Genomic DNA, 57,671 nt, shown 5'->3' with positions numbered 1-57,671 from the left:
CGATTGATTTATGTGAAACCGTAGCCTCCAAAATCAGGAAGCATTGTCAGTTAATTTTCGATTAACTCTTTCCATCCGAAGACAGAGAACTAATTGTATTAACCGCGAACATAAGCTGAGTCTACATTACTAAGCACTTACCGTAATAAGTAAAGCTTACTCCTCAATGCTCATTGGTTCACAACTGGCTTAACCAGTGCGGGGCATTATACAGATCACAGAATCCCATGCAAGGGGTGGGTGAAAATTAATCGGAAAAAATTTGGAGTGTGGAAAAACAGGGATATAACAGAGGGAAAAGTCTCCCCCTCATCTCTAAGGGGGAGACAAATGGCCGCTTAAGCTAGGCGCTGGCGCACCGCTTCAAACAGGCACACGCCAGAGGCAACTGAGACATTCAGGCTCGACACGCTGCCCGCCATCGGGATCTTGATCAGGTCATCACAGGTCTCACGCGTCAGGCGACGCATACCATCGCCCTCTGCACCCATCACAATCGCTAGCGGGCCTGTCAGCTTGGCTTGGTAGATATCATGCGTTGCCTCACCAGCCGTACCCACAATCCACACGCCCTGCTCTTGCATCGCACGCATGGTGCGCGCCAGGTTGGTCACGCGCACCAAAGGCACTGCCTCAGCGGCGCCACACGCCACTTTGCTCACGGTCGCGGTCAGCGGCGCTGACTTGTCTTTTGGCACAATCACAGCTGCTACGCCCGCGGCGTCGGCATTACGCAGACACGCACCTAGGTTGTGTGGGTCAGTCACGCCATCGAGGATCAGTAACAGTGGCTGATCGTGCTTGGCCAGAATCGCATCTAGGTCGTTCTCATTGAGCTGTTTGGCCGGCTTCACGCGCGCCATGATCCCTTGGTGGTTGGCACCACGAGCTTTATCGTCAAGCGTCTTACGCGTCATCTGCTGCAGTGACACGCCGCAGTTTTGTAGCTCGGTTAGGATCGGCATCAGGCGATCATCTTGACGACCTTTAAGGACAAATGCCTCAATAAAGCGCTCTGGCTCACGCTCAAGCACAGCCTTGACTGCGTGGATACCATAAATAAATTCGTTACTCATATTCTGCTCTCTAACTAATTCTTACCGCGGACTGGTCGCGCGTTCTTCTTGCGACGCACTTTCTTGCCCTTGCTGGTTTTCTTGCCCTTGGCCGGTTTTGCGCTGGCATCTTCTTTGCCATCAGGACGCACCGTTGGCTCAATCAGCGGCACCGCTTTTTGTCTCGAACCTGGCTTGGTCGCGGCGCGCTTTTTCGCTTTGGCTTTCTTCTGTGCCTCAGCGGCACGTTTCTTGGCGGTCTTGCCTTTGCCGCGTAGCTTACGACTTGTCTCGACCATTTCAAAGTCAATTTGCTTATCATTCAGATTAACCGATAGCACCTTAACCTTAACGGCATCACCAAGTCGGTAGATATTACCAAAGCTCTCACCAATCAAACGCTGGCCAATCGGGTCATATTGATAGTAGTCGTTAGCCAACGATGAGATATGCACTAGGCCATCGATATGCAGCTCAGTCAGACGGACAAAGAAGCCGAAACTGGTGACATTAGCAATCACCCCTTCCAGCTCTTCACCCACGTGGTCTTGCATATATTCACACTTGAGCCAGTCAGCGACATCACGCGTCGCATCATCGGCGCGGCGCTCGGTCATTGAGCACTGCTCACCAAATACATCCATATCGTCAAACGAATAGTGGAAGCCGCCGGTCGGTGTCCAGCGATCTTTATTCGTACCCGCCTCTTTGGCAATCAGGTACTTAATCGCGCGGTGCAAGAGCAAGTCCGGGTAGCGGCGAATTGGCGAGGTAAAGTGCGCGTAGCGCTTGAGTGCCAAACCAAAGTGTCCAGCATTGTCCGCGTTGTACACTGCTTGTTTAAGCGAGCGCAGCAGCATGGTCTGGATCAGCTCTTTGTCTTGACGCTCGCTTATTTTGTGTACAAGCTCGGCATAATCGGTCGGCGAAGGCTCTAGTCCCCCTTTGAGCTCAAGACCAAGTTCGCTTAGAAAATCACGGAAACCCTGCAACTTAAGCTCACCCGGTGATTCATGGATACGATACAGTGCCGGCTCCTTGGCCTTCTCTACCAGAGAGGCTGAGGCGATATTGGCCAAGATCATACACTCTTCGATGATCTTGTGCGCGTCGTTACGTACTACAGGCTCAATGCGGTCAATCTTACGCTCAGCGTTAAAGATAAACTTGGTCTCAGTGGTCTCAAACTCAATCGCACCACGTTGGTCACGGGCTTGCTTGAGCACCTTATACATCTTGTGCAGCTCTTCAAGGTGGCCAATCAACGGCTCATAGCGCGTGCGTAGCTCCTCATCACCGTCTAGGATGGCACCAACCTTATTGTAGGTTAGGCGCGCATGCGAGTTCATCACCGCCTCATAGTGCTTATAACCCGACAGCTTACCCGCGGCAGAGATAGTCATCTCACACACCATACACAAGCGATCCACCTGTGGGTTCAGTGAACACAAACCATTCGACAACACCTCTGGAAGCATCGGCACTACCTGGGATGGGAAGTAGACCGAGTTACCACGCTCGATAGCTTCTTTATCCAGAGCGGTATCTGGGCGCACATAATAACTGACATCGGCAATCGCTACCCATAGGCGCCAACCACCACTTTTCTTCGCCTCACAAAAGACTGCATCATCGAAATCACGCGCATCTTCACCATCAATGGTCACCAAAGGCAACTTACGTAGGTCAACGCGGCCAACTTTGGCTTCTTCTGGCACTTCCTCGCCTAAGTTGGCGATCTGCTTATCCACCTCTTGTGGCCACTCGTGTGGGATCTGATGGGTGCGGATGGCAATTTGGGTCTCCATGCCCGGCGCCATGTTCTCACCAAGTACCTCAATTACTTTGCCCATCATGCCACGGGTACGCGAGCCACGGTCGGTGATCTCAATCACCACCACATTACCCATCCGAGCGCCTGCCTTGTGCTCATTCGGGATCAGGATATCTTGGCTGATACGTGAGTCATCCGGAACCACGTAAGAGTAGCCATACTCGAGGAAGAAGCGGCCAACAATTTGGGTGTTACGCTCTTCAAGCACGCGCACCAGACGACCCTCTCGGCGACCACGCTTACTGTTGTCGGTCGGTTGCACCAACACAAAATCGCCATGGATCAGGCTCTTCATCTGATGATGAGGCAATAAAATATCGTCCTCTTTCTTTACGCTACCTTCAGGACGTACCCAGCCATGGCCATCTTTATGACCGATCACGTAGCCTTTGATCATCTCCAGTTTCTCTGGCAACGCGTAGCATTGGCGACGGGTAAACACCAACTGACCATCACGCTCCATAGCACGTAGGCGGCGACGCAGGCCCTCATATTGATCTTCACCGTTGAGCTCCAAAGCATCAAACAGGTCATTTCGGTTCATTGGTACACCCGCACGCTCGAGATAATCAAGGATGAATTCTCGGCTCGGGATAGGGTTTTCATAGTTCTGTGATTCGCGATCAGCAAAAGGGTCTTGATGACTCTTATCAGACATAGGCAGGCCTAAATTAGTTCGGAGATATGGAGCTAGTATAACATAGCTAACTCCACGAAATGGTTTGGAAAACTGGTGATGCTAGAGTTTCTATAGCTCGAGAAGGGTCACAAGTGGCTGGTTATCATCAATCAGAGACTGAATTGAGCAATCATCCAGCTCGGCAAGAAATGCAAGCTTGGCAGTGGCTAGAGCCTCTTTGAGACGACAGGCCGGCGTGATATGACAAAACTCACCCGAGCAATTGACCAGCGTCATCGGCTCGATATCTCGAACCACCTGACCCACCGTGATAGTTTGGGCCGGTAGCAGTAAGCGTATCCCGCCGTTTTTACCACGCACTGTCTCAATATAACCAAGCTGCCCGAGGCGATTGATCACCTTGACCATATGATTACGCGACACACCAAACAACTCAGTCACACGAGTAATGTTGGTCAACTCACCCTGAGGCAATGATGCCAAGTAAATCAGGGTGCGAAGCGCGTAGTCGGTAAAGCTGGTTAAGTGCATGCTGCTATCCTCATTAATGGCAAAAAGTGTAAAGCTTTTCTTGATCAAAAGATACATTTCGGATACAACTTTAAACATACATAATAAATACACGTTTAAAGTTAAGTCATATCAGAGTTTTAAAGGAAGCCACTATGCTCAGCAATCAAACCATTGAGATCGTCAAATCCACTGCCCCGTTACTGGCGCAAACAGGACCCAAACTGACCGCCCACTTTTACACCCGTCTCTTTAGCCACCACCCTGAGCTCAAAGACATTTTTAACATGAGCCACCAAAAAGAAGACCAAGACAGTAATGGCGCACAGCGCGAGGCATTGTTTAATGCCGTGTGTGCTTATGCCAACAATATCGACAACCTTGAGGCACTATTGCCAGCCGTTGAGAAGATTGCCCACAAGCACACCAGTTTTTTGATCACCGCTGAGCAATACGCCATCGTGGGTGAGCACCTGTTGGCAACGATTGATGAGTTGTTTGCACCAGGCCAAGAGGTGCTTGATGCTTGGGGAGAGGCTTACGCTTTACTGGCGGACATTTTTATCCAGCGTGAAGAGCAAATCTATCAACAGATGGATACTATCGAAGGCGGGTGGCGTGGGTTAAGAGAGTTCGAGTTGGTCGAGAAGACCAAAGAGAGTGAGCTTATCACCAGCTTTGTCTTTAAGCCGGTTGATGGTCAGCCTGTAGCAAGTTATAAGCCCGGTCAATATATTGGTATCTACATCCAATCTAGTCTGCTTGAGAATCAGGAAATCCGCCAATACAGCCTATCGAGTGCACCGCGTAGCGATCGATATCGCATCAGTGTCAAAAGAGAGGGAGATGGCCAGGTTTCAAACTTCCTCCATGAACAGCTCAATCTTGGCGACATCGTCAAGCTTGCCCCGCCAGCAGGGGATTTTTTCCTTAATGCACGGCCAGATAATCCGGTGGTATTAATCTCTGGTGGCGTAGGGCTGACTCCGACGCTTGCGATGTTAGAGAGCCTAACTGACCATGCCGCACCGGTCACTTGGCTGCATGCTACCAGCAATGGAGACCAACACGCCTTTCGCCAGCATGTAAACGCTCTGGCACAGCAATATGCGCACATCAACGCCTACACTTGGTACAACCAACCACTGACCACAAACAGTCAGGCACACGATTACCAGTTTGAGGGGATGATCGACCTTAGCCGCGTACAAAATGCGCTGACCAATCCCGATACCCAAGTTTATTTCTGTGGCCCAGTTGGCTTTATGCAAAGCGTCGCTAAACAGCTACTCGACCTTGGCTTGCGATCAGATCAGATCCACTATGAATGCTTCGGCCCACACAAGATCATCGACTAGAGGGCAAAAAGCCGACGTTCTCGTCGGCTTTTCTTCATTCTATAACTTCTAATGCGCTTGGGTTGTGGTGCGCTTGGCTACCAGCGCGTCTCACGCAGCTTGGCTCGGGCAATAATGTTGTCCGGCATGCGTTGCTCTAGGCCCTGGCGTAACAGCGAGATCCGTCGGTGGGTGCGTTGATCCGCGGTGACCGAATTGTACAGCCAGCGATAGGCATCCTCATAATCCAATGGACTTCCGTAGTTACCCAGCAGCAACTCAGCCAACTGGATACGGGCATTGAGGTTACCCATTGAGGCCGCCTCTCGAAGATACGGGATCGCCCGCTCCTGATCTTGCTGAACCAGCGTACCGCGAGAATAGTAACGACCTAATTGCTCAAGCGCGGTAGGCAAACCTTGGTGGGCAGCGTTTTCCATGTAATAAAGACCAAGCTCGACATCTTGCTCGACACACACGCCCCAGGCGAGCATATCGCCGTAAAGAAATTCATAGGTCGGCAAGTTAATCCGCGTCGCGCGCGCAACAATGTCCTCTACCAGCTGACAATTATCCGCCCTCACCCGCTCAAGGTGCTTGTTTTGTTCAATCAGCGAGATCAGCTCAGTTTCAGAGTAGATAGGCACAGGCTCGCCCACCTGATCGAGACCGGCCACCGCCCACTGGCTACTGACCAGCAGCAAAGCCGTTGTCGCAAATTTTGCTAGCCTCATAACATCACTCTTTCCCAGATCTATACACTCAAACACTCCCGACGAAGAAATACCATCGGACTTGATAGAGTTATCGGCACTCGGCAGCGCAACTTTAGCTCAAAGTGGCAATAAATTGCCGTAGCGAGAGGCGAGAGGCGAGAGGCGAGAGGCGAGAGGCGAGAGGCGAGAGGCGAGAGGCGAGAGGCGAGAGGCGAGAGGCGAGAGGCGAGAGGCGAGAGGCGAGAGGCGAGAGGCGAGAGGCGAGAAAAATTTTCCAACCCTTGTCACTGCTGTCAAGTCTTGCACCACCTCGAGCGCAGCGTACTCGCAGGGCAAAGCCCGATTTCGACTCTCGCTTCTGATCTTAGGGTACAAAAAAGCCAGCGATAACACGCTGGCTTTCAGATACCTACTTGACGACAAATTAGTCGTTAAGCGGATGTACTTTCACGATTGTCTCGTTACGGTCAGGACCGGTAGAGATGATATCAACAGGCACGCCTGTTAGGTCTTCGATACGCTTGATGTAGTCAAGAGCCGCTTGTGGAAGCTGGTCGATTGACGTCGCGCCGAAGGTCGTCTCAGACCAACCTGGCATGGTTTCGTAGATTGGAGTCGCTTGCTCGAATGACTCAGCAGCCATTGGCGAAACTTCTAGGATAGAGCCGTCTGCCATCTTGTAACCAGTACAGATTTTTAGCTCTTCCAGACCATCTAGAACGTCAAGCTTAGTTAGACAGAAACCAGTGATAGAGTTGATCTGGATTGCGCGGCGCATCGCCACAGCGTCAAACCAACCTGTACGACGTAGACGACCTGTTGTTGCGCCAAACTCGTGGCCAACATCACCCAGGTGCTTACCGATTGGGTCTTGCTTGTCTAGACCATCGTAAAGCTCAGTCGGGAATGGACCTGAACCCACGCGAGTACAGTACGCCTTAGTGATACCAAGGATGTAACCGATATGACGAGGACCAAAACCAGAGCCTGCAGCAACACCACCAGCTGTCGTGTTAGAAGAGGTTACGAATGGGTAAGTACCGTGGTCGATGTCCAATAGTGTACCTTGCGCACCTTCGAACATGATCTTGTCGCCACGCTTGCGCGCTGCATCAAGCTCGTCAGTTACGTCAATAACCATAGAAGTCAGTAGCTCAGCGAAGCCTTTAGCTTGCTCAAGTACGTCTTCATAGCTTACTGGTTCTGCTTTGTAGAAGTTGACTAGTTGGAAGTTATGATACTCCATCACTACTTTCAGCTTCTCAGCGAATGCTTCCATATCGAATAGGTCGCCAACGCGCAAACCGCGACGAGCAACTTTGTCTTCGTATGAAGGACCGATACCACGACCTGTTGTACCAATCGCTTTTTTACCAAGTGCTGCTTCGCGCGCTTGATCCAAAGCTACGTGGTAAGGAAGAATTAGTGGACATGCTTCAGAAATGAAAAGGCGCTCGCGCACTGGGATGCCACGCTCTTCAAGAGGCTTCATTTCTTTTAGTAGCGCTTCTGGAGAAAGAACTACACCGTTGCCGATAACGCATTTTACGTTATCACGCAGAATACCTGATGGAATCAAGTGAAGAACGGTTTTTTCACCGTCAATAACAAGAGTGTGACCTGCGTTGTGACCGCCTTGGTAGCGAACCACGTACTTTGCATCTTCAGTTAAAAGGTCAACAATTTTACCTTTACCTTCGTCACCCCATTGGGTGCCTAGAACGACTACGTTATTTCCCATCTTTCCAAGTCTGATTGCTAGTTAAAAATGGATTCTAGCACCGAATCGATCACTATGCAGTCATTTTTTAATCATATAAATGTAATCACCATTTAAGTCGCTGAATTTGTATGATGATTAATCTTGATCTGCGTAGATCTTAATCTCGCGCTCGCCGTCGGACGTGATCGCCCCGCGATACATACCTAAACTGTTCATCACAAAGTAGGGATTTCCCTCTGGATCCATCGCGATCAAACCGCCTTCTCCGCCGCGATGTTTAAGTGGCCCATGAATGATCTGCTCTGCCGCCTGCCCCGCATTTTCACCAAGATAGCGAATTCGAGCGGCGACGTCGCTGGCAACACTCTCTTGCAGAAAGTGCTCCCCCATCCCAGTTGTCGACACAGCGACCACCCCATTCTCTGCCCAAGTACCAGCACCTATCACTGCCGAGTCACCGACTCGACCATACTGCTTATTGGTGATCCCGCCGGTACTGGTGGCCGCGGCAAGGTTGCCCTCTTCATCCAATGCCACCGCCCCAACCGTGCCGTACTTGTTATCGTCGGGGTAACTCGACTCAGAGAGCGCAAACAGACCTTTTTGTTTCATGCTTTGCAGCTGGTCATAGCGGCGGTCGGTGTAAAAATAGTCCTGCTCGGTATAGGTAAAACCGCGCTCAAAGGCGAATGCCTCCGCGCCCTCGCCAACCAAAAACACATGTTGGCTGTCTTGCATAACGCTTTTGGCAAGCTCGATTGGGTTACGAATATGGCGCACACCGGCAATCGCTCCAGCCAACTTCCCCCGACCACTCATGATAGAGGCATCCATCTCAACCATCTCACGATGCGTCAAGACTGAACCATGTCCAGCATTAAAGTGTGGGCAGTCCTCAAGCACCTTGACCGCACAGGCCACCGCATCAATCGCACAGCCCCCATCAAGCAGGATTTGATAGCCCGCGAGCAGGGCTTTATCTAGGGCGGCCTCTATCTCTGTCTGCAGTGCACGACTCATTTGATGACGTAAGATGGTTCCTGCTCCGCCATGGATGGCTATTGAGATCGGCATAATCACTCCAGATAGATAACGGGTGGTCAAACAGCATAGCGAGTTCGCCACATAGAGGCAAACTCGCTCGGAACAGATAAAAAAACGCAAGCCATTTGGCTTGCGTTGTTCATCAGTCTAGTCGGTGATACCTAGCGATATTAGTGCGCGCTGCAGCACTCTTCACCATTACCGCACTCACCCTTGCCACCGCAGCACTCGTGATCCTCTGCATCACCGTTTCCGCCACAGCAGCCTGTTTTTCTCTCAATATGACCGTGTTCGATCTCATCTTCTGTTGCAGCACGCGCTGCAACAACTTCAACTTCAAACGTCAGCGTTTGACCTGCTAGCATGTGGTTACCGTCAACCACCACTTCGTCACCGTCAACCTCAGTCACTTCTACTGGGATTGGGCCTTGGTCAGTATCCGCTAGGAAGCGCATGCCTACCTCAATTTGATCCACACCTTGGAACACATTTGCAGGAACACGCTGCACTAGGTCATCATTGTGCTCACCGTAAGCTTCTTCAGGCGCTACCGTCGCAGAGAACTTCTCACCCACCGCTTTGCCTTCAAGCTGCTTCTCAAGACCTACGATTAGGTTGTTGTGACCGTGTAGGTAATCAAGTGGTGCATCAACTGTAGATTGATCGACAACAACACCATCTTCAGTAATTACTTGATAAGCTAGGCTTACTACTACGTTCTTTTCAATATTCATAACGGCTCCAGGGCGGTTAGGCTGAGCAAGACGCTCAGACATAAAAAATTGGATTCCCCGCTATTATGGGGATCAAATTAGGAAACTCAATCAATCTGGTTTAAAAATCGCGATCATTTGTTGCTCAGATTGGGGACTTTGCTCTAGTGATTTCGGGCTTCTCTGCGCCTTGTGCTGACACTCAACACACTCTACCCACTCAATATTATTCTCAATCCACCAGCGCAGGCTGTCTACGTTTTGACACTCAGGACAACTTGCTCCGGCAATAAATCTTTTTTTCATACCTTTACTCACTCTTCCAATAGTGTCGCGAGTGCTTGTCATCATCCATCTCACGACCGAAGATCTCCTCCAGCTCCTTACGCGCCTCTTTCGCCCTCTGTGCCAGTTGCTGTTCATCACTGTGCCCCGGCAAAAGCTCTTTAAGCATCGCGTGATCGAGCTTGCGAAAGTGCGCCTCAGCACGCTTGGCCTGATAAGGGTGCATACCCAGCTCCACCAGCGTCTGGCGGCCAAGATCCAACGCGCTGTGGAAGGTCTCTCGCGAGTATGCGGTTACCCCGGCATTGAGCAACTGATAGGCTTCTACACGGCTGCGCGCCCGGGCCAGCACCTTGAGGTTAGGAAACTGCTGCTTACACAGCTCCACTACCGCCAAGATCTCATCCGGCGAGTCGGTACAGACAATGATCGCCTCTGCCGTTTCTGCGCCCGCTGCGCGTAGCAGATCAAGCTGGGTGGCATCACCATAAAACACCTTGTAACCAAACTGGCGCAGCAATTGAATTTGGCTGGCATCACTCTCTAATACGGTCACTTTGATCTTATTGGCGTACATCAGGCGCCCAACCACCTGACCAAAACGACCAAAGCCTGCGATGATCACCCTCGGCTGCTTGTTAATCACCCCCGGCTCCTCAGGTTCCTCATCTAGACGATTGAGCCTGCGCGCGTACCAGTAGCTTTGCGCCATTAATGCCAGTGGCGTGGTGACCATAGATAAACTCACTACGAGCAGGAGAAACGCCACCAGTTGACTCTCAAGCAAGCCTTGGCTGCCAGCGGCAGCAAAAATCACAAACGCAAACTCGCCACCTTGGCTCAAGATCACCGCCATCTTGCTGCGCGCCTTGGAGCTCACTCTGGCAAAGCGAGCAAGCAGATAAAGGATTGCGGCTTTAAACACCACCAGTAACGTGACACACAATAAGATCTCAAGTGGCACCTCCAGCAGTAGGCCAAGGTTAACCGCCATCCCCACAGCAATAAAAAACAGCCCAAGTAGTAGGCCTTTGAATGGCGCAATCGCGATCTCTAGCTCGTGGCGGTATTCACTTTCCGCCAGAAGCACACCCGCGAGAAAGGTGCCCAGCGCCATCGAGAGTCCCATCTGCTGCATCACCAGCGCGATACCAATTACCACCAGCAGCGCCGCGACGGTAAATAGCTCTTTGACCCCGCTGTGGACCACATAGCGAAACAGGGGACGGAGCAAAAAGTGCCCCGCCACCACCATAGCGATTACCCCAAGCAAAACCCAAAGTGCATCTAGCCAGTTGCCAGAGGTATTACCCGCTAATACGGGCAACAGAGCCAGCATAGGGATCACCGCGATATCTTGAAACAATAACACCGCAAATCCCGATTGCCCCGCCTCTTTGGCCGTAAGCTCCTGCTCTTCAATGATCTTTAGTGCAATCGCGGTCGACGACAGGGTGAGCCCCATCCCCACCGCTAGGCTCGCTTGCCAGCTAAGACTGGCCAGAAAACACAGCGCGGCTAAAACAATACTGGTCACCGCTACTTGGGCGCCGCCCAAGCCAATAATCGGGCCACGCATCTGCCACAGCTTTTTCGGATTAAGCTCCAAGCCAATCAAAAACAGCAGCAAGACCACGCCAAATTCAGAGAAGTGAAGAATCGAATCTACGTCGGTAATAAGCCCCAACCCCCATGGACCAATCATGATCCCTGCAAGCAGGTAACCCAATACTGAGCCAAGACCTAGCCTTTGGGCCAATGGCACCATCACGACCGCTGCCGATAGAAACACTACACTACTGGTGAGAAAGCTCGACTCAGCCACCATTAACTCTCCCCCCGCTCAGGACGAAAACTCAATAACCACTGGCGATATGCCTGACCGTGCGCATGGCGCTGCGCATCACTGACGTTGTGCGCCCAATACAGTACCAACGGCTCAATCCAGTCCATCAAACACAGAGACGCAACCAGTTCAAAGGGCTGGAGGATCTGCTCCATTGGGTATTTGTTATAGCCTTGGGTGCCAAACGCCTCTTGTTTGCCGCCCGTGGTGATCACGTTGCGCCAAACCTTACCTGCCAGCGCACAGTCACCGCCAAAAGCAAACCCCTTACCCAACACGCGATCAAGCCACTCCTTCATCAGGGCAGGACATGAGTACATATAGAGTGGATGCTGGAACACGATCACGTCATGCTCGATAAGTAGTTGATGCTCAACTTTGACATCAATAAAAAAGTCAGGGTAGACGGCGTAGAGGTCGTGAATGGTGACGTGGTCTAGATCGGAAATCGCCTCGATGGCGGCTTGGTTGGCAATGGATTGCTCAGATTCTGGGTGTGCATAGATCACCAGCACGCGCTGGTGAGCGCCGCCTTTATGGGGATCGGGATTGGAGGGTAAGCGAGTTTGTTTGTCCTGCTGGGTCATTCCTTGAGCCCTACTTCTTTTTCCTTAATCGCTCTCATCATACCCGAAATTAAGATAGAATCGACTTTTGTGCTCGCCAAGTGCGTCAGCAAGCGACCTTTAGATTGCCAGATTAAGAACGAAGACATCATGATCACCTTTACCGATATCCAACTCCTTCGCGGTGGAAAGCCGCTTCTTGACCAAGCATCAGCCACTATCCACCCAGGGGATAAAGTGGGTTTAGTCGGTAAAAATGGCTGTGGCAAATCAACTCTGTTTGCCCTGATGAAAGATGAGCTGTCGATCGATGCCGGTAATTTCCAGCAGCCCAAGCACTGGGAGCTCGCCTGGGTGGCGCAGGAAACCCCAGCACTTGATCGCAGCGCGATCGAATACGTGATCGACGGCGATCGCGAGTTTCGCCAGTTAGAAGAGCGCCTGGTTGAAGCCGAGCAGGCCGACAACGGCACATTGGTGGCGGATCTGCACGGTCAGATTGAGACCATTGGCGGTTACACGATTCGAGCGCGAGCGGCTGAGCTGCTTGATGGTCTCGGTTTTAGCCAAGATCAAATGCTGTGGAACCTAACGCAGTTTTCCGGGGGCTGGCGCATGCGCCTTAACCTTGCTCAGGCTCTACTGTGTCGCTCTGATCTGCTGCTGCTCGATGAGCCAACCAACCACTTGGACCTCGATGCCGTGATGTGGCTTGAGCGCTGGCTACAAAGCTACCCTGGCACGCTGGTACTAATCTCGCACGACCGCGATTTCCTCGACCCGATCGTTAATCGCATCATTCATATTGAGAATCAGAACCTCAACGAGTACACGGGTAACTACTCGTCGTTTGAGGATCAACGCGCGCAAAAGCTAGTGCTACAGCAAGCCATGTTCCAAAAGCAACAAAAGCAGATGGCGCACATGCAAAGCTACATCGACCGCTTCCGCTATAAGGCCTCCAAAGCACGCCAAGCGCAGAGCCGAATTAAGGCATTGGAGAAGATGGAAAAAGTCCTCCCGGCGCAGTTTGATAACCCATTTAGCTTTGAGTTTCGCGAGCCTGCGGCGCTGCCCAATCCAATCATGATGATGGATGATGTCGCTGCGGGCTATGACAACAATCTGATCCTTGAGAAGATCCGTCTTAACCTCGTCCCTGGCAGCCGTATTGGTCTTTTGGGTCGCAATGGCGCTGGTAAGTCAACCTTGATCAAGCTGCTCTCAGGCGAGCTTAACGCGCAAGGTGGTGAGCTCACCTACTCGCAAGGCGTGAAGATCGGCTACTTTGCCCAACACCAGCTTGAGACCCTGCATCCGCAAGAGACGCCGCTGCAACATATGATGCAGATCGCGCCGGATCAAACCGAGCAGCAACTGCGCGACTATCTTGGTAGCTTTGGCTTTCAAGGTGACAAGGCACTTGAGCCAGTGGCTCCCTTCTCCGGTGGTGAAAAAGCCCGCCTTGTATTGGCGCTGATCGTGTGGCAAAAGCCCAACTTACTGCTACTCGATGAGCCGACCAACCACCTTGACTTGGATATGCGTCAGGCATTGACGCTTGCGCTGCAAACCTTCGAGGGGGCGATGGTGATCGTCAGCCACGACCGCTACTTACTGCGTGCGACCACCGATGATCTTTACCTGGTGCATGATAAACAGGTGGCGCCATTTAACGGCGACCTAACCGATTACTACAAATGGTTGACGGAGCAACAAAAAATAGAGCGTAAAGAGGCTCAGGCAGAGCAACCGGTAAAGGACAACAGCCAAAGTGCCGCCGCGAAAAAAGAGCAAAAGCGTCGTGAAGCTGAGTTTCGTAAACAAACTGCACCTCTTCGCAAAACTCTGACAAAACTTGAGCAGAAAATGGATAAGTTAGGCGAAACCGTCTCATTGGCCGAGCAACAGTTGTTGGACAATAGCCTGTATGAGGCAGAAAACAAACCGAAGCTGAATAAAGTGCTTGCCGAGCAAGCTAGCGCCAAGTCTGAACTTGAAGAGGTAGAGCTCGAATGGATGGACTTGCAAGAGCAGCTCGAGCAGATGGAACAGGAATTCAACGCAGCATGAATCAACAGCAGGCATCCCCCCTTCTCACCCTAGAGCAGTTGTGGCAGTTTAGCCTCGACTACTATGGTGACCGAGAAGTCAAAGACGCCTGCCTTGCCCTGCAAAACCACCATCAAGGTAACGTTAACCTGCTCATCGCCCTCAAATGGCTCGATGAGCAGCAACTCACCCTTCAATCGCCTGATTGGCAGGCCTTAGAGCATAGCCTTGCGCGTACTGAGAGCCTGCTACACAGCTATCGTGGGTTACGTCGCAAGCTTAAGACCACAACTAACGATACACTGTACCGAGAAGCACTACAGTTCGAATTACAATTAGAAAGACAACAGCAAGCCGACCTGGTCGACTGCATCAATCACCTGCCACTATCACAGGGCAGCGAAGAGAGCCTTACACTAACGTACTGTAAGCATCTTGGTGCAGAGCATCTACAGACGGCCTTTGCTAAGCCAGTGGACGCGTTGTCAGGCTCACCATTGCGTTAAAAACTGTTTTTACCAATGCATCAGCCAGTCAACCCAAGCAACAAGGACAGCTGCAATATGCCACAATTCATTGCCGCAACAGGGTTGAAAAACCCACACGCTCAAACTTTACTACCACGGATGATCCGCAAAAAGGCGCTGTTTGAGCCGATCTGGCAGACGCTGACCACGCCAGACGGCGACTTCCTCGATCTCGCCTGGAGTGAGCAACCCGATACCGAAATGGCAAAAAGCAAGCCTATCTTCGTCCTATTCCATGGCCTTGAGGGGTGTTTTTACAGTCCCTATGCCAATGGCTTGATGAAAGCCTTTGCCGATGATGGCTGGCTGTCGGTGATGATGCATTTTCGTGGCTGCAGCGGCAAACCGAACCTGCAAGCCAGAGCGTATCACTCCGGCGAGACCGAAGATGCACGCTTGTTTCTTGAAACAGTCCGTCAGCAGTTTCCCACTAACCAACTGGTCGCGGTCGGGATCTCGCTTGGCGGTAACATGCTGGCCAATTATCTGGCGAAGTATCAAGACCAATCCTTGATTGACGCCGCGACCATTGTCTCAGCTCCTCTCGACCTCGCTGCCTGCTCTAATCGTATTGAGCAAGGCTTTTCTCGTGTTTATCGCAACTACCTTCTCGGCTCACTCAAGCGTAACGCCCTGCATAAGCACCACCTTATCAAGGGCGAGTTAAAAGTCACTTACCAGAGCATTAAGCGAGTCACGCGCCTGCAAGACTTTGATGACTTGATCACCGCCCCTCTGCATGGGTTCAAAGATGCCGAAGATTATTATCAGCAATGCTCTGGTATCAATCATCTCAAGGCGATCACCATCCCGACCTTGATCATCCACGCCAAAGATGATCCGTTTATGACCGATGAAGTGATCCCGAAATTTATCCTGCCTAGCAACATCGATTATCGGCTGTTTGAGCACGGCGGTCATGTCGGCTTTCTCAGCGGCAGCTTGCTAAAACCGACATTTTGGCTGGAAGAGGCACTGCCTGCCTATTACGAATGCCTAGCAAAAACGGCATAATAGCGGCCACTGAGCCCAAGTTTTCTCTCATCACACATAGGGAAGCTTGGGCAATATTAATGATCAGCAACAAGAGAGGTCGTCATGATCATTCCGTGGCAAGAGATAGAGACAGAGACTCTAGATAACCTAGTGCGTGAGTTTGTGTTACGTGAAGGCACCGATTACGGTGCGCAGGAGATAAGCCTAGATCACAAGGTCGAGCAGGTAAAAGATCAGCTCCGTAACGGCCAAGCGGTGATCGTGTTTTCAGAGCTACATAACACCGTCGATATCCAAGTTCGAAAATTCTAATCCCGCTTCTCGCCATTTAACCATGGGTACGCTAAGGTTAGTTTCTCAAAAGATATAACTACTTAAGACAGGGAATGTCATGTCAGCTAAGCATCCGATTATCGCGGTGACCGGCTCCTCGGGCGCCGGGACGACCACCACGTCAGAAGCCTTTCGCAAGATGTTCAACATGATGGACGTTAAGCCTGCATGGGTCGAAGGCGACAGCTTTCACCGCTTTACCCGCCCAGAGATGGATGTTGAAATCCGCAAAGCGCGCGAACAAGGCAAACACATCAGCTACTTTGGCCCACAAGCCAACGACTTTCCGGCTTTGGAGCAGTTTTTTCGTCGTTATGGCGAGGAGGGACAAGGTGAGGTTAGGCGCTACCTACATACCTTTGATGAGGCGGTACCTTACAACCAGATGCCAGGCACGTTTACCCCTTGGCAGCAGCTCGCCGATGACACCGATGTACTCTTCTATGAGGGGTTGCACGGCGGTGTGGTCGATGGTGAGGTCAACGTCTCCAAGCACGTCGACTTTTTGATTGGCATGGTACCGATCGTCAACCTTGAGTGGATCCAGAAGTTTGTCCGTGACACCCGTGACCGTGGCCACTCGCGAGAGGCGGTGACGGACTCTATCGTGCGCTCGATGGACGATTACCTCAACTACATCACGCCGCAGTTTTCACGCACTCATATTAACTTCCAGCGTGTACCCACGGTCGATACCTCAAACCCACTTAACGCTAAGGGCATCCCGAGCCTTGATGAGAGCTTTGTCGTCATCCGTCTGCGCGGATTCAAGAATGTCGACTTCCCTTATTTATTGGCGATGATTGATGGCTCATTTATGTCGCGGCACAACACCCTCGTCGTGCCGGGAGGTAAGATGAGTTTTGCGATGGAATTGATCGTGCGCCCTATCCTGCAGCAACTGATCGAAACTGGGAAAATAGGATAACTGTGGCCATTCACCATACTGACTTCTCAGTACGTGATCAGGTGCACAAAATATGGGTAAATTTCGGTCAACTTACCCCATCAAAATCAAGAAATCGTCGCCGAAAAACGGTACTATCTCGTATGAATTACAAGATAGCTTGCAGCATGTGTCGTGAGCACTTATGCTACTATCCTAGTCAAGGCTTAGCGCAATATGGATAGCAGCAAGCATACCCTGCAGAGGAAGATATATTTATGGTTCTAGGTAAACCTCAAACCGACCCAACGTTAGAATGGTTCTTGTCACACTGTCATATTCATAAGTACCCATCAAAGAGCACGCTGATTCACGCTGGTGAAAAAGCAGAAACTTTGTACTACATCGTAAAAGGCTCTGTAGCGGTACTTATCAAAGATGAAGAAGGTAAGGAGATGATCCTTTCTTACCTTAACCAAGGTGATTTCATCGGTGAACTTGGTCTCTTCGAAGAAGATCAAGAGCGTACTGCTTGGGTACGTGCTAAATCACCATGTGAAGTTGCGGAGATCTCGTTTAAGAAATTCCGCCAGCTAATTCAAGTCAACCCAGATATCCTAATGCGCCTTTCTGCGCAGATGGCAAGCCGCCTTCAGGTGACAAGCCAAAAAGTAGGTGATCTGGCCTTCCTTGACGTAACTGGCCGCATTGCACAGACGCTACTTAACCTAGCGAAACAACCTGATGCAATGACTCACCCAGACGGCATGCAGATCAAGATCACTCGTCAAGAGATTGGTCAGATTGTTGGCTGTTCTCGTGAGACGGTAGGTCGCATCCTGAAGATGCTAGAAGAGCAGAACCTGATTTCTGCCCACGGTAAGACTATCGTGGTTTACGGTACGCGCTAAGCTAACCGCTGTAAAACCTTTAACACCAAGCCACCTCGGCTTGGTGTTTTTTATGCCCTTGCCAATCCCCCAGCAAGGGCATAGTTATTGATCGGTACTCTCAAAAATCTTATCTGCCGATGCGGCGACAAAGCCGGAATAAAGCCCACCACTCACGGTTGGGTAACGCTTAGCAAACTCGTAAAACCCTCCGGGTATCTCGAACTCTCCATCATCAAACGCCACCACGACTTTATCAGCCATGGTTGACGACTGCTCAAGCAACACATCCGGTGAGCCTTTCACCTCACCACCAGCTTGGTTGATGATAAATCCCGCTTCGACTAGATGCTGATTGACCTCACTCACCTCACCAAAGCGCTTGAGCTGGTTAACACTGACCGTAAAGTGATTGGCGCCATAACCGTGTGCCGCCAACCAAGCCGCATATTCACTTTCCTGTGCCAACTGCTGATAGTCACGGTAACTGAGCGACCATAATCGCCCCGCACAAAGGAACTCTGCACCCTTTAGTTTATCCACTTCGATCTGCGCGATTAACTTGGCCACAATCGCTTGCAGGGACTCGGAGCACTCTTGCACCTTGAGTTCACTGATAAACACCTTAGGCAGAGTTGGGTCTGGGTGCTCATAGTGCTTGGCGAACAGCTTCTTAGCGCTAAACAGATAGTCACCGCCGGGCTCATAACCCAGAGCCAAAAACGGCCTGGCCAGCGTCTCAAGACTAACCGGGTCAAGATCAAACGTTCTCAGTGCTATATGGTCGTTAATAAGTGGTGCGTCTTCTTCAAGCAACTGATGAATACGAGCCGCTGAGGGGCACAGGCGAGCCGTGTAGTCGCGCCATAGCCACTCAAACAGTGCGGTAACACGATTTTCAGGATGCATATAACCTCCTATCACCGATATCAAATAAGAATGCGCCGCACCAAGCTCTTAGCCTAAATCATCAAGATAAATACCTGGACTGAGCGTTGCAGGCAGCACTGGCTCATCGCCCTCCATCGAGGCCATCGGGTAAGCGCAGTAATCCGCGGCATAATAGGCACTCGGGCGTAAGTTACCCGATGCGCCGGGACCGCCAAACGGCGCGTCACCACTGGCACCAGTGAGGGGGCGATTACGATTCACGATCCCAGCGCGGATGTGGTCAATAAAGTAGTCCCACTCACCATCATCGGTTGAAATCAATCCCGCCGATAGGCCATAGCGAGTCTGATTAGCGATCGCCACAGCGCGCTCTAAATTATCGTAGCGGATCACCTGTAGCAGTGGCCCAAAGTACTCCTCATCGGGCAGCGCACCAATCGCGGTCACATCGATAATACCGGGAGAGACAAATGCATAGCCCAAGGACTTAGCCTGCAGCAGTGACTGTCCCCCCATGGATATCAGTTTATCGTGCTGCTCAAGGATCCGCTCGGCGGCTTGCGAGGAAATTTGTGGCCCCAAAAACGGAGCCGGATCATCGAACGGTGACCCTATAATCAGCTTGCTTGTCGCCTTAACAACCGCCTCGAGCAACTCATCGCCGCGGTCGCCATACGGCACAATCAATCGACGCGCACAGGTACATCTCTGTCCTGCACTCAGAAAAGCCGACTGCAGTATCGTGTACACACTCGATGACAGCTCACCAAACTGACTTGAAACCACCAACGGATTATTTCCCCCCATCTCAAGTGCCAACATTTTCTCCGGCTGACCTGCAAACTGGCGATGCAATAAGTGTCCCGTATCCGCACTGCCAGTAAACAGCACGCCATCAATTCCTTGTGCTTGCGCGAGAGCAACCCCAATGCCTTTGCCCCCTTGCACTAGGTTAATCACCCCGGCGGGTAATCCTGCCTCCTGCCACAGTTGCATCACGACCTCAGCGCTTTTCGGTGTCAGTTCCGAGGGTTTAAACACCACAGTATTACCCGCTAAAAGCGCAGGGACGATGTGCCCATTTGGTAGGTGTGCAGGGAAGTTATAAGGGCCAAATACCGCCATGACCCCATGCGGGCGGTGACGAAGCACAACTTGACTGCCATTGGCTTCTCGTTGATGTTGCCCAGTCCGCGCTTGGTAGGCCTGAATAGAAATGGCCACCTTGCCCACCATGGCGGCGACCTCAGTGCGCGTCTCCCACAACGGTTTGCCAGTTTCCTCAGCGATCACACTGGCGATGCGCTCACTGTCAGCGCGGACCCGATCCGCAAAGCGCGTCAAGATGGCTTCACGCTCAGGCAGGGTGGTTTTTTTCCACGTAAAAAATGCTTGTCGTGCCGCTATCACAGCCAAGTCGACTTGCTCAGCTGAGGCGCTGTGGCCGCGCCAAATAACCTCATCACTGTACGGCGCAGTAGAGACCAGTTCATCGCCATCCCCACTTACCCACGAACCTGCAATCCAATGTGTCATCGGCGACTCCTTGTTTATTGTGCGTGCATGCGAACCTTATCGCCCTCCAAAACGCGCAGGGCGTCAGCGACTTGCGCGGTGAGGATCACTCGGCCTTCATCAGCATCGAACGCCGCCTTAGCCGCTGTAGCGCGAAAATCGCTAAAGCTAGTATTGGCAATCAAATAGTCTTGTGAACTACTATGCTCGGCAATATGCACCGTGGCTTTAAAAGAGTTACGCACGGTTTGGATGTGTTGTACATCGCACTCCACCGTCGGTCCCGCGTCGAAAATATCGACATAATTGCGACAGGTAAACCCCTCTTTCTCCAGCAGGCATAGCGCGGGGCGAGTATCATCGTGTACCTGGCCAATGACGGCTTGCGCCTCTTTACTTAACAGATTGATGTAAATAGGGAGCTTGGGCATCAGGTCGGCAATAAACCCCTTCTTACCAATCCCAGTCAGGTAATCCGCCAGGGTAAAATCAATCGAAAAGAAGTGCTCTTGCAGCCATTGCCAAAACGGCGAATTACCCTCGTGATCGGACACGCCGCGCATCTCGGCAAAGATGGTGTTAGAAAAGCGCTGCGGATGCTCAGCCATCATTAGAAAGCGGGCTTTTGACATCAGTCGCCCATTGAGGCCGTGGCGAAAGCTTGGGCGCAGGAACAGGGTGCAGATCTCAGAGCAGCCGGTATAGTTATTACCCAAGGTTAATAGCTTGACCACATTGTTGACACCAAGCTTGGGTGAGGAGTGAACCACAGTACTGATGTGATAAGAGTAGAAAGGGACATCCCAACCGATGGCTGCCTCGATACCGGTGCAGCCTGCTACTTCTCCAGTCTCACTATCGACCCCAACCATCAGGTAGCCCTCATCCGAGGGCTCACTCACGTCCAACTTGGCAAAACTGTACTCTGAGTGTGTGATGCGGTTAGTCAACAGCTCTTGATTGACCGGCAGTGAAGTAAACCCATGCCCAGATTCGACCGCACAAGTGTGCAGGTCTTGATAATCCGCCATGGTAATTGGACGAACAACAAGCATGGGTATTCCTCCGTAAACGATGAGATTGCGGTGGCAGCTCCCAGCCACCGCATTAGCCAGCTAGTCGGTGACAAGACTCTCCAACGCCTTATCGAGACGCGCTAAACCAATATCAAGCTCTTCTTTGCTGATCACAAGCGAAGGGGTAAAGCGCACCACATTAGCCCCTGCGACGAGAACCATCAGCCCCTGTTCACCCGCTGCGATCAATACATCGCGCGCGCGTCCCTGCCACTGCTCATTCAAGGCTGCGCCCAACAGCAACCCCTTACCGCGCACTTCAGAGAACATGTGATATTTCTGGTTGAGTTTCTCAAGTCCCTCACGCAGCCACGCCTCCCGCTGCTTCACGCCCGCCAGTACCTCTTGCTGGCTGACAAGACTCACCACGGCCTGGGCCACTGCGCACGCCAGCGGGTTACCACCATAGGTTGAGCCGTGGGTACCCACTGTCATATGAGCGGCCAGTTTTTCCGTGGTCAGCATCGCGCCAATAGGAAAACCGCCGCCAAGTGACTTGGCAGTACTGAGGATATCCGGCGTGATCCCAAGCCCTTGGTACGCATAAAAATCGCCGGTACGACCATTACCGGTTTGCACCTCATCAAAGATCAGCAGCGCGTTGTGCTTATCACACAACTCCCGCACCGCCTGCACAAACTCTGGCGTTGGCGGCACGATCCCTCCCTCGCCTTGTAGTGGCTCCATCATCACCGCACAGGTGCGATCAGAGATGTGCGCCTGCAAGGCATCCACATCATTATAAGGCAGGTGAGTCACGTCACCGGGTTTAGGGCCAAAGCCGTCGGAGTAGGATGCCTGACCGCCGACAGTCACCGTAAAGAAGGTGCGGCCATGAAAGCCTTGATCAAACGCGATGATCTCAGTTTTTTCCGTGCCATAGACATCTGCAGCGTAGCGACGAGCCAGCTTGAGCGCCGCTTCATTGGCCTCAGCGCCAGAGTTGGCAAAAAAGACCTTATCGGCAAAGCTCAGCTCCGTTAACTGCTTAGCTAACTGCAGCGCTGGTTCATTGGTCATCACATTACTCAAGTGCCACAGCTTATTGCCCTGCTCTTGCAAAGCTTCAACCATCACTGGATGACAGTGACCAAGACAGCTCACCGCAATCCCACCGGCAAAATCGATGTATTCATTGCCCTGCTGATCCCAGACACGTGCCCCATGGCCTTTAACTGGAATCATCTCCATCGGGCTATAACAAGGCACCATCACCTGATCAAAGTCTTTGCGTTCTACGTTGTGTTCCATTGTCATCGCACATTCCTTTTCGATACCGCATGCGCCTGGCTTGCGTAACAACCGCCCCAATATCAACGCTCTCTTGCGACAACCAAGTGTGTTAGAGATCACCGATCACAGGGCATTTTGTATTGCATTTGACCTATGCTGCATTGTATTTACATTTAATTAACTTTTTCAATAGAGGATAGTTCTGAAGTTAACCACCTCCATAATGAACAAGCCCTAACAAATGAATAATTAGTCACTTGAAGCACATTGTTATACAAAATGTAGGTTTAATCAACTGAATACACTGGTTAATATACAGGCACTTAAAGTGTATAAAGTGTTCAGGTGAGTAAAAATGAATGGTGAGCTATCATAGCGATGCTCATAGTGAATCTGCATGAATATTCGACGCACTGTATGGCTGAATATCCACAGGTGTAAGAAGAATATAATTGCAACTACAGACTATTACAGCCAAGGCTGGCGATTGTCTTTAATAGTGATCAATGTCTCATTTATGAGCGAAGAAAGTTCGCCAGCAACTCATGCCCTTGCTCAGTTTTAATCGATTCAGGGTGAAATTGTACCGCATGGAGGGGTAAGGTTTTGTGTTGATAACCCATGATTTCATCGAACTCACCCTGCTCATCGAGCGTCCAAGCAGTGATATCAAAGCAGCTTGGCAACGAGCCTGCTTTGACAACCAGCGAGTGGTAGCGAGTGACGGTTAGCGGATTATTCAGTCCAGCAAACACACTTTGATTAGTGTGAGTGATCGGAGAGGTTTTACCGTGCATCACCTGTTTTGCCCGAATGACGTCACCACCGAACGCTTGAGCAATCGCTTGATGCCCCAAGCACACGCCTAGAATCGGCAACTTGCCGCTAAAGTGTTTAATCGCCTCAATCGAGATACCCGCCTCGTTTGGTGTACATGGTCCAGGAGAAATGACCAAATGCGTTGGCGCTAGCGCCTCAATCTCAGCAATGGAGATCTCATCATTTCGTACAACTTTAACCTGAGCACCCAACTCACAAAAGTACTGATATAAGTTGAAGGTGAAAGAGTCATAGTTGTCGATGATGAGTAACATGGTACGCCGAGATAAGTGTGCAAGTGATTAATCTGCGGTATTGTCCTATCTCTGAAGTGAAAGGCAAGTAAATTATCCTACTTATACTCAGCTCAAAAACTAAAATAAGCCAGAGTAATGATACTCCGGCTTATAACTAGCAATGACTGAAATCAGTATCTAAAGCGTTCAATCTGACCAGACAACTGACGGCCTACTGCCACCAACTGACCAACGACTTCTTTGGCGTGCCCACTGTCTTGCTCTAGCTGCTCGGCGCCCTGTTTAAGCGCGGACATATCCTTGCTCACCAGCTGGGTCACGTTTGATTGTTCTTCACAAGCGCTTGAAATCATGACCACCATATCGTTAATGCCTGTCATTTCAGCCGCGATTTGCTCTAGTGCAATGCCCGTCTGTTGCGCTTGGTCCATCGTTTGGTCAACCATACCTTTGCTCGACTGAGTTACATTGAAAGAGGCCTCTGCTCGTTGTTGTAGCTCTTCGATGATGCTTTCAATCTCTGTTGTAGATTCATGTGTCTTGCTTGCTAGTGCACGCACTTCATCCGCAACAACCGCAAAGCCTCGGCCGCTTTCACCAGCACGAGCGGCCTCGATCGCTGCGTTAAGTGCCAGCAAGTTAGTTTGTTCTGCAATACCTTTGATGACATCTAACACACTACCGATGTTATCACTGGTTTGCTTCAGAGCAGATACTTCTTGCGCCGTCTGCTCTAGGTTACTCACTAATAAACCGATATTGCCGATGTTGTCTTCAATTGCTTGGCGGCTCTGCTCTGCAACATTACAAGCGCCATTCGCCTTGCTCACGGTAGACTCTGTACTCTTCGCAATCTCTTGCGTTGCCAAGTCTAAGTGAGAGATATTAGTTACAGAACTAACCGTTAGCTCCATTTGCTGACGGTTTGCACTGCGGCTGCGTTCCATCATTGCGGTCACTTCTGAAGAGGCAGCGTCAAGGGAGTTAGACGCAATACTCATATCTTGAATAATGGCCTGAATCGTCTCAATAAACGCATTGAAACGCGTTGATAGCTGACCAATCTCATCCTCACGATCGACAGGAATGCGAGAGGTAAGATCACCGCCACCTGAAGCGATATCACCCAATACGTTATTTACCCGTTGTAAGGGTTGTAAAACCAGTCGTTGCAGAACAATGACCGAAGCGATACCCACCAAAGAAATCGTGACGATCATGGTTAATATAGTTTGCCACATCGAGCGTTCTAGAGTCTGAGATATCACGACATCTGAGATACCGACTCTCACTTCTCCAATTGACTCACCTTCCCAGCTCAGTGAGACAGATAGGCTTTCACTCACCGGCTGTTTCGTCGTTGTGCGCGCTAACTCACGGTTACGATGGTCAACAACTTCCATTGAAGCCACCATTTGATTGCCCTTGAACGAATCAATGATTGACTGAATCACTACGCGGTCATAAACGTACACTGGCTCTTGCAGAATAACGCCGATTTGCTGACTTAGGTTGGCTTTTTCTAGTTCAAATTCTTGTTTTAGGTTGCCACTATTCACCGAGTAGAGCACGACAGAGACCAACACGCCAACCAGAGTGAGCAAGAGAGTGAGAAAAGTTAAAATTTTTGCGGTAATGGATTTCATTGTTACTGTGCCCCTTCCAATGGGTCATACCAAAATTGGTTTGGCATATTTCGTGTTGCTGGTGAAACATTTGGGTTTTCTAGGTCGAAGATAGTTCGCTCTTGCAGTTTCGCCAGGCGTAGAGCTTGGGCGACTTCGTTGTCATTGAAGAACAAATGCTCATAAGTGCCATCTTCAAACATCTCATACAGAATATCTTGAATATGGGTAGCGAGTTCTGGGTTGTTCTTTGCCGTAAAGAAGAAGAACGGCATTTTGTAACGCAGCATGACATACTCGTCCACCGCTAGGTTGTACTCTTTCTGAGCAACAACTTCAGTAAATGGCTCAAAGACCCCTCTAGGGAAGTAATCGCAACGGCCACCCTCTAACATAGGAAACATGTTAGGGTATTTGAGGCTTTGCGCTATCTTGACACCATTCGTTTCAAGGATATCCGTATCTGGCCATGCTCGCCCCTGACAAGCGGTGAATGATTTAAGCTGATCGATGCGTGTAACGTCAGCAAAAGTATTGCTTCTATCAGAGCGAACAAGCCCTAACCGCATACCTAGCAAACCACGATAAATGGGAAAGTAGATCGGACTCATTTTGCTTTCGTTATCAAGAGACGTCGCTACATAAGTGATGTGCAAGTGGCCACTATCTAGGTCCTCAATCATCTTGGCAGTATTTGGGTCACCCGTGTTGCCATAGTAATGACTCAAACTGTCAAAACGATTGCTACGTTTAATAATCTCTTCAAATACAGCTTGCATTAACTTGCCTTCTCCCGGTTTGCCCGGAACAAGCAATGGCTCGGCTTGTGTTGATGCCGCTAATGACAGCAACAGCAAACCTATTGTTTTATTCATTTTGTTTCCCCCCGATAAACAATAAAGTGTCACTCCTTGCAGTATCGGCACCGGAATGCAATGCTAAAACAAGCACTTAACATAGCTTTGATACTACATTCAATGAAAAACATTCCCTTGCCAATACCTCCATTTATAAAGAACAACTACTGCGTATTCGTTCTCAAAGCTATGTGCCTTTAGTTGTAAAACGACAAAGGAACGAACAAAAAAAAACGCAGACCGAAGTCTGCGTTTTATCTTTAAAATTAACCGCTTTAGAAAAGCTCTTCAGCAACTTGGAACAAGTCTTCGCGACTTGGATTCGTCATGTTCTCGATACAATCGATAATGTCGTGGTGTACTAGCGCCTCTTTCTGGATGCCCACACAGCGACCGCCGTGACCTTCCATCAATAGGTGAACCGCATAGTTACCCATGCGCGATGCCAGTACTCGGTCGAACGCTGCAGGACGGCCGCCGCGCTGGATGTGACCAAGCACGGTCGCGCGTGTCTCACGCCCTGTCGCCTGCTCAATCTCTTTCGCCAACTCGTTGGCATCCATCATCAGCTCAGTTAAGGCAATGATTGCGTGCTTCTTGCCTTTCTTGATGCCATCTTGGATGTTTTGGATCAGCTTGTCTTTATCTAGACCTGTTTCCGGCGTGATGATGTACTCACAACCACCAGCAATCGCTGACATCAAGGTCAGATCACCACAGTGACGACCCATGATCTCAACGATTGAGATACGCTGGTGCGATGAAGAAGTATCGCGCAGACGGTCAATATTCTCGATAACCGTGTTCAGAGCAGTTAGGTAACCGATGGTGTAGTCAGTACCGGCGATGTCGTTATCAATCGTGCCTGGTAGACCGATACATGGGTAACCCATCTCGGTTAGCTTCTTCGCCCCCATGTAAGAGCCGTCACCACCGATAACCACTAGCGCATCGATGCCGTGCTCTTTGAGGTTTTCAATCGCCTTTTCGCGAACTTCAACTTCTTTAAACTCAGGGAAACGTGCAGAGCCTAAGAAGGTTCCACCACGGTTGATAACGTCTGATACGCTCGAGCGATCCAGTTTCTTAATTCGGTTCTCATACAGACCTAGGTAACCGTCGTAAACGCCGTATACCTCTAGATCTTTAGAAAGTGCAGTGCGAACCACGCCGCGAACCGCCGCGTTCATGCCTGGTGCGTCACCGCCACTTGTCAAAACACCGATCTTCTTAATCATGCTTACCCTCGACTTTTGGGAATATTATTCAAAATAATGGTGTAACCACTGATGACCATCCAAGTCTCAGTGACTACGGGATTCTTTTTGTATTGATTTTTATACCACTCGGTTGCAAGTTGATGACTAGCGAGAAAACAACTTACCCCTGATGGTGTTATTTTAGTTCGTAAAATTATTACAGATTTAGCCACCTTGTGGATTGATTCGCGTCAGAAATGTGAAATCTGTCCGTAGATATTATACGAATCACATCCCCTGGCCGCCTCATCCTCACGCTCTACCACCCCTTGGCTTTTTGCTCTCTTTCTGTGGTGACCACCACAGAAAACGGATCTTGGTGGATAATCACATCCGACTCAGGAAACAAGGTGAGGATCCTTTCCTCAACGCGATCGGAGATCTGGTGCGCCTCTATAAGCGGCATTGTGTCCTCCAACTCCAAATGTAGCTGAATAAAGCGCGTTGGGCCTGACATTCGAGTGCGTACCTGGTGAATACCGAGCACGCCTGGCTCTTTACGGCACTCGGCATGGATCTGCTCAATCTCACTATCAGGCAGTTTTCTATCTAGCAGGGTTTGAGTCGCCTCCCGCACCATCTTAAAGGCGCTGACGAGAATAAAGACCCCGATACCAATCGCGAAAATCGCATCCGCCTGAGTAAAGCCGAACCAACTTAGTCCGAGCGCCAACATGATGGCGGCGTTCATATACAGGTCGGTTTGATAATGAAGGGAATCTGCAGCAATGGCCTGACTGCCAGTTTTGCCGACCACGTACTTTTGAAAACGCACCAAAGCCAGAGTAACCAGCATGGCAAACAGGCTGACATAGACACCGAGCTCTGGCGAGTTCAATTCATGCGGTCTAAAGAAGCGATCAACACCATTGAGGATTAGGAAACAGGCAGAGCCAGAGATGAACATCGCCTGCGCCAAGGCGGCCAGCGATTCCGCCTTACCATGACCAAAAGTATGTTCACGATCGGCGGGTTGCAGCGCATAACGCACGACCAAGAGATTGACTAGAGATGCCGCGATATCAAGCAGGGAATCGATCAGTGAAGCCAGCAGGCTCACCGAGCCAGTCAGCCACCAAACGATAACCTTGACGATTAGAAGGAATGTAGCGACTAGGGTCGCTGCATAAGCGGCTAAGGTGACAAGCCGAGCGTACTCTTGTTTCATTATCCATAACAGGTGTCTAAATCCTGAGTGGATTATACCTATTATTGACCGCAGAGCGACGAAAAAATGGCCAACCTATCAAGAATAAGTTGGCCTCATCGGAAACAAATTGTGCTACATACTGAGAGTACTAGCTGCGAGACTTATTACCACGCTGTTGTTTTTTCTGCATTCTTTCTTGGCATTTTTCCATTCGAGCCTCTTTGGCTTCAAACAGTTGCTCGCGCTGCTCTACGGTGAGGATCTGTAGCATTTCATGCTGTTTTTCCAGCATCTTGACGCGGCGCTCGGTTTGCTTGTCTACCATATTCGAGGCAAGTTCCTCCGCCGTCGCTTGGTCGAAGCTATCGCTTAGCATCAAGGCTTTCACCTTGGCTTTTTCTGCATCACGCTGCGCTTTCATCTCTTCGCGATTGTCTTGACGCTCGCTTCGCTCAGCCTTGTTGGCTTCACGCAGTTCGGCGAATTTGGCTTTTTGCTCTTCAGTCAAATCAAGCTGTTTCCACGCCACGCGTCCAGCATTGCATTTGCCCATGCCGCCGTTGCCATGTCCGCCCTGTGGACCACCAAATGCCCATGCGCTTGCAGCGCTTAGGGATAGAGGAATAACCGCCGCAGCCATCAACCATTTGTTTACTTTTTTCATCATAAAGCCCTCATCTCTGTTAATCGGTCACGCCTTTGCGTTTGAGTTAAGATTACTGTCTGGTTCGTAAAGCAACGTTTAGCCAACGTAAAGATTGGTAAATGCATCGTAAAGCGCTCAACACGTAGGGGTGTTTATCAGTAAACTTAAAACGTCTCCAATACCAAGAGTGTGCCTTATGAACCATATCCTGATCATCGACGACGATACTGAACTCACTGCGCTGCTGACTGAAGTACTCAGTTTCGAAGGCTTTCAAATCAGCGAAGCCAATGATGGCGAAGCCGGGTTGGCTGCGCTTGATGACAGCGTCGACCTGATTCTGATGGATGTCATGATGCCAAAGCTCAATGGTATTGAAACTCTCAAGCGGCTGCGCGCAGATTGGGAAACGCCAGTGTTAATGCTGACCGCCAAAGGAGAAGAGATTGATCGCGTTATTGGGCTGGAGCTTGGCGCCGATGATTACCTGCCTAAGCCCTTTAGCGACCGTGAACTGCTGGCCCGGATCAAGGCGATCTTACGCCGCACCGCCAGCGACGAGAATAAAAAAAATGCAAGCAAAGATGCCCATCGTTATCTCAACTTGACGACTTACCCGGGTAAGCAAGAGGCCTACATGGGGGAAGAGTTACTCGATCTCACCACCACGGAGTTCGCCCTGCTCGACTATTTCCTCCAGTCTCCTGGTGAAGTCTTAACCAAGGAAGCGCTCAGTCTCGAAGTGTTAGGCAAGCGCCTCGCTGCGTTTGATCGCGCAGTGGATATGCATGTCTCGAATCTGCGTAAAAAGCTTGCTCAGGCAGGTGATGGACAGACCTTAATCAAAACCCTGCGCGGTCGTGGCTACATGCTGGTTGAGGGCGATGCATGAGATTACCCAAGTTTCGCAGCCTGTATGGACGCATCTTCGCTATCTTCTGGTTCACCATCATGTTGGTGGTTCTAGCCGCGCTCTCTTTGCCCCATCTCGACCCACGCAAGGCGCGAGATGTCTCCACAGAACATAGCCAGCGCTTGACGGAACTGGCTCAAGGCCTTGAAAAACATCATCGCTCAAGCAAGAGCATTCATCAGGTGATTGGCTCAATCAATCATCAGCTCGAGCAATCACGTGGTCGCCGCGTTTCGGTTTACCTCACCGACTTGGACGGCAATATATTGACGGAGGGGGAGAAGTCGAACTTTAAGCGCAAGGTGCTCAAAAACTTTGTCTCCTCATCCGAAAACCCTGCAACACCAAAGCAGCAACTGTACGGCCAGTGGATGCTCTCAGGACCGATGGAGGTCACACTGGTTAATCAGCCGATGTTGATGTACATCGGTTTTCGCTCTAATCAACCCTCTCCTGTGCTGCTGCGATTGTTTGACAAGCCAGTTCAGTTGATGATGGTGATGATGTTAGTCAGCACCCCTCTGCTGCTGTGGCTCGCCTGGGCACTCAGCCAGCCCGCACGGCGCCTTGAGCTTGCTGCCAAACGGGTCGCAAAGGGAGAGTTTGTCGAAGACCCTAAGCTTGAACAAGGCACCAGCGAGTTTCAGGCGGCTGGTCAAAGTTTCAACCAGATGGTGCAAGCGGTAAACTCAATGATGTCAGGTCAGCAGCACCTACTATCTGATATATCGCATGAGTTGCGCTCGCCACTGACTCGCCTGCGTATGGCTTCCGCACTGGCGCAGCGCAAACAAGGAGAAAGCAATGAGCTGACCCGCATTGATACTGAGGCACAAAGGCTGGAGCAGATGATCGCGGAGCTTCTGTCGCTATCGCGGATGCAGATGGACTCTCACCTAAGCCGTGAGCAGCAGCCCTTATCCAGCTTGTGGGAAGCCATGCTTGACGATGCCGAATTCGAGGCCGAGCAGCTCGGCAAACAGCTCACCTACACCCCAATCCCTGAGCGCAGTATCTCAGGTAGCCCAAAACTTTTGATCAGCGCATTTGAGAACATTGTCCGTAATGCCATTCGGTATGCTGACCATCATATTCAAGTGGTGTTTTTGGTCAGTGATGATCTGATCACCATCCAAGTCGACGACGACGGCGAGGGTGTGCCCGATGATCAACTTGACCAGATTTTTCGCCCCTTCTATCGCGTCTCAACTGCGCGAGATCGAGACTCTGGGGGGACAGGATTGGGTCTGGCGATCACTGAGAGTGCCGTTCGTCAGCACAGCGGGACGATTAAGGCGAGTCGCAGCGAGTTGGGCGGTCTTGCGATGACCATGACGCTACCGCTGACCTAATCAACCTTGCGAGCAAAAGCCCGCCAGTGCTATGCTGCATGCAGCCGACAAGGGGTCACTCCCTTGTCATCCCTTCACCCAAAGCAAAGTCTCAATAATATGTTTGATATTGCGCTCTACGAGCCAGAAATTGCGCCAAATACCGGTAACATTATTAGATTGTCGGCAAACTGTGGTGCCAACCTCCACCTCATTGAACCACTGGGTTTCGATCTTGAAGAAAAGAAGGTGCGCCGCGCTGGGCTCGATTATCACGACCTCGCTCGAGTCACTCGCCACAAGAGCCTGCCAGCGTTTATCGAATACCTCGAACAGCGCGAACAAGACTATCGTCTGTTTGCCTGCACGACTAAAACAACCGGTCATCACGTTGACGCGAGCTACCAACGTGGCGACGTGCTGCTGTTTGGTCCCGAGTCACGCGGCCTGCCAGCAGAGGTCATTGAAAGCCTGCCAATGGAGCAGCGCATTCGCATCCCAATGATGCCAGAAGCCCGCAGCCTGAATTTATCCAATGCGGTCGCGATTATTGCGTTTGAAGCTTGGCGCCAGATGGGGTTTGAGGGCGCTTTGTAAAAAGGTGGCGAGGTGCGGGGACGGGCGATGCCCTACGGGGGGGCGAGGAGTCACTCGCTACTCGAACCTCGCAGTGAAACGTCCTCGCCCCTGTGTTTAATTAATGCAGGCGGTTATTCTTGTCGTTCTCGTCATCCTTGCGCTCGAACTCACCCTCGAAGGTGTTGCCCTGCTCATCTCTGTTTTGCTCAAACGGGTTGTGAGCTGATGGGTCTTGCGGATCGAATGGCCCTTGGCCGAAGCCACCGCCAAATCCGGAGGAGTGAAAATGACCGGATTGTTTCACCACGACCTTGGTCATCAGGTATTGGGCTAGAGCGGCGCGCGGAGCAGGCAGCAGCACGATCATCCCCATCGCATCGGTCATAAATCCAGGCGTGAGCAACAGTACGCCACACACTGCGAGCATAACCCCTTCGAGGATCTGCTGAGCGGGTAGTTCGCCTTTTTCAAGGCGCGACTGTACCGACAAGACCGTCTGGATACCTTGAGAGCGCACCAATGAGGCGCCGACAAGCGCGGTCAGCAGCACCAAACCAATGGTTGGCCACAGACCCAGCACCCCGCCAACTTGAACAAACAGCGCGATCTCAATGATGGGTACAAAAATAAAAGCAAGTAATAAAATGGGAAACACAATTCCTCCTCGGTTGACCCTCCAACCCAAACATCAGACAGTCACTTACATATAAGTGCTTGGGTAAAGTGTAAGACACTTCATCTCACAGGGCGGTAATCTTATTGGTTAGTTATAACACTCTGGTCTAGAGACCAAGAAATCAAGTCTAACCCACCGACTAAGGCCTAATATCTTGTTTTTAGTCAAGCAAGTTATCAATAAGTGCCCTATTGCCTGGGAAAAAACAACAAAGACAAAAAATAGTGATCAAAACTGCTGCTCTTATGCGATTGTTTCAGTATCATTAGCGGGCGGAAATCGAGGAGTGATTTCCAGCCACTTATTCTGCCAAAGGGATTTTTGTACAGCGGAGTTGGCTAACAATAGTACGAGTTGTTAGAACAATAATCTGAGGATCCCGGACATGGCTAAGACAAATAGTTTCGATAATCTCGCTCAACCAGCCACCCGTGTCGAAGAAGATCTCCTGGGACAACGCCATGTCCCCGCAGACGCTTACTATGGCATTCACACCCTGCGTGCCATTGAAAATTTCAACATTTCTGACGTCACCATCTCTGACGTGCCTGAGTTCGTTAAAGGCATGGTGATGACCAAAAAAGCTGCCGCTCTGGCCAACAAAGAGCTGGGCGTGATCCCGAGCGATGTGGCCGATGCCATCATCCAAGCCTGTGACACCATGATTGATACTGGCAAGTGCATGGATCAGTTCCCGTCGGATGTCTTCCAAGGTGGTGCTGGCACTTCGGTCAACATGAACACCAATGAGGTGATCGCCAACCTAGCCCTTGAACTGATGGGCAAACCAAAGGGTGACTACCACGTGGTGAACCCAAACGATCACGTCAATAAGAGTCAATCCACCAACTGTGCCTACCCGACCGGTTTTCGTATCGCGGTGTACAACAGTGTACGTCAGGTGATTGACGCGATTGAGTACCTAAAAGGCGCCTTCGACAACAAGAGCGAAGAGTTTAAAAACATCCTTAAGATGGGCCGCACCCAGCTTCAAGACGCCGTGCCAATGACCGTCGGTCAAGAGTTTCATGCTTGGTCAGTCACCCTTAATGAAGAGATCCGTAACCTAGAGTACACCTCTAAGCTACTGCTTGAGATCAACCTTGGTGCTACCGCGATCGGTACTGGCCTTAATGCGGCGCAAGGCTACCAAGATCTGGCGATCAAGCACCTTGCCGATGTAACAGGCCTCGATGTCGTGGCGGCAGAAGATCTGATTGAGGCAACCTCAGACTGTGGCGCCTACGTGATGACTCACGGCGCTCTCAAGCGTTTGGCTGTCAAGCTCTCAAAGATCTGTAACGACCTACGCCTACTCTCTTCTGGCCCTCGTGCTGGTCTTAATGAGCTCAACCTGCCAGAGCTGCAAGCAGGCTCATCCATCATGCCAGCCAAGGTTAACCCGGTTGTTCCAGAGGTGGTCAATCAGGTGTGTTTTAAAGTCATGGGCAACGACACGACTATCTCGTTTGCCGCTGAGGGTGGTCAGTTGCAGCTCAACGTGATGGAGCCGGTGATTGCCCAAAGCATGTTCGAGTCGCTGTCAATCTTGACCAATGCGTGTATCAACTTACGCGATAAGTGCGTCAGCGGTATCACGGTCAACAAAGAAGTGTGCGAGAGCTACGTCTACAATTCGATTGGTATCGTCACCTACCTCAACCCATACATCGGTCACCATGAAGGCGACATCGTGGGTAAGATCTGTGCAGAAACAGGCAAGAGTGTGCGTGAGGTGGTACTCGAGCGTGGGCTGCTCACCGCAGATGAGCTGGATGATATTCTCTCCGTCGAGAACTTTATGCAGCCGACCTATAAGGCCAAGCGCTATCAATAATTCTCTTCAGGCTTCCATTGGAAGCCTGTTTTGTACCCTGGTATGTCGATTTTTTGCCGTTCTTAAGAATTGATGTAACCACAATAATAAAAATAAGCAGCAACTTAGCTCGCCCTACAACAACTATGCAACACAACACAGGAGTTAAACATGTTCTTTATTGAGTTCGCCGTGGTACTACTTTGTATCCTAATCGGTGCTCGCCTTGGTGGTATTGGTCTTGGTGTGATGGGAGGTATTGGTCTTGCCGTTTTGACCTTTGTCTTTGGTCTTGAGCCATCCAGCCCACCGATTGACGTCATGCTGATGATCATGGCCGTGGTCGCAGCCGCTGCTGCTATGCAGGCATCGGGCGGTCTAAACTACATGATCAAGATTGCGTCGAAGATCCTGCGCAAGAACCCAAAACACATCACCTTTATCGCGCCAATGGTGACCTACTTCTTCACCATGATGGCCGGTACAGGTCACGTCGCTTACTCGGTGCTACCCGTGATAGCTGAGGTCAGCCGTCGCAGCGGCGTCCGTCCTTCACGCCCACTGGGTATGGCGGTTATTGCCTCTCAGTTTGCTATCGTAGCCAGCCCAATCGCAGCAGCCGTTGTTGCATTGGTGGCCTTCCTTGAGCCACAGGGCATCACTCTGGGCACCGTACTGTCTGTGACTATCCCTGCGACCTTCTTTGGTTTGGCAACGGCGTGTCTTATTGTCAACAAGCTTGGCAAAGAGCTAAAAGACGACCCTGAGTACCAACGCCGTCTGCAAGACCCACAATATCGCGCAGAAATGGAAGGCTCAGACAGCCAAGACCCAGAAGAGATTGAAATCACGCCACAGGCGAAAAAGTCGGTGGGTCTGTTCCTCTTTGGTGCTCTGGTAGTGGTACTGATGGGTGCTATGCCGTCACTGCGTCCAGAATTTAATGGCTCACCAATGGGCATGGCGCACACGATTGAGATTGTGATGTTGTCGGTTGCGGCGCTCATCATCCTGATCTGTAAGCCTGACAGCATGGCAATCACCCAAGGCTCAGTATTTCATGCTGGTACACGTGCTATCGTGGCGATCTTTGGTATCGCATGGCTAGGTAACACCCTGGTAGGTGGTCACGGCGACTTAGTCAAAGAGACTGTCTCTGGCCTGGTTGAGTTCGCACCATGGACCTTTGCCTTTGCCCTGTTTGTACTTTCAGTCATGGTCAACAGCCAAGGTGCAACGACGGCAGTGCTGGTACCAGTCGCCATCACCATTGGCTTGCCGCCTGAGATCATCATTGCCACCTTCGTCGCGGTCAATGGTTACTTCTTTATTCCAAACTACGGCCCAATCATTGCCTCAATCGATTTTGATACCACAGGCACCACTAAGATTGGCAAGTACATCTTTAACCACAGCTTTATGGCTCCAGGCCTGATCAGTATGTTCTTTAGCATCCTGTATGGTCTACTGATTGCTAGCGTGATGGTTTAATCATTTATCTATAGCAAACATTTTTAAACAAACACCCACCACGCCTTGGTGGGTGTTTTTGTTTCAAGCGTCCGCAACTTGTTTGAAACTAAATTGCTCGTGCCACGGTCTGATGAGTTACTATACAATTATTCACACCAGAAGAACGATACGAGATGATGCGCGCTGTAGTTTCCCTGTTTGTTTTAAGCCTGAGCCTTATCAGCCCCACCAGCTGGGCGCTATTTTCTGATAACAGCTCATCACCACTCAGCTTTGGCTCGAGCACCCCGCGTTTTTTGCCGGTTGACGAGGCCTTTCCACTCAATACCTTTCAGCAGGGTGAGCGACTGTTTATTGACTGGCAGGTCGCGGATGGTTACTACCTGTATCAAGACCGAATAAAAGTCACGACCGAGGGCGCAACACTCGCGCCCTATCAACTGCGCCCCGGCGAGCCATACTATGATGAGTTCTTTGGTGATGTGTCGATCTACACTACACCGCTTTTCCTTGAGCTGACTCTCAGTGATTATCAAACCGGTGCGAGAGCCATCATCGAGTACCAAGGCTGCGCCAAGTCGGGGTTCTGCTACCCACCTGAGACACGTGAAATTGATCTAGCAGCGTTTATCAGTACAAACAATGCAACCCCAAGCACTGATGCGAGTGACTCGGTCCAAGCATCCTCTGCATCAACTCCAACAATGCCGGTCAACAACAGTGAGGATTTAGCGAACACCTTGGCCGATAACTGGTGGACTCCACTGTTGTTTTTACTTTTAGGCGTGGGTCTTGCCTTTACGCCTTGCGTGCTGCCGATGTATCCGATTTTAACCAGTATTGTCCTCGGGCAAGGGCAGATTTCTGCTCGCCGCGCACTTGGACTGTCTCTGATCTATGTACAAGGCATGGCGCTCACCTATACCTTGCTCGGTCTACTGGTTGCTTCTGCTGGTATGCAGTTTCAGGCTGCTATGCAGCACCCCGCCGTACTGATAACACTTAGCGTGCTGTTTGTTGGTCTTTCGCTATCGATGTTTGGTGTTTATACCCTGCAACTGCCAGCCAGTGCGCAGACTTGGTTAAATAATCTCAGTAATCGCCAGCAAGGGGGCAGCACGACTGGCGTTTTCGCTATGGGTGCGATCTCTGGACTGGTTTGTTCACCGTGCACCACTGCCCCCTTATCTGGTGCTCTGCTCTACGTGGCGCAAAGCGGCGATCTTATTACTGGGGCGACCGCACTGTATGCGCTCGCACTTGGTATGGGTATCCCGCTGATCCTAGTTGCGGTGTTTGGTAATAAGTTGCTGCCAAAAGCGGGTGAGTGGATGGATACCGTCAAGGTGGTGTTTGGTTTTGTCTTGCTTGCCGCACCGATCCTGCTGCTTGAGCGTATCCTACCAGAGTTGTGGGTTGCCATATTGTGGACCCTACTTGGCCTCACGGCTTTCGGCTGGCTCTACCGCCTCAAAAACCGCTTACCGTTTGGCTCGTGGAAACAGAGTACGATTGGTATTGTCGCCGTGCTGGGCATGGTGGCAGCCCTGCAGCCGAGCCTTAACCATTGGCTGTCTAAAGACAGTGTCCATGCCTCGCCTCTGGTCGAATTTGTTAGGATTGAAAGCGTGGAACAGCTTGAGCAGCAACTGGCACTGGCTAAAGCCAACCAGCAGCCGGTCATGCTGGATTTTTATGCGGACTGGTGCGTGGCATGTAAAGAGTTTGAGAAGTACACCTTTCATGCTAGCGAGGTCGAGCCTGAGCTTGGCAAGTTTGTTTTGCTCCAAGCCGATGTCACGCGCAATCGCGCCCAAGATATTGCCCTGCTCCAGCACCTGCAGGTGCTAGGACTGCCAACGATAGATTTTTGGAATGGGCAGGGTGAGCGCGTTTCACAGGCGCGCCTAACAGGCTTTGTCGCCGCTGAACCATTCTTGCTCCATATTCAACATATCTCCCAATTAGAGCAATAAAAAACGATTGAGCTCAGAGTTTTAGTGGATAAGGATTGTCCACTTTCACTTTCACATCAATAATCAATCATGTCCCAACCGCAATTATTTTGGAGTGTCATGGAGTCGACGTATACCATCATCATTGCTGATGATCACCCTCTGTTTCGCAACGCGCTATTTCAATCAATCCACATGGCAATCGGTGGCGTTACTCTGCTCGAGGCCGATTCGCTCGATGCGCTGCTGAGTGTCTTGGACAAAGAGAGTGAGCCTGATCTATTACTGCTGGATCTCAAGATGCCGGGCGCCAATGGCATGTCGGGCCTTATCCAGCTGCGCGCTGAATATCCTGAACTGCCTATTGTTGTCGTCTCAGCCAGCGAAGAGCCAGCGGTTGTCACTCAGGTCAAAAGCCACGGCGCCTACGGTTTTATTCCCAAATCCAGCGATATGCGCACCTTGGTGGCGGCACTTAATCAGGTGTTAGCCGGTGAGCCCTATTTCCCGGCGGAGCTGATCACCAATGCGGCCGCTTGCGCCGATCTGGCGGAAAAAATTGCCACCCTGACCCCGCAGCAATACAAGGTACTCGGCATGCTGTCTGATGGCCTGCTTAACAAACAGATTGCTTACGAGCTGAATGTCTCTGAGGCAACCATCAAGGCACACATGACCGCTATCTTTCGTAAGCTCGAGGTCAAGAACCGCACCCAAGCCGTGATCTTATTGCAAGAGCTGCAAGGCTAGCCGCGATTTTCCGTCCGCTACCGGCCGTCCGCTACCGGCCGTCCGCAACAACTAGTCGCTGTCTGGCAGGCCTAGCCCTAGCTTGGTCACTTGATGATCATGGGTCTCAGCAACAACCCAGTGTAGGCCTTGCCAGTCAAAACTGTCCCCGAGCACAGGGTGAGCGCCCAAATAACGAATGGCGAGTTGTTGTAAGGTTTGCTCCCCCTCAGCCTCTGCCACTTCAATGCCATAGTAGCTGATCACATCTTTGACTCGGATATCTACATCCAAGAAGAAGTCACCGAAGAAGCGTTTACTGCTCTCATTCTCGGGTGCCTCACTAAACAGCGCACTTAGCGCGGGTAGATCCTTATCTTGGCCGAGCACACACAGCACATCATTGGCTTCCAGTACCGTGCTACCAGAAGGATGTAAAAGCTGATCATCACGAAACATGGCTGAAATTCGCGTACCTTGAGGCATGGTTAGGCGATGCAGAGGCTCCCCGACGCACCATTTGTCTTGGTTAAGCTTGTACACAAACAGCTCCCACTCACTGGCGCGGAAGATCTCAACCCCACTGCGCGAGACTGGGGTCGGCTTTGGCGGCAGAGTCACCTCGGCAAATCGCGCGGCATGCATCAAAGTTCCACCTTGTACCAGCAGCGAAACCATAACGACGAAAAAGGCGATGTTAAAATACAGCTGGGCATTGGGCAGACCGGCCATCATCGGAAACACCGCTAAGATGATCGGCACCGCGCCGCGCAACCCCACCCAGGCGAGGAACTTACGCTCTGGCAGGGTAAAGCTGCGAAATGGCAGTAACCCCACCCACACCGCAACCGGTCTGGCAAACAAGATCATGCTAAACGCCAGTACCAATGCAGGGAGCATAATATCCAGTAGTGTCGAGGGGGTGACCAACAAACCCAGCACCAGGAACATCACGATTTGGCTGAGCCAGGTCATGCCATCGAGCACATTGAGGATCGAGTAGCGAAAACTGGTCGGTTTGTTGCCGATCAGCAGGCCCACTAGGTAAATAGATAAAATCCCACTCCCGCCAAGCTTGTTTGACAGCGCAAACAACGCCACCCCGCCGCCAAGCACCAATACTGAATACAGCCCCTCAGGCAGTTCCACTCGATTGATTAAACTCCACAGCAGCCACCCACCGCCAAGCCCAACCAAGGCGCCGACACCAAACTGCATACCAAAGCTAGAGAGCAAGAAAGACAGACCAAAATCCGCCTCTGGATTAGCCAGTATCGCAATCAAGGTCACGGTCAAAAACACCGCCATCGGGTCATTGGTACCAGACTCTATCTCAAGGGTTGAGCCGACGCGCTCGTTAAGGCTCTGGCCTTTGAGCAAGGAGAACACCGCCGCCGCATCGGTCGAGCCGACGATTGCTCCAACCAAAATCCCCTGTAGCAAACTCAAGTCAAACAACCAAGCCGCCAACAACCCGGTGATGGTCGAGGTAAGCGCGACCCCGATCGTCGCCAGTGACAGGGCAGGCCAAAAGGCGACTTTAAAGCTAGAGACTTTGGTGCGCATGCCACCATCAAGCAAGATGATCGCGAGTGCGAGGTTACTCACCAAATAGGTCAGAGAAAAATTGTCAAACACAATCTGGCCGGGGCCATCTTCCCCGGCAAGCATGCCAACGACTAGAAAGATCAGAAGGATAGGAATGCCTAACTTAGACGATGCCCGGCTAAGCACCACACTCACTACGATTAGAATCGCGCCTGTTAAAAATAGGTTATCGATCACATTTACGTCCAATCCTTTCCCCCCTGGTCTATCAATGCTGATTACCATTAACTATAACAAACGTTTTTTAATAACCGAGAGCTATATCAAGCCTCGAAACATCCTCTAACACCTTAGCCTGAACATGCTAAAAATGGGTTAACACGACGCAATATCATTCGACTTTTGGCTAATCTCACCGCGCTTTGGTCGCGATATTTATCAGTAAATGCAGTCAATTAGGCACTAATATTCGAAAAATAATCATCGCTTTGCCGACTAAAGTTGAACGGAGAGACTTGAGTTAGCTTGCTAGGCTGTTTCTGAAACATTTAATTAACAACAGCATAAGGAGACGGCTATGGCTTTCGAAACTCAAGAACGTGCCAAGGCCTATTGGGACAAAAACGTCAAGCTGATGATCAGCCTGATGGTGGTGTGGTTCGTGGTCTCGTTTGGCTGCGGAATCATCTTTGTTGACTTCCTCAATCAGTTTCAAATTGGTGGATACAAGTTGGGCTTCTGGTTTGCACAGCAAGGGTCCATCTACACCTTCCTAGTAATCATTTTTTTCTATGCGTGGAAGATGCGTCAGATCGACCGCGAATTTAATGTTGATGAGTAAGGAGCCACTCAGATGGACTTGAAGACTATTACCTACTTGGTTGTTGGCGCAACCTTTCTGCTCTATATCGGTATTGCAATCTGGGCTCGCGCGGGTTCAACCAAGGAGTTTTATGTCGCCGGTGGTGGCGTTAACCCGATTGCAAATGGTATGGCAACCGCGGCTGACTGGATGTCAGCGGCCTCATTTATCTCTATGGCCGGGTTAATCGCATTTATGGGTTACGGCGGCTCGGTCTTTTTGATGGGCTGGACAGGCGGCTATGTGTTGCTCGCATTACTCCTCGCCCCTTACCTGCGTAAATTTGGCAAGTTCACGGTGCCAGAATTTGTCGGTGAGCGTTTCTACTCTAACGCCGCGCGTGTGGTCGCGGTGGCGTGTTTGATCATCGCATCGGTCACCTACGTTATCGGTCAAATGAAAGGGGTTGGGGTTGCCTTCGGTCGTTTCCTTGAGGTGGATTACGCCACAGGGCTCGGCATTGGTATGTGTATCGTGTTTATCTATGCCGTGCTTGGCGGTATGAAAGGCATCACCTACACGCAGATTGCTCAATATTGCGTACTCATTCTTGCTTACACTATCCCCGCAATCTTTATCTCTCTGCAGCTCACTGGCCATCCTCTGCCACAGATAGGTCTTGGTAGCACCATGGCGGGCACCGATGTTTATCTGCTCGATAGGCTTGACCAAGTGGTCACTGAACTCGGCTTTACCGAGTACACCACCGCGGTGCGGGGTGATACGCTGAATATGTTCGTCTACACCATGTCACTCATGATCGGTACCGCGGGTCTGCCCCACGTAATCATCCGCTTCTTTACTGTGCCGAAAGTGCGCGATGCGCGTACATCAGCCGGTTGGGCACTGGTGTTTATCGCCATCCTATATACCACTGCGCCAGCGGTGGCAGCGATGGCTCGCCTAAACCTAATGGATACCGTTAACCCAGCGCCTGGACAGCATCTAGTCTATGATGAGCGACCTGATTGGTTTAGAAACTGGGAGACCACTGGGCTGCTCGGCTTTGATGACAAGAATGGCGATGGTCAGATCCAATACACTTCAAGCGCAGAAACTAATGAACTCAGAGTCGATAACGATATTATGGTACTAGCAAACCCTGAGATTGCTAAACTACCTAACTGGGTGATTGCACTGGTTGCCGCAGGTGGCCTGGCCGCCGCACTATCCACCGCTGCTGGCCTCTTGCTCGCGATTTCATCGGCGATATCACATGACCTGATAAAAGGGGTGATAAACCCGAGGATCTCGGAGAAAAATGAGCTGCTCGCCAGCCGTATATCGATGGCCGTCGCTATCGGGGTCGCAGGCTACCTTGGCCTCAACCCACCCGGCTTTGCCGCAGGTACTGTGGCACTCGCGTTTGGTCTCGCCGCCTCGTCGATATTCCCAGCCTTGATGATGGGGATCTTCAGTAAGACCATCAATAAAGAGGGCGCGATTGCCGGTATGATCGCGGGTATCAGTATCACCTTGTTCTACGTGTTCCAACACAAGGGTATTCTGTTTATCGCCGATTGGACCTATCTCGAGAGCTGGGGCAGTAACTGGTTCTTGGGCATTGAGCCGAACGCCTTCGGTGCTATCGGAGCCCTGTTTAACTTTATCGTTGCCTTTGCGGTATCACGCGTCACTGCGGAAACGCCACAAGAAGTCAAAGATTTGGTTGAGCACGTACGAGTTCCAGCAGGCGCAGGCGAGGCCACCTCGCACTAATCTGTGTCAAGCGCACAAAAGCCCCTGCGGGGGCTTTTCATTTTGTGCTCACAGAGTAATTTAGACATTGAGGCTCGCAGCAAGGATGCAAATATGTTCAAAAGCAAACACTTTATCGTCGCTCTTCTCGTCGCTCCCATCTTAGCGGTCATCGCTTATTTTGGCGTCGACCTGGCGGTAAGCGAAAAGCCACACGCGGCAAAAAAAGGCGAGACTTATCGCTTAGTCAGCAAGTCTAACTGCCGCTATACCAGTGGGTTATGTGACATGGAAAATGGTGAGTTTAAGGTTCAGTTTCGCTCCGATGCGCTGAGTGCGACCCAACTTGACCTCAGTCTGACCGCTGCCATCCCGTTGCAGGGCATCAAGGTGTCTCTGGTGGACAGCCAAGACGAGCAGGCGATACCCGTAGATATGGTAGAAAACGACAATAATGCCCAATCGTGGCAGGTGTCTTTGCCAGCTCCTGCCTCTGAGGAAAGCTGGCTACGTGTGGCGATTCAGGCCAATGATTCACTGTATTACGGTGACACACAAACCGCCTTTGTGGTGTACAAAACTCTGCTTGAGGACGAGTAACTCCTCCCCCTCAAACAGGCTTAATCCTACGCATCGCTGGCCAGCTGAGAAGTACTCAATGTCGCTCGCAGCTTAAGCGGCTTAACTGGTTTTGGTAGAAAACTGTAGCCGCTCAATTGGATCGAGGCCATCATCTCATCAGTGCGATCGGCGCTGATGATAACCCCCTTAAAACTATCACCGAGTTGCTCGCGGCATCGCTCGAGCACCTCCATACCGGTGCGTCCCTGATCGAGGCGATAGTCTGAGAGGATCACATCCGGATGCCACCCCTCATTCAGGCATGCCAATGACTCGGCGAGATCAACCGCCACCCGCACATCGCACCCCCAGCGAGAGAGCAGATTCTCCATGCCAACTAAGATCTCGACTTCATTATCGACACACAAGACCTTCAAGTGACTTAGCTCAGATGGGGCCGGGCTTGGGCTTATCACGACATTCTCTCGCAACACGGGCGCTGATTGTTTGAGGGAAATCGAGAACACACTGCCCCGTCCTGGCCACGATCGCATCGAGATCCGATGCCCAAGCACGTGTGCAATGCCCTTTGAGATCGCCAGACCAAGCCCGAGCCCTTGATCAGCGCGGATCTGGCTGCCGCGATTAAACTCCTCAAAGATCTCCTGCTGCTTGTCGGGATCGATGCCCACTCCGTTATCCCACACCTCGATTCTCAGCCGCTCACCCTCATGGCGAACACCCAGCACCACCTTTCCTTTCGGGTTATAGCGAAAGGCATTGGTGAGAAAGTTTTGGATCACGCGACGTAAGAGCTTAGGGTCCGACTTAACCCATAATGAGCTTGGGATCATCGAGAAAGTAATCTGCTGATCTTTACTCAGCGCACTGAACTCGGCATTGAGATTATTCAACACATCTTTAATTGCAAAACTACGCACATGGACATCAAGCTTGCCGGATTCAAGCCGCGAGATATCCAATAGGTCACCAATCAAATCCTCTGCGGCGCCAAGCGCGCTCTCGATATGTCCAGACAACCGCTTGGCCTCGTTATCGTGGGCGACTTCAGACAGCGATGAAGCGAACAACCGCGCCGCATTCAATGGCTGCATCAAGTCATGACTCACCGCGGCGAGAAAGCGACTTTTCGACTTAGACTCATGCTCTGAGCGTTGATTGGCCGTTACTAATTGCTCGTTCAATTGCTCTAACTCACGCGTACGCTCGCGCACGCGCTCTTCAAGGCGTTCGTTGGCATCTTTTAGCGCCTGCTCTGCCTCACGAAACACAGTGATATCGCTAAAGCTCATCACAAAGCCACCGCTTGGCATCGGGTTGCCCTGCACCTCGATGACACGCCCATCCGGTCTGACTCGCGATGAGGTGTGGCGCGTCCCTTTTTCAAGGTGATAGATACGCCTGCGCACATGATCATCTGGATCGCCAGGGCCACACAAGCCTTGCTCTGCGTTATGCCGGATCACATCCGCGATAGGTCGGCCCACCTGAATAAGCCCCGGTGGGAACACGAATAACTCGAGGTAGCGCTGATTCCATGCGACTAAGCGAAGTTGCTTATCAACCACGGCAATCCCCTGGCCAATATGCTCAATCGCGCCTTGCAAAAGGCCGCGGCTAAAGTCATACAGCTCTGAAGCTTCGTCGACAATGGTCGCTACCTCCTCAAGCTGCATATTGCGCCCTTGCAAAGCCGAGCTTAACACCAGTTTTGCCGATGATGCGCCAAACACCCCCGCCAGCAGTCGCTCGGTATGGCGGATCAAGTTTGCGGGTGCCTGCTGGTTGCGCTGAAGGTTTGCGCGATGATGGTGAAAGAAGTCTTGAAAGCCCTTTTGTACCCGGCGGCGACCGACAAAGCGAGACGCTAGCATCTCGAGCTCTGCCACCGTCACCCGGCTTTGATACAAGCTGATGTTTTCGCTTTCAGGCAGCGGCGTGCCGATAAAGGGCGCCGATTGCAACCGCTCAGACAAGGAGGCCCGAGTGAGCGATGACACCAAGATAAAACAGCCGGTATTGGCGACAAAACTAAGGAGCATGCCCCAGTCAGAGCTTTGAATACCCAATGGAGCGAGCCACTGGGGTGGCTCAATCAGCCACAGCACCCAGTTACTGCCCGAGTCACCAGCCAGCACACCGGTTTGATTCATCAAGGTCAGCAGCCAGATGGTAAAACCCACCGCCAGACCGGCATAAACGCCTTTTTTATTGCCCTTATGCCAATACATCCCGCCGATAACGGCAGGAGCAAACTGGCTGATGGCAGCGAATGACAGAAAGCCAATCGCGGAGAGGGAGTCAATCGTATTGAGCACCTGATAGAAGCCCCACGCCCCTAATAGCAGCAGCAAGATCAAAGCGCGGCGAATGATCAACAGTAGCTTAGAGAAGTGGGCGTAACTGCGCTGAGCAAAACGCACTCGACGCAACAGCAGCGGCATCACCAGATCGTTTGAGACCATTATCGCCAAGGCAATGGTCGAGACAATCACCATGCCACTGGCCGCTGACGTGCCACCCAGAAAGGCCAGTAAGGCAATAAAGTCGGCCTCAACGGCCATCGGCACACTGATCACATAGCTGTCTGGTGATTGGCCTGGTAGCAGGCTCTGCCCGACCCATGCGATGGGTAGTACGAACGCCCCCATCGCTAAAAGATATGCGGGAAAGACCCAACGCGCGGTATGCAGATCCTGCGCCCGTTCGTTCTCAACTACCGTGGTGTGAAACTGGCGTGGCAGGCATAAGATGGCCATCATGGTCAGGCCGGTGTGGATCAGCAAGGTCGGTAAATTGGGGGCCTGATAGGTCTGCGCTGCAGTGGAGAACATGGCAATCTCCTCACGCGACAGGGCGAGATAGACAATAAATAGTCCCACCAGTAGAAACGCCACCAGCTTAACAATCGATTCAAACGCGATCGCCAGCATCATCCCACGGTGGTGTTCGGTATTGTCGATATTTCGCGTGCCAAACAGCATGGTGAACACCGCGAGCATGCCAACCACAAACCAAGACACATAATGATCATCGTAACCCAATTGCTCGGTCAGCTGCGGCGCCACCACATCCAGTCCCATGGTGATACCGCGTAGCTGCAGGGCGATATACGGCAAAATACCGATCACGGCAATTAAGGTCACCACCACCGCGAGCCCTTGAGATTTTCCGTAACGGGCAGCAATAAAGTCCGCGATAGAGGTAATGTGCTCGCGCTTCGCGACCAAGATCAAACGTGCGAGTACCCGCCAGCCAAACACAAAAACTAATATCGGCGCTAGATAGATAGGTAAAAAAGACCAGGGATTGCTGCTAGCCTGTCCCACCGTGCCATAAAACGACCATGAGGTGCAGTAAACTGCAATCGAGAGGCTGTAAATCCAGGGGCGCCATTGAGCCACCTTTTTCGTCCGGCGATCGCCATACCAGGCGATAAAAAACAGTATCCCCAAATAGGTCAGAGAAACCGGAATCACGATCAATCCTTGCATTCGCTATCCTTTGTCTGCATAAAAAAGCCGCCTGAGCGGCGGCTATAGGTGACTTGGGTATAAGTAACCACTCAGAAGGTTCACTTTACCAAGGGTTAAAAAATAAGCGCAATTAGCACAGCCTAATTCTGTGCATTGGTCGCGGCTTTCGCTGCACTACTGCGCTCTTGTTGGGGCTCAAGGCGAACAAACAGTGCCAGTAAGCCCATACCCGACATTACCCAGAACACATTAGCGCCCCAATGCTCATAACCCCAACCACTCAACGCGGTCATTAGGGCAATAAAGGCCCCAAGAGGCAGGGCATTGTACAGCGCTTGCAGTGCGACCATTTTGTTCTCTGCTGACTGCTGGATATAAGAAATCGCGGCGATATGGGCCATCGCGAACGTCACGCCGTGCAGCATTTGCACTAGAACCAATACCTCAACATGAGTGGTAGAAGCCGTCAGCCCCCAGCGGATCATCACCCCCAATGCGGCAACAGCAAATAAAGTGCGCAGTGACCAGTTGGCAAACCAGCGCTTACTCACCGCAAAAATCACCACCTCAGCCGCAACACCCAGGCTCCAAAGGTAGCCAATCACATTCTCGGCGTGCCCTGCCTCGCGCCAATGTATCGCACTAAAGCCATAGTAAGCAGCATGACTGCCTTGGATCAGTGCCACCAATAGGAGAAATTTCACCACCGACCACTCACGCAGCAGCGCGGTAATTTTTGGGCGCTCACTGGCCTCTTTCTCGAGGCTTGTTGGCATTGGGCTTGGGTTGCGCATCGATAATAGCCACCCAGCGGCTATGCCAGAGAGTGCGGTATAGAGGATCATCTCTGTGCCGAAACCTGCCACCAAAAATCCGACCACGGTCGAGCCGACGATAAACGCAATCGAACCCCACAGTCGTGTGCGACCATAATCGAGTAGCTTAAGGCGTGAATAATGGTTCGCCATCGCATCCGAGAGCGGGATCGCGGGCCCACAGCATAGGTTAAACAGCACCGTCGCCAGCGCCATCAACCAAAAACTACCGCCAGTAAAAAAGTGAAAACCAATTGCTACGAGGGCCAAAAAGCTTATCCAACGCAATACGGGTAAAAGATGCTCGACTCGATGCACTCGCGGGGTGATGACTAGATTAGCCACGCAGCGCGTCGCAAGCCCCAAACCAATCAAGAACCCTATATCTGTCGCCGAGACACCCTGGTCCTCAAACCACAGCGCCCAAAATGGCAGATACACGCCATAAGCGAAAAAGAAACCGAGAAAATACTGGGAGATCCAGCCATAGGGAGAGGGAGTTAACATCAAACGATCCTAATTAAAATGCTACTGACGCCGGCCATTATGCGGCGCTCCCAGTGTGAGAAAAAGGAAAATGTCACTAAATAAACTTCCCCTATTAGACCAAAGTCGTCTGGAGAGCAGGCAAAAACCAACCACACTTAGAGAGTTTAGATTAGCCTGTGCAGAGGAGAATTGGCGATGCCTGACAAGTTCAACTTGCAATCTCCCCCCTTTGATCGCTTGAGTGAAAAGCAACAAAACATCTTGCGCTCATCGCTTGATGTCGCCTACTACCGCAGTGGTGATATCTTGGTTGGCCCCAAGCAATCCGCGCGTGCGCTGCACATGCTGATTAAAGGGGCGGTTGAGGAGCGCAGCCCTGATGGCAAAGAGGTGTTTGCCCATTATGCCAACGATGATCTGTTCGATGTTCGTGGCCTGCTTGATGGCAAGAGCAAACACCAATACGTTGCCCTTGAAGACACTCTGTCCTATCTGTTACCCAGAGATGTATTTCTTGATCTTTACCAAGCCAATGGGCAATTTGCCGCCTACTTCGATAGTAACCTCGCCACACGCCAAGCGCTTATTGAAGCGGCGCACCAGCAGCAAAATCTGGCTGAGTTTATTCTGACCAAGGTGGATCGTGAGATCTATCATCCGCCAATGGTACTCAGTCCAGACCAGCCGCTTAACCAAGTGACCCAAGTACTCAAGGATAATGGCATCGACGCCGCGCTGGTGCAGCTTGACTCAGATGACCCAAGGCTACAAGCATACCCAAGTGCCCACCCCTACGCGATTGTCACCCGCACCAACATGCTGCATGCGGTGATGTTAGACAATCACGCCCTCGACACGCCGGTCGGCGAGATCGCCACCTTCCCGGTTTATCACGTCGATGATGGCGACTTCCTGTTTAATGCCATGATCACCATGACACGTAATCGCATGAAGCGCCTGATGGTCTGCGAGGGCTCAAAAGCCGTCGGCATGCTGGATATGACCCAAATCTTGAGCGCGTTTTCAACCCACTCCCATGTGCTGAGTTTGAGTATTGCCCGTGCGACCTGCATTGAAGAGCTGGCGTTTGCCTCCAATCGCCAGCGTCACTTGGTGGATAGCCTGCTGAGTAACGGTATTCGAACGCGATTTATTATGGAGCTGATCTCGGCGGTTAATGAGCAGATCATAGAAAAAGCCTTTGAGCTGGTTGTGCCACCCGCCCTGCATGATCACTGCTGCCTGATGGTGCTTGGCTCAGAAGGGCGCGGCGAGCAAATCTTAAAAACCGATCAAGACAATGCCCTGATCATCCGCGATGGACTGGAGTGGGAGCAGTGCGCAGCGATCATGGATAAGCTCACCCATACCTTGCAACAGCTCGGCTACCCACTGTGTACTGGGCAAGTGATGGTCAATAACCCCGAGTGGGTCAAGACGGAAAGCCAGTGGAAACAGACCATCACCAACTGGGTAGAGCGAGCCACCCCTGACAAGGTAATGGATCTTGCGATCATCGCCGATGCCCACGCCGTGGCGGGTAACACGGATCTATTGAGTCCATTGGCGCAACACCTTCAACAGTTAATGCTCAACAAGATGTTGGTGCTACAAACCTTCGTCCGCCCTGCGTTGCAGTTTTCATTGCCCTTAACCCTGTTTGGTAACGTAAAACAAGCCAAGGAAGGACTGGATATCAAGCAAGGCGGGATTTTTCCGATTGTCCATGGCATTCGCGCTCTCGCGCTCGAGTACGGCGTGGTGGAGAAGAACACCTTTGCCCGGATTGATGCGCTGCGAGAGCTTAATACACTCGAGCCAGAGACCGCCGACAACCTTAGCGAGGCGTTTAAATTATTTATCAAGCTCAGGCTCAGTCAGCAACTGGCTCACCAGCACAGCCATAATCGACTTAATCTGGATGACATCGACCGCACTGAACGCGACTTGCTGCGTCATAGCTTGCATGTAGTGAAGAAGTTCAAACAGTTTCTTGCGCATCACTATCAAATTCGGGATTGATTATGTTTCGATGGATCTATCGCCTGTATTGGCACAATAAACTCAAAGGCTCCCCCTATCAAAGCCTGTTTAGCAAACCACAAAAGGGCGAGTTCGTTTCGCTCGACTGTGAGACAACCAACCTCGACCCTGAGCGAGCGGAGCTGGTCACCATCGCAGCGGCTAAGATCATCGATAACCGGATCCTTCTCAGTCAGCCGTTTGAAGCTCGGTTGCGCGCCCCTGCCTCTTTGAGTGAGGAGTCGGTCAAGATCCATCATATCCGCCACACCGACTTGGCCGATGGCATCTCGGAAAAACAGGCACTAGAGGCTTTGCTTAGATTTATTGGCAACCGCCCATTAGTTGGCTATCACATCCGTTACGATAAGAAGATCCTCGACAATGCTTGCCGCCGCCAACTGGGCTTTCCATTACCTAACCAGGTAATTGAGGTGAGCGAGATCTATCATGCCAAGCTAGAGCGCCATCTGCCCAATGCCTACTTTGACTTGAGCTTAGATGCCATCTGTCACCACCTTGATATCCCGGTACAAAACAAACACGACGCGCTAGCAGATGCGATTGCCGCAGCCTTGGTTTTTGTCCACTTGACTAAAGGTTCGCTGCCTAGCTTACCAGCGCCAAGTCACTAAAATTTAGCCCAAATTTACCGTCTTACGGCTAAAGTCTAATTGTTGAAATCCCTTTACTGGTCAAAAGTTATACCAGTCAGTTAACCCATCATCTCGAAATGGACACCCACTACCCCCACCCGAGACGCTCAACAGACTTAGGGTGACAGTCAGGCTTAAGGAGATCAGCAATGAGTGAAGTTCACGTTTATCCGGTGAAAAACAATATCAAAGCCACCACCCACGCGGATAATGATACCTATCTATCTATGTACCAGCAGTCGGTCAGTGACCCACAAGCATTCTGGAGTGAGCATGGCAAGATCGTCGACTGGATCAAGCCATTCACTAAGGTCAAAAGCACCTCGTTCGATACCGGCCACGTCGATATTCGCTGGTTTGAGGATGGCACACTCAACGTCTCAGCCAACTGCATTGATCGCCACCTGGCGACTCGCGCAGATGACGTGGCGATCATTTGGGAAGGGGATGACCCAAGCGATGACAAGACGCTCACCTTTCGTGAATTGCACCAGCAGGTCTGCCGTTTTGCCAATGTGTTGAAGCAACAAGGCGTCAAAAAAGGCGATGTGGTGTGCTTGTACATGCCAATGGTGCCTGAGGCGGCCATCGCCATGCTGGCCTGTACCCGCATCGGCGCGGTGCACACTGTAGTATTCGGTGGCTTCTCTCCAGAGGCGCTCGCGGGCCGCATTATTGACTCCGATGCCAAGGTAGTGATCACCGCCGATGAGGGCGTGCGCGGTGGCCGCGCAGTGCCACTGAAGAAAAACGTCGATGATGCGCTCGCCAACCCTGAGGTCAAGACCATAGATTCGGTACTGGTTCTCAAGCGCACCGGCGGTGACATCGGCTGGCAAGAAGGGCGCGATGTCTGGTGGCATGATGCGACGGCAAGCGTCTCCGATGACTGTCCTGCGGAAGAGATGAAAGCCGAAGATCCGCTATTTATTCTTTACACCTCGGGCTCAACCGGCAAACCCAAAGGCGTGCTGCACACCACAGGTGGCTATCTCGTGTATGCCACCATGACCTTTAAGTATGTGTTTGACTATCAACCGGGTGAGACCTTCTGGTGTACCGCTGATGTTGGCTGGATCACCGGTCACAGCTACCTCATCTATGGGCCTCTCGCCAACGGCGCCAAAACCATCTTGTTTGAGGGGGTGCCTAACTACCCATCCACCAGTCGTATGAGCGAGGTGGTGGACAAGCATCAGGTCAATATCCTCTATACGGCGCCTACTGCGATCCGCGCCCTAATGGCCAAGGGCGATGAAGCCATCGCCGGCACCAGCCGCGACAGCTTGCGCATTATGGGTTCGGTCGGTGAGCCGATTAACCCTGAAGCGTGGGAGTGGTACTACAAAACCATCGGCAACGCGCAATCCCCAATCGTTGATACGTGGTGGCAAACCGAGACCGGAGGCATCTTGATCACACCGCTACCCGGTGCCACGGAGCTTAAGCCAGGCTCTGCGACACGCCCATTCTTCGGCGTCCAACCGGCTCTAGTGGATAACATGGGCAACATCATTGACGGCGCAACAGAGGGCAACTTGGTGATTCTCGACTCGTGGCCAGGACAAATGCGCACCGTCTATGGTGACCATGAACGCTTTGAGCAAACCTATTTCTCCACCTTCAAAGGCATGTACTTTACCGGTGATGGCGCACGTCGTGATGAGGACGGTTACTACTGGATCACCGGCCGTGTCGACGATGTATTGAACGTCTCCGGACACAGAATGGGGACCGCCGAGATTGAGTCGGCATTAGTGGCTCATGAGAAAATCGCTGAGGCGGCCATTGTCGGTATCCCGCATGATATCAAAGGCCAGGCCATCTACGCCTATATCACCCTAAACGATGGTGAGTACCCAAGCACTGAACTGCACAAAGAGGTTAAGGAGTGGGTGCGCAAAGAAATTGGCGCGATTGCCACGCCTGACGTGCTGCACTGGACTGACGCACTGCCCAAAACCCGCTCGGGCAAAATCATGCGCCGCATCCTGCGCAAAATCGCCACCGGCGACACCGGCAACCTCGGCGACACCTCCACCCTAGCCGACCCAAGCGTGGTCGACAAACTGATCGCCGAAAAGGCCGAACTGGTTTAATAACCCCCTAGACTCATTCTCCATAGTACTGCACTGCTTTGCCGCCACATCTGTGGCGGCCTTTTTTTAGGCGCGAGGAGCGAGGTTCACTTCGTTCCGAGGAGCGAGGACTCTCTCACGCGCGACAAACTCCTCGCTCCCCGTAGCGCTAGCGTACCCGCACCTCGCCCCCCTAAAGTCCTCAATATCAAAAAGAGCTCTAAACCCTTCATCTCACTGCGTTGAAATGATCAATAAATCACCACCAGAGTGCAAAAATGTTAAGCTGGTTACAGATTTAACAGCGTAACTTGCGGAGATTAGACCAGTAAATTGCTGCTAATTTCGGTGAATTAGCTATAATCTTGGGCAATTTACTAGAATCACTACAATAAACGTTATTAAATTGTGTGTGATTCGGGATAGAATGGACGAATTGAACTAAAGTCCCAAGATAAAGGAAGATAGGCTCACAATGTCAGCAAAGTCTCGCATTCTTGTTTTAAATGGACCAAATTTAAATCTATTGGGTCTTCGAGAGCCTGGTCACTACGGTTCACAAACCCTAGATCAGATCGTTTCACGCCTGACGCAACTTGCCGAGCAGGCCGATATCGAGCTTTCACACCTGCAGTCCAACCGAGAATATGAGCTGATTGAGGCCATCCACGCGGCGCATAATAATATCGATTTTATTATTATTAACCCCGCGGCCTTCACCCACACCAGCGTCGCTTTGCGTGATGCCTTGTTGGGTGTGGCGATCCCCTTTATCGAAGTCCATCTGTCCAATGTGCATGCTCGCGAACCCTTCCGTCACCACTCATACCTGTCCGACAAAGCAGTCGGTGTGATCTGCGGTTTGGGGGCTCAAGGCTATGAATTTGCTTTGAGTGCAGCGATTAATACCCTGCGCTCATAGGCACAAGATACTCTCCAGCCCAATACTGGGCTGCGTTATTGACTAAGCGAAAGAGAAAGAAACATGGATATCCGTAAAATTAAAAAACTCATTGAATTGGTGGAAGAGTCTGGCATCGCCGAGCTAGAGATCTCTGAGGGCGAAGAGTCGGTACGCATCAGCCGCAACGGCACGGCTGCGCCTGTCGCACCGATCCAATATGCGCCAGCGCCAGTTGCCGCTCCTGCAGCAGCACCAGCGGCTGCTGCAACTCCTGCGGCAGAAGCAACGCCGGCAGCGGCAGAGTCACCAGCACAGTCTGGTCACCAAGTTCTTTCTCCAATGGTGGGCACCTTCTACCGCGCACCAACTCCTGATGCAAAACCGTTTATTGAAATCGGTCAATCGGTAACGGCTGGTGAAACCCTGTGTATCGTTGAAGCAATGAAGATGATGAACCAGATCGAGGCAGACAAATCGGGTGTGGTTACGGCTATCCTAGCCGAAGATGGTCAAGCTGTTGAGTTCGACCAACCTCTTGTTGTGATCGAATAATCGAGGTTTTGCCGATGTTAGATAAAGTAGTCATAGCAAACCGTGGCGAGATTGCATTGCGCATTCTGCGCGCCTGTAAAGAGCTCGGTATTAAAACGGTGGCGGTCCACTCAACCGCTGACCGCGACCTAAAACACGTCTTGTTGGCCGATGAGACCGTTTGTATCGGCCCTGCCCGCGGTATCGACAGCTACCTGAATATTCCTCGCATTATCTCAGCGGCGGAAGTCACTGGCGCTGTGGCGATCCACCCAGGCTACGGCTTCTTGTCTGAAAATGCCGATTTTGCCGAACAAGTAGAGCGTAGCGGCTTTATCTTTGTTGGCCCGAAAGCCGACACCATCCGCATGATGGGCGATAAGGTATCTGCTATCAATGCGATGAAGAAAGCCGGCGTACCCTGCGTTCCCGGTTCTGATGGTCCACTGAACGATGATGATGTGACCAATAAAGCTCACGCTAAGCGTATCGGCTACCCAGTGATCATCAAGGCCTCTGGCGGCGGCGGCGGTCGTGGCATGCGTGTTGTGCGCAATGAAGCCGACCTGGTTGAAGCGATCGCAATGACACGTGCAGAAGCCAAAGCAGCCTTTAACAATGACATTGTTTACATGGAAAAATTCCTCGAAAACCCACGTCACGTTGAAGTTCAAGTCATTGCCGACGGCCAAGGCGGCGCGATCCACCTTGGCGAGCGCGACTGCTCAATGCAGCGTCGTCATCAGAAAGTAGTTGAGGAAGCGCCAGCGCCAGGTATCACTGCCGAGATGCGTAAGTACATCGGTGAGCGCTGTACGCGTGCGTGTATTGAGATCGGTTATCGCGGCGCAGGTACGTTTGAGTTCCTGTACGAGAATGGTGAGTTCTACTTTATCGAGATGAACACTCGAATCCAGGTTGAACACCCAGTGACAGAGATGGTCACCGGCGTTGACCTGATCAAAGAGCAGCTGCGCGTTGCGGCAGGCCAACCATTGTCTTATACCCAAGATGACATCAAGATCAGCGGTCACGCGATCGAGTGTCGTATCAACGCAGAAGACCCAGTTCGCTTCCTACCTTCACCAGGTAAGGTTGAGCGTTTCCACTCGCCAGGTGGTATGGGCGTTCGCTGGGAATCACACATCTACACGGGCTACACCGTACCTCCTCACTATGATTCGATGATCGGTAAGCTGATCACCTTTGGTGAGAACCGCGATGTGGCAATTGCCCGGATGAGAAACGCGCTAGGTGAGATGATCGTTGAGGGCATCAAGACCAACGTACCACTACAGGAAGAGATCATGAGCGATGAAAACTTCCAGCATGGTGGCACCAACATTCACTACCTAGAGAAAAAACTTGGCTTACAGTAAGCGCTGTAACGGCCAATAGTTTTATCGATTCAATGCCCACTTCGGTGGGCATTGTGCTTTTTACTCGCTGAGTTTTCTTACCATTGCACGGTGACTTTTGGTCTCCCTCTTTATATCTGCTAAACTCTGCGCCAATTCTCCTTTCATATGAGCGACTACCATGCCTTGGATTCAAATCAAACTCAACGCGACCAACACCAATGCGGAGCCAATTGGCGATATGCTGATGGAAGAGACCGGCGCCTTGTCAGTCACTTTCCTTGACGCACAAGACACCCCTGTATTTGAACCCCTACCTGGTGAGACCCGTCTATGGGGTGATACCGATATCCTCGCGCTGTACGATGCGGAGGCTGACACCGACTGGATCCTCGAGCAAATCAAGGCTAGCGGCCTGCTTGTTGCCGATTTCGCCTACAAGGTGGAACAGCTCGAAGATAAAGACTGGGAGCGCGAGTGGATGGATAACTTCCACCCAATGAAGTTTGGTCAGCGTCTGTGGATCTGCCCAAGCTGGCGCGATATCCCAGAGCCTGATGCAGTTAACGTCATGCTTGATCCAGGCCTGGCCTTTGGCACCGGCACCCATCCAACCACGGCACTGTGCCTTGAGTGGCTAGAAGGTCTCGATCTGAGCGGTAAAACCGTGATCGATTTTGGCTGTGGCTCTGGCATTCTTGCGATCGCCGCGATCAAACTGGGCGCAGCAAAAGTCATCGGGATCGACATAGATCCTCAGGCTCTACTGGCATCAAAAGACAACGCAGCACGTAACGGTGTGGCCGATCAGCTTGAAGTGTTCTTGCCTCAAGACCAACCACAAGACCTTATCGCTGACGTCGTTGTGGCAAACATCCTAGCCGGCCCTCTGCGTGAGCTGTCACCGGTGATAAAAGGCTTGGTGAAGCCAAATGGTCTGCTAGCCATGTCAGGTGTGCTCGATACCCAGGCAGAAGACGTAGCAAACTACTACCGTGATGAGTTAACTATCGACCCAATTGTTGAACAGAGTGAGTGGTGTCGCATCTCTGGGCAAAAAAATAGCTAAAAAGACAAAATAAGACTAATTGTCTGAATTTTATACAAATTAACAAAACAATTTGTAAATGCTCAAATATTAGTCTTTTCACACAGGAAAAAAATGCGTAAAATGCGCGCCCTTGCTGGCACACAACTGTGATGACGTTTTGAAGATCGGAAACTACCAACTAGACAATAACCTTATCGTTGCACCTATGGCGGGTGTCACTGATAGACCTTTTCGAGAGTTGTGTCTCCGATACGGTGCGGGTATGGCAGTCAGTGAAATGATGTCGTCAAACCCCAAGCTGTGGAAAACGGCCAAGTCGCAACAGCGCATGGTACATGAGGGCGAATCGGGCATTCGCTCTGTACAAATCGCAGGTTCAGACCCTCAGCTTATGGCTGATGCTGCGCAATTTAGTGTTGAGAACGGTGCGCAAATCATCGATATCAACATGGGTTGCCCAGCGAAGAAGGTCAATAAGAAGCTAGCAGGCTCAGCGCTGCTGCAATACCCAGAGATCATTGAGGATATCCTCAAGGCTGTGGTGAATGCGGTATCCGTGCCTGTGACGCTGAAAACCCGTACGGGTTGGGATCCTGAAAACAAAAACTGTGTCCAGATCGCTAAGCTCGCGCAAGACTGCGGCATTCAGGCGCTCGCCCTTCATGGTCGAACCAAAGCCTGCATGTACAAAGGCGAGGCAGAATACGACAGCATCAGAGCAGTCAAGCAAGCTATCTCGATTCCGGTGATCGCCAATGGCGACATCGACAGTCCAGAGAAAGCGAAGCAGGTACTCGAGTATACCGGTGCCGATGCTCTGATGATCGGCCGACCGGCCCAGGGTCGAC

General features: G+C 51.3%; 49 protein-coding genes (1 of these 49 only partly in view). 25 read left to right on the top strand and 24 right to left on the bottom strand.

The window, feature by feature from the left end; translation table 11 throughout:
* Positions 1–338: 338 nt before the first annotated feature.
* The 3 genes from rlmB to nsrR all read right to left on the bottom strand — a co-directional run bounded on the left by rlmB (position 339) and on the right by nsrR (position 4,060).
* A complete protein-coding gene (gene rlmB / locus ACSTTG_RS18580; RefSeq protein WP_438460530.1) occupies positions 339–1,076 on the bottom strand; it encodes a 23S rRNA (guanosine(2251)-2'-O)-methyltransferase RlmB in 738 nt (245 codons plus the stop codon).
* A 14-nt stretch (positions 1,077–1,090) separates the two neighbouring features.
* A complete protein-coding gene (gene rnr, locus ACSTTG_RS18575) occupies positions 1,091–3,547 on the bottom strand; it encodes a ribonuclease R (RefSeq protein WP_438475809.1) in 2,457 nt (818 codons plus the stop codon).
* A gap of 90 nt (positions 3,548–3,637) precedes the next feature.
* A complete protein-coding gene (gene nsrR, locus ACSTTG_RS18570; RefSeq protein ID WP_438460532.1) occupies positions 3,638–4,060 on the bottom strand; it encodes a nitric oxide-sensing transcriptional repressor NsrR in 423 nt (140 codons plus the stop codon).
* 134 nt (positions 4,061–4,194) lie between these two features.
* On the opposite strand from nsrR, the gene hmpA reads away from it, so the two are divergent.
* Positions 4,195–5,397 (top strand): NO-inducible flavohemoprotein, encoded by a 1,203-nt coding sequence (hmpA, locus tag ACSTTG_RS18565; RefSeq protein WP_438475808.1) that lies wholly within the window; start codon positions 4,195–4,197, stop codon positions 5,395–5,397.
* A 77-nt stretch (positions 5,398–5,474) separates the two neighbouring features.
* Here the strand turns inward: hmpA and motX are convergent, their stop codons facing one another.
* From motX to kefG, 7 genes are all read right to left on the bottom strand, one after another.
* On the bottom strand, positions 5,475–6,110 hold the full coding sequence (motX, locus tag ACSTTG_RS18560) for a flagellar protein MotX (protein ID WP_438460534.1): 636 nt from the start codon (positions 6,108–6,110) through the stop codon (positions 5,475–5,477).
* A 406-nt stretch (positions 6,111–6,516) separates the two neighbouring features.
* Positions 6,517–7,833: an adenylosuccinate synthase gene (locus tag ACSTTG_RS18555; RefSeq protein WP_438460535.1), complete on the bottom strand. Its 1,317-nt coding sequence runs from the start codon at positions 7,831–7,833 to the stop codon at positions 6,517–6,519.
* 117 nt (positions 7,834–7,950) lie between these two features.
* Positions 7,951–8,895, bottom strand: a complete 945-nt coding sequence (locus ACSTTG_RS18550) for an isoaspartyl peptidase/L-asparaginase family protein (RefSeq protein WP_438460621.1) — start codon at positions 8,893–8,895, stop codon at positions 7,951–7,953.
* Positions 8,896–9,029: 134 nt separating this feature from the next.
* Complete coding sequence (gene slyD / locus ACSTTG_RS18545) at positions 9,030–9,593, bottom strand: peptidylprolyl isomerase (protein ID WP_438475807.1); 564 nt, start codon at positions 9,591–9,593, stop codon at positions 9,030–9,032.
* A 90-nt stretch (positions 9,594–9,683) separates the two neighbouring features.
* Positions 9,684–9,878, bottom strand: coding sequence for a YheV family putative zinc ribbon protein (locus ACSTTG_RS18540; RefSeq protein ID WP_438460537.1), 195 nt, complete (start codon positions 9,876–9,878; stop codon positions 9,684–9,686).
* A 4-nt stretch (positions 9,879–9,882) separates the two neighbouring features.
* Positions 9,883–11,685: a glutathione-regulated potassium-efflux system protein KefB gene (gene kefB / locus ACSTTG_RS18535; protein ID WP_438475806.1), complete on the bottom strand. Its 1,803-nt coding sequence runs from the start codon at positions 11,683–11,685 to the stop codon at positions 9,883–9,885.
* Entirely contained in the window at positions 11,685–12,290 is a 606-nt protein-coding gene (kefG, locus tag ACSTTG_RS18530) for a glutathione-regulated potassium-efflux system ancillary protein KefG (protein WP_438475805.1), read from the bottom strand. Before kefG ends, kefB begins: the two co-directional genes overlap by 1 nt.
* Before the next feature lie 129 nt (positions 12,291–12,419).
* On the opposite strand from kefG, the gene ACSTTG_RS18525 reads away from it, so the two are divergent.
* From ACSTTG_RS18525 to crp, 6 genes are all read left to right on the top strand, one after another.
* Positions 12,420–14,342 (top strand): ABC transporter ATP-binding protein, encoded by a 1,923-nt coding sequence (locus ACSTTG_RS18525; protein WP_438460540.1) that lies wholly within the window; start codon positions 12,420–12,422, stop codon positions 14,340–14,342.
* On the top strand, positions 14,339–14,827 hold the full coding sequence (locus tag ACSTTG_RS18520; protein ID WP_438460541.1) for a TIGR02444 family protein: 489 nt from the start codon (positions 14,339–14,341) through the stop codon (positions 14,825–14,827). Before ACSTTG_RS18525 ends, ACSTTG_RS18520 begins: the two co-directional genes overlap by 4 nt.
* Before the next feature lie 57 nt (positions 14,828–14,884).
* Positions 14,885–15,862, top strand: a complete 978-nt coding sequence (locus ACSTTG_RS18515) for a hydrolase (protein ID WP_438460542.1) — start codon at positions 14,885–14,887, stop codon at positions 15,860–15,862.
* A gap of 84 nt (positions 15,863–15,946) precedes the next feature.
* Complete coding sequence (locus ACSTTG_RS18510; protein ID WP_438460543.1) at positions 15,947–16,156, top strand: YheU family protein; 210 nt, start codon at positions 15,947–15,949, stop codon at positions 16,154–16,156.
* Positions 16,157–16,235: 79 nt separating this feature from the next.
* Complete coding sequence (locus ACSTTG_RS18505; RefSeq protein ID WP_438460544.1) at positions 16,236–17,105, top strand: phosphoribulokinase; 870 nt, start codon at positions 16,236–16,238, stop codon at positions 17,103–17,105.
* A 236-nt stretch (positions 17,106–17,341) separates the two neighbouring features.
* Positions 17,342–17,974, top strand: coding sequence for a cAMP-activated global transcriptional regulator CRP (crp, locus tag ACSTTG_RS18500; protein WP_004410522.1), 633 nt, complete (start codon positions 17,342–17,344; stop codon positions 17,972–17,974).
* A gap of 84 nt (positions 17,975–18,058) precedes the next feature.
* Here crp and ACSTTG_RS18495 read toward each other — a convergent pair whose 3' ends face one another.
* The 10 genes from ACSTTG_RS18495 to ACSTTG_RS18450 form a co-directional block, all read right to left on the bottom strand.
* Positions 18,059–18,862, bottom strand: a complete 804-nt coding sequence (locus ACSTTG_RS18495; RefSeq protein ID WP_438475804.1) for a DUF1338 domain-containing protein — start codon at positions 18,860–18,862, stop codon at positions 18,059–18,061.
* Between the two features lie 48 nt (positions 18,863–18,910).
* Positions 18,911–20,380, bottom strand: a complete 1,470-nt coding sequence (gene astD, locus ACSTTG_RS18490) for a succinylglutamate-semialdehyde dehydrogenase (protein ID WP_438475803.1) — start codon at positions 20,378–20,380, stop codon at positions 18,911–18,913.
* Between the two features lie 14 nt (positions 20,381–20,394).
* Positions 20,395–21,414: an arginine N-succinyltransferase gene (gene astA / locus ACSTTG_RS18485; protein WP_438460547.1), complete on the bottom strand. Its 1,020-nt coding sequence runs from the start codon at positions 21,412–21,414 to the stop codon at positions 20,395–20,397.
* 60 nt (positions 21,415–21,474) lie between these two features.
* Positions 21,475–22,692 carry an aspartate aminotransferase family protein gene (locus ACSTTG_RS18480; protein WP_438475802.1) on the bottom strand — a complete coding sequence of 406 codons (1,218 nt, stop codon included), beginning with the start codon at positions 22,690–22,692 and terminating at the stop codon, positions 21,475–21,477.
* Between the two features lie 491 nt (positions 22,693–23,183).
* Positions 23,184–23,762, bottom strand: a complete 579-nt coding sequence (locus tag ACSTTG_RS18475) for an aminodeoxychorismate/anthranilate synthase component II (RefSeq protein ID WP_438460549.1) — start codon at positions 23,760–23,762, stop codon at positions 23,184–23,186.
* A gap of 152 nt (positions 23,763–23,914) precedes the next feature.
* A complete protein-coding gene (locus ACSTTG_RS18470; protein WP_438475801.1) occupies positions 23,915–25,390 on the bottom strand; it encodes a methyl-accepting chemotaxis protein in 1,476 nt (491 codons plus the stop codon).
* Between the two features lie 2 nt (positions 25,391–25,392).
* Positions 25,393–26,244, bottom strand: coding sequence for a transporter substrate-binding domain-containing protein (locus ACSTTG_RS18465; RefSeq protein ID WP_438460551.1), 852 nt, complete (start codon positions 26,242–26,244; stop codon positions 25,393–25,395).
* A 257-nt stretch (positions 26,245–26,501) separates the two neighbouring features.
* On the bottom strand, positions 26,502–27,464 hold the full coding sequence (gene pfkA / locus ACSTTG_RS18460) for a 6-phosphofructokinase (RefSeq protein ID WP_438460552.1): 963 nt from the start codon (positions 27,462–27,464) through the stop codon (positions 26,502–26,504).
* 280 nt (positions 27,465–27,744) lie between these two features.
* Positions 27,745–28,653 (bottom strand): CDF family cation-efflux transporter FieF, encoded by a 909-nt coding sequence (fieF, locus tag ACSTTG_RS18455; protein ID WP_438475800.1) that lies wholly within the window; start codon positions 28,651–28,653, stop codon positions 27,745–27,747.
* A 130-nt stretch (positions 28,654–28,783) separates the two neighbouring features.
* Entirely contained in the window at positions 28,784–29,302 is a 519-nt protein-coding gene (locus ACSTTG_RS18450; RefSeq protein WP_438460554.1) for a CpxP family protein, read from the bottom strand.
* A 175-nt stretch (positions 29,303–29,477) separates the two neighbouring features.
* Here ACSTTG_RS18450 and ACSTTG_RS18445 point away from each other — a divergent pair, with 175 nt between their 5' ends.
* The 3 genes from ACSTTG_RS18445 to ACSTTG_RS18435 all read left to right on the top strand — a co-directional run bounded on the left by ACSTTG_RS18445 (position 29,478) and on the right by ACSTTG_RS18435 (position 32,122).
* A complete protein-coding gene (locus ACSTTG_RS18445; protein ID WP_438460555.1) occupies positions 29,478–30,173 on the top strand; it encodes a response regulator in 696 nt (231 codons plus the stop codon).
* On the top strand, positions 30,170–31,546 hold the full coding sequence (gene cpxA / locus ACSTTG_RS18440) for an envelope stress sensor histidine kinase CpxA (RefSeq protein ID WP_438475799.1): 1,377 nt from the start codon (positions 30,170–30,172) through the stop codon (positions 31,544–31,546). Before ACSTTG_RS18445 ends, cpxA begins: the two co-directional genes overlap by 4 nt.
* 99 nt (positions 31,547–31,645) lie before the next feature.
* Positions 31,646–32,122: a tRNA (cytidine(34)-2'-O)-methyltransferase gene (locus tag ACSTTG_RS18435; protein ID WP_438475798.1), complete on the top strand. Its 477-nt coding sequence runs from the start codon at positions 31,646–31,648 to the stop codon at positions 32,120–32,122.
* Between the two features lie 100 nt (positions 32,123–32,222).
* Here ACSTTG_RS18435 and ACSTTG_RS18430 read toward each other — a convergent pair whose 3' ends face one another.
* On the bottom strand, positions 32,223–32,759 hold the full coding sequence (locus tag ACSTTG_RS18430) for an FxsA family protein (RefSeq protein ID WP_438475797.1): 537 nt from the start codon (positions 32,757–32,759) through the stop codon (positions 32,223–32,225).
* A 406-nt stretch (positions 32,760–33,165) separates the two neighbouring features.
* On the opposite strand from ACSTTG_RS18430, the gene aspA reads away from it, so the two are divergent.
* The 4 genes from aspA to ACSTTG_RS18410 all read left to right on the top strand — a co-directional run bounded on the left by aspA (position 33,166) and on the right by ACSTTG_RS18410 (position 38,774).
* Positions 33,166–34,617: an aspartate ammonia-lyase gene (gene aspA / locus ACSTTG_RS18425; RefSeq protein ID WP_438460559.1), complete on the top strand. Its 1,452-nt coding sequence runs from the start codon at positions 33,166–33,168 to the stop codon at positions 34,615–34,617.
* A gap of 150 nt (positions 34,618–34,767) precedes the next feature.
* Positions 34,768–36,087, top strand: a complete 1,320-nt coding sequence (locus tag ACSTTG_RS18420) for an anaerobic C4-dicarboxylate transporter family protein (RefSeq protein ID WP_438460560.1) — start codon at positions 34,768–34,770, stop codon at positions 36,085–36,087.
* Positions 36,088–36,245: 158 nt separating this feature from the next.
* Positions 36,246–38,045, top strand: coding sequence for a protein-disulfide reductase DsbD (locus ACSTTG_RS18415; protein WP_438460622.1), 1,800 nt, complete (start codon positions 36,246–36,248; stop codon positions 38,043–38,045).
* Between the two features lie 99 nt (positions 38,046–38,144).
* A complete protein-coding gene (locus ACSTTG_RS18410) occupies positions 38,145–38,774 on the top strand; it encodes a response regulator (protein WP_438460561.1) in 630 nt (209 codons plus the stop codon).
* Between the two features lie 51 nt (positions 38,775–38,825).
* On the opposite strand, the gene ACSTTG_RS18405 is transcribed toward ACSTTG_RS18410, so the two are convergent.
* A complete protein-coding gene (locus tag ACSTTG_RS18405; RefSeq protein ID WP_438475796.1) occupies positions 38,826–40,550 on the bottom strand; it encodes a potassium/proton antiporter in 1,725 nt (574 codons plus the stop codon).
* Between the two features lie 328 nt (positions 40,551–40,878).
* On the opposite strand from ACSTTG_RS18405, the gene ACSTTG_RS18400 reads away from it, so the two are divergent.
* The 3 genes from ACSTTG_RS18400 (at position 40,879) to ACSTTG_RS18390 (ending at position 43,461) form a co-directional block, all read left to right on the top strand.
* The gene (locus ACSTTG_RS18400; protein WP_438460563.1) at positions 40,879–41,142 is read left to right on the top strand and encodes a DUF4212 domain-containing protein; all 264 of its coding nucleotides are present in this window, start codon (positions 40,879–40,881) and stop codon (positions 41,140–41,142) included.
* A 12-nt stretch (positions 41,143–41,154) separates the two neighbouring features.
* Entirely contained in the window at positions 41,155–42,882 is a 1,728-nt protein-coding gene (locus tag ACSTTG_RS18395) for a sodium:solute symporter family protein (RefSeq protein ID WP_438460564.1), read from the top strand.
* 93 nt (positions 42,883–42,975) lie between these two features.
* A complete protein-coding gene (locus tag ACSTTG_RS18390; protein ID WP_438475795.1) occupies positions 42,976–43,461 on the top strand; it encodes a hypothetical protein in 486 nt (161 codons plus the stop codon).
* Between the two features lie 26 nt (positions 43,462–43,487).
* Here ACSTTG_RS18390 and ACSTTG_RS18385 read toward each other — a convergent pair whose 3' ends face one another.
* Together ACSTTG_RS18385 and ACSTTG_RS18380 are read right to left on the bottom strand one after the other, a co-directional pair.
* Positions 43,488–46,937: a hybrid sensor histidine kinase/response regulator gene (locus ACSTTG_RS18385; protein WP_438475794.1), complete on the bottom strand. Its 3,450-nt coding sequence runs from the start codon at positions 46,935–46,937 to the stop codon at positions 43,488–43,490.
* 122 nt (positions 46,938–47,059) lie between these two features.
* Positions 47,060–48,241 carry a 3-phenylpropionate MFS transporter gene (locus tag ACSTTG_RS18380; protein WP_438475793.1) on the bottom strand — a complete coding sequence of 394 codons (1,182 nt, stop codon included), beginning with the start codon at positions 48,239–48,241 and terminating at the stop codon, positions 47,060–47,062.
* Positions 48,242–48,418: 177 nt separating this feature from the next.
* On the opposite strand from ACSTTG_RS18380, the gene ACSTTG_RS18375 reads away from it, so the two are divergent.
* The 8 genes from ACSTTG_RS18375 to dusB all read left to right on the top strand — a co-directional run.
* Positions 48,419–50,245: a DUF294 nucleotidyltransferase-like domain-containing protein gene (locus ACSTTG_RS18375; protein WP_438475792.1), complete on the top strand. Its 1,827-nt coding sequence runs from the start codon at positions 48,419–48,421 to the stop codon at positions 50,243–50,245.
* Between the two features lie 2 nt (positions 50,246–50,247).
* On the top strand, positions 50,248–50,880 hold the full coding sequence (locus ACSTTG_RS18370; protein ID WP_438460569.1) for a 3'-5' exonuclease: 633 nt from the start codon (positions 50,248–50,250) through the stop codon (positions 50,878–50,880).
* Between the two features lie 170 nt (positions 50,881–51,050).
* On the top strand, positions 51,051–53,000 hold the full coding sequence (gene acs / locus ACSTTG_RS18365; protein WP_438475791.1) for an acetate--CoA ligase: 1,950 nt from the start codon (positions 51,051–51,053) through the stop codon (positions 52,998–53,000).
* Between the two features lie 454 nt (positions 53,001–53,454).
* Complete coding sequence (aroQ, locus tag ACSTTG_RS18360) at positions 53,455–53,901, top strand: type II 3-dehydroquinate dehydratase (RefSeq protein ID WP_438475790.1); 447 nt, start codon at positions 53,455–53,457, stop codon at positions 53,899–53,901.
* A 63-nt stretch (positions 53,902–53,964) separates the two neighbouring features.
* A complete protein-coding gene (gene accB / locus ACSTTG_RS18355; protein ID WP_438475789.1) occupies positions 53,965–54,435 on the top strand; it encodes an acetyl-CoA carboxylase biotin carboxyl carrier protein in 471 nt (156 codons plus the stop codon).
* A 14-nt stretch (positions 54,436–54,449) separates the two neighbouring features.
* The gene (accC, locus tag ACSTTG_RS18350) at positions 54,450–55,793 is read left to right on the top strand and encodes an acetyl-CoA carboxylase biotin carboxylase subunit (RefSeq protein ID WP_438460573.1); all 1,344 of its coding nucleotides are present in this window, start codon (positions 54,450–54,452) and stop codon (positions 55,791–55,793) included.
* A gap of 160 nt (positions 55,794–55,953) precedes the next feature.
* Positions 55,954–56,841: a 50S ribosomal protein L11 methyltransferase gene (prmA, locus tag ACSTTG_RS18345; protein WP_438475788.1), complete on the top strand. Its 888-nt coding sequence runs from the start codon at positions 55,954–55,956 to the stop codon at positions 56,839–56,841.
* 139 nt (positions 56,842–56,980) lie between these two features.
* Positions 56,981–57,671, top strand: the 5' portion of a protein-coding gene (gene dusB, locus ACSTTG_RS18340; protein ID WP_438460575.1) for a tRNA dihydrouridine synthase DusB. The gene runs 278 nt beyond the window's last position; only the first 691 of its 969 coding nucleotides appear in the window; it begins with the start codon at positions 56,981–56,983; the stop codon falls past the right edge of the window.

It is taken from the genome of Vibrio glycogenivorans (assembly GCF_051660965.1).
GTDB lineage: Bacteria > Pseudomonadota > Gammaproteobacteria > Enterobacterales > Vibrionaceae > Vibrio.
The sequence above is the reverse complement of the archived record's forward strand: the minus strand, read 5'-3'. Positions and strand labels throughout refer to the sequence as shown.

Coding starts and splice junctions, on each gene's coding strand:
- rlmB (WP_438460530.1), bottom strand. CDS start 1,076: ATGAGTAACGAATTTATTTATGGTATCCACGCAGTCAAGGCTGTGCTT.
- rnr (WP_438475809.1), bottom strand. CDS start 3,547: ATGTCTGATAAGAGTCATCAAGACCCTTTTGCTGATCGCGAATCACAG.
- nsrR (WP_438460532.1), bottom strand. CDS start 4,060: ATGCACTTAACCAGCTTTACCGACTACGCGCTTCGCACCCTGATTTAC.
- hmpA (WP_438475808.1), top strand. CDS start 4,195: ATGCTCAGCAATCAAACCATTGAGATCGTCAAATCCACTGCCCCGTTA.
- motX (WP_438460534.1), bottom strand. CDS start 6,110: ATGAGGCTAGCAAAATTTGCGACAACGGCTTTGCTGCTGGTCAGTAGC.
- ACSTTG_RS18555 (WP_438460535.1), bottom strand. CDS start 7,833: ATGGGAAATAACGTAGTCGTTCTAGGCACCCAATGGGGTGACGAAGGT.
- slyD (WP_438475807.1), bottom strand. CDS start 9,593: ATGAATATTGAAAAGAACGTAGTAGTAAGCCTAGCTTATCAAGTAATT.
- ACSTTG_RS18540 (WP_438460537.1), bottom strand. CDS start 9,878: ATGAAAAAAAGATTTATTGCCGGAGCAAGTTGTCCTGAGTGTCAAAAC.
- kefB (WP_438475806.1), bottom strand. CDS start 11,685: ATGGTGGCTGAGTCGAGCTTTCTCACCAGTAGTGTAGTGTTTCTATCG.
- kefG (WP_438475805.1), bottom strand. CDS start 12,290: ATGACCCAGCAGGACAAACAAACTCGCTTACCCTCCAATCCCGATCCC.
- ACSTTG_RS18525 (WP_438460540.1), top strand. CDS start 12,420: ATGATCACCTTTACCGATATCCAACTCCTTCGCGGTGGAAAGCCGCTT.
- ACSTTG_RS18520 (WP_438460541.1), top strand. CDS start 14,339: ATGAATCAACAGCAGGCATCCCCCCTTCTCACCCTAGAGCAGTTGTGG.
- ACSTTG_RS18515 (WP_438460542.1), top strand. CDS start 14,885: ATGCCACAATTCATTGCCGCAACAGGGTTGAAAAACCCACACGCTCAA.
- ACSTTG_RS18510 (WP_438460543.1), top strand. CDS start 15,947: ATGATCATTCCGTGGCAAGAGATAGAGACAGAGACTCTAGATAACCTA.
- ACSTTG_RS18505 (WP_438460544.1), top strand. CDS start 16,236: ATGTCAGCTAAGCATCCGATTATCGCGGTGACCGGCTCCTCGGGCGCC.
- crp (WP_004410522.1), top strand. CDS start 17,342: ATGGTTCTAGGTAAACCTCAAACCGACCCAACGTTAGAATGGTTCTTG.
- ACSTTG_RS18495 (WP_438475804.1), bottom strand. CDS start 18,862: ATGCATCCTGAAAATCGTGTTACCGCACTGTTTGAGTGGCTATGGCGC.
- astD (WP_438475803.1), bottom strand. CDS start 20,380: ATGACACATTGGATTGCAGGTTCGTGGGTAAGTGGGGATGGCGATGAA.
- astA (WP_438460547.1), bottom strand. CDS start 21,414: ATGCTTGTTGTTCGTCCAATTACCATGGCGGATTATCAAGACCTGCAC.
- ACSTTG_RS18480 (WP_438475802.1), bottom strand. CDS start 22,692: ATGACAATGGAACACAACGTAGAACGCAAAGACTTTGATCAGGTGATG.
- ACSTTG_RS18475 (WP_438460549.1), bottom strand. CDS start 23,762: ATGTTACTCATCATCGACAACTATGACTCTTTCACCTTCAACTTATAT.
- ACSTTG_RS18470 (WP_438475801.1), bottom strand. CDS start 25,390: ATGAAATCCATTACCGCAAAAATTTTAACTTTTCTCACTCTCTTGCTC.
- ACSTTG_RS18465 (WP_438460551.1), bottom strand. CDS start 26,244: ATGAATAAAACAATAGGTTTGCTGTTGCTGTCATTAGCGGCATCAACA.
- pfkA (WP_438460552.1), bottom strand. CDS start 27,464: ATGATTAAGAAGATCGGTGTTTTGACAAGTGGCGGTGACGCACCAGGC.
- fieF (WP_438475800.1), bottom strand. CDS start 28,653: ATGAAACAAGAGTACGCTCGGCTTGTCACCTTAGCCGCTTATGCAGCG.
- ACSTTG_RS18450 (WP_438460554.1), bottom strand. CDS start 29,302: ATGATGAAAAAAGTAAACAAATGGTTGATGGCTGCGGCGGTTATTCCT.
- ACSTTG_RS18445 (WP_438460555.1), top strand. CDS start 29,478: ATGAACCATATCCTGATCATCGACGACGATACTGAACTCACTGCGCTG.
- cpxA (WP_438475799.1), top strand. CDS start 30,170: ATGAGATTACCCAAGTTTCGCAGCCTGTATGGACGCATCTTCGCTATC.
- ACSTTG_RS18435 (WP_438475798.1), top strand. CDS start 31,646: ATGTTTGATATTGCGCTCTACGAGCCAGAAATTGCGCCAAATACCGGT.
- aspA (WP_438460559.1), top strand. CDS start 33,166: ATGGCTAAGACAAATAGTTTCGATAATCTCGCTCAACCAGCCACCCGT.
- ACSTTG_RS18420 (WP_438460560.1), top strand. CDS start 34,768: ATGTTCTTTATTGAGTTCGCCGTGGTACTACTTTGTATCCTAATCGGT.
- ACSTTG_RS18415 (WP_438460622.1), top strand. CDS start 36,246: ATGCGCGCTGTAGTTTCCCTGTTTGTTTTAAGCCTGAGCCTTATCAGC.
- ACSTTG_RS18410 (WP_438460561.1), top strand. CDS start 38,145: ATGGAGTCGACGTATACCATCATCATTGCTGATGATCACCCTCTGTTT.
- ACSTTG_RS18400 (WP_438460563.1), top strand. CDS start 40,879: ATGGCTTTCGAAACTCAAGAACGTGCCAAGGCCTATTGGGACAAAAAC.
- ACSTTG_RS18395 (WP_438460564.1), top strand. CDS start 41,155: ATGGACTTGAAGACTATTACCTACTTGGTTGTTGGCGCAACCTTTCTG.
- ACSTTG_RS18390 (WP_438475795.1), top strand. CDS start 42,976: ATGTTCAAAAGCAAACACTTTATCGTCGCTCTTCTCGTCGCTCCCATC.
- ACSTTG_RS18385 (WP_438475794.1), bottom strand. CDS start 46,937: ATGCAAGGATTGATCGTGATTCCGGTTTCTCTGACCTATTTGGGGATA.
- ACSTTG_RS18380 (WP_438475793.1), bottom strand. CDS start 48,241: ATGTTAACTCCCTCTCCCTATGGCTGGATCTCCCAGTATTTTCTCGGT.
- ACSTTG_RS18375 (WP_438475792.1), top strand. CDS start 48,419: ATGCCTGACAAGTTCAACTTGCAATCTCCCCCCTTTGATCGCTTGAGT.
- ACSTTG_RS18370 (WP_438460569.1), top strand. CDS start 50,248: ATGTTTCGATGGATCTATCGCCTGTATTGGCACAATAAACTCAAAGGC.
- acs (WP_438475791.1), top strand. CDS start 51,051: ATGAGTGAAGTTCACGTTTATCCGGTGAAAAACAATATCAAAGCCACC.
- aroQ (WP_438475790.1), top strand. CDS start 53,455: ATGTCAGCAAAGTCTCGCATTCTTGTTTTAAATGGACCAAATTTAAAT.
- accB (WP_438475789.1), top strand. CDS start 53,965: ATGGATATCCGTAAAATTAAAAAACTCATTGAATTGGTGGAAGAGTCT.
- accC (WP_438460573.1), top strand. CDS start 54,450: ATGTTAGATAAAGTAGTCATAGCAAACCGTGGCGAGATTGCATTGCGC.
- prmA (WP_438475788.1), top strand. CDS start 55,954: ATGCCTTGGATTCAAATCAAACTCAACGCGACCAACACCAATGCGGAG.